The following is a 57,671-nucleotide window of genomic DNA, read 5'->3' as shown; positions in this document are numbered from 1 at the left end:
ACTCACCGAAGCGCTGGAGATCCTGGCCCGCGACGGAGCGCCCGCCCCCCGATCCTCGGCCGAACACCTCAATGTCGGGCCGAATTTCGATGTCCTGTTGGCCGAGCTGTCCACGCTGCTGGCCGGGGAACCGCTGCTGCTCGATATCCCGGATGTCTTGCAAGGCAACTGCGCCCCGCCGGTGGTCGACTTCATCCGGGAATTCATCGCCGAGGTGACCGGACGTCCGCCGACCGCACCGCCGTTGGTGGACAAAGGCTCGGCGTGGATCCAGGGCCGCACCGAGGGCGAGATCGCCCGCGCGGTCGGCGGTGACTGGCATCCCGGCGGATTCGATTCGCTGTGGGACGTGATCCGGCATGTGCACGACAACGGTGGGGCCGTGGCGGGCGTGATGAGCTTCGGTGGCGTCGGCGGACATGCCTTCGGGGTTCGCCGAAATGCCAAGGGTGAGGTGGTAGTCCGGGAAGTCGACGAGCACGGGGTGCCCCGCACCTACACCGGTGACATCGAGGTGCGCGAATGGGTGCGCAGGCGGGCGAACCAGGGTGTACTGGATGTCTTCGGCATCGTCTTCGACGACCGCGGCCGCCCGGAAATCCCGTTCAAGGAGTCCCGCGACCCCGCCGCGATCATCGGTCGCGGTGACGGCCCGGAAGGCTTCATTCGCGGGTTCCCCGGCCGCGGCCCGCCGGGCGCGGTGTTGGACCCGAATGCCTTCTCGGCCAGAGGCTATTCCACTCTGATCGTCGAACGTGACTCCGCCGCAGCGGATGTCGAGGTGCTGGCGCGGCGGCTGCCGGTGCATGAGGCCGACCTGTGGTCGCCGGAGCGGTACGAGGCCGCGCTACAGCGGTTCGAGCAGGGGCCGTGGGGGGGAGCCGGATCGCGGTCTGCGGTGTTGTTGCGCGAGGCGGTACAGCGATACCACGCGATCGAATTGCTGATCGGCCGAGTCTCCGAACTGGTCTTCACCGTGGATCCGGGAAGTACATCGGAGCGGCACCGGTTGCTGCTGAAGTTTGCCGAAGCCGCCCGGACATCGGCGGCCGGCGCGGCGAAGATCCGTGCGGTGGCAGCCGCGCGTGGAGCCGATCCGGCGGAGCTGTTGTCCAATCGGTTTGCTGCCGAGTTGGATCGCGTCGACCTGTACCGGCATGACCGCGGGCTGCGCGACCTGGTGTGGAGCTATCAGCGGTCGCGCGCGGCTCTCCGCCATCTGGACCAGCTGCTTGTCGCGAACCATATTGGCCCGGGAGCGTGGCAAGGCGGCATCGCCGATCAGCCGAGTGCCGTGAATATGGTCACCGGAATTCACGGCCTCACCGCGCAGCCCAGACTGATCGCGCCGGATCTGGTCTTGGAGTTCCGGCCGGGGCAAACCGGGCATGTGGCGGCGGCCGCCCGGGCGCTCGGCGACCAGTTGCGGACCTTGGGCTGGCGGGATCCGGCGCAGATCGACGCGGCAACCGGATTGGTGCAGCAGGCGGCAACCAGAGCGCTGCGATATCTGGAAGGCGACGACCGGCCGATTTCCGCCGAAGAGCAGATGACGGTGCGCGTCACTTTACGGGTGTCGACGGATGACGCCGGATTCCGCTCACTGCATGTTTCCGTCGAAGGCCATGATCGGCTCGACCTGCGAAGATTTACCTCGAAAACGTTTAAGAGCCAGTATCTTGCGGTGAACAGCACCGTCGTGGTGGGACCTGAGGTGGAAGAGATACTTCACACCACCACCACACGATTCGGTGTACGGGCGTGGGGCGAGGTGTACGCGGATTTCGTAGAGCCGCAACCCGCCAAGTGGCAGAAGCGGAGCGACGTCGCCGATACGGCATTGCCGCAAGAATATGCGGCTAAAGCCAGGATCGTTCAAAAGGTGTACGACGATCATCATATTCGGGTCACCGGCTGGCAGGATGTGGAGCTGGAGTCTCTAGAGATACTGGCTCGCACCGTAGATCTCTGGGTCATGGAAGAGGGTGGGCCGTTCGATTTGCGGCAGATAGACATCATGACGAAGCAGGAGTTGCCGAGTCTGGGTCAGGGTATGGCAAACCGGGACCATTTCTCGACGGTCGTGCTCAGCAAGCGGCTTCTCAACGACCCGGCGTGGGCCCTCGAGGCGCAGAATTGGGCTCGGGACACCGAATTCGGTGTCGAAACTTCGGAAGATTTTGTCGCTCATGTCCTCCGGCACGAGCTGAACCACATCAAGGATTACGCCAGTGGTCCGCGCGGCGCCAGGATCCAGGATGGCTTTTCGGCTGCGCTACAAGAATCCTACGCGTATTACGACGCGCAGAGCTCGCTCCCTCTTGGTATGGAGTTCACGGACTGGCAGGCACAGCTTCCGCGGTACGCATTCCAAAATGCGGATCGGTCTCTCGAACTGAATCCGAACGAAGCTACCGCCGAAGGCGGAATGTACCGGTTCGACCCGAACTCGTCTTTGCTGGGTCCGGGGCGAATCGCGGCATGGCAATTGGCGACCGGGAGGGGGGCGGAGGCAGCACAGATCTACGCCTCCTGGATACGCCAACGTGCCGCATTGGATGTTGTCGCCGACACGGCGGAATCGACCAGCGGGGGCTTCGCGCGCCGCTGGCTGCGGCGGATGAAAGTTTTGTTGGGCCAGCCTGTTCCGGTCGCCGGTCCGGTGCCGATCACCGAGGACGGCCTGGCCCGGTATGCCATGCCCGATTGGTCGCATCTGGGCAACCAGTGCGGCCCGATGGTGCTCGGTGATATCCGGGAAGTGTTCGGCCGCACCGATATTCGGGTGCGCCGGGCGGCTCCGCTGGCGGGGATGCCGGTCTCCGAGATCGAGGCGCAGATCGGCGGGCAGGCGGACTGGCTGGGTGGCATCGGTGAGACGGTCACTCGGCTGAAGCAGTGGGGCGCGGAGCTGGACGGGATTTCCCCTCCGAACCCGGACCGAGGCATTCCAGGCGGCAGGGGCGACGGTGTCGCGGTCATGGTGTTCGAGCCGGGTCCGAACGGCGATATGGGGCACGTGCGCTGGCTGGTGCGGCGGGTGAACCCGGACGGCACCGTGCGCATCGAGCTGCGCGATCCCGGGAAGGGCGAGCTGCGCGCCAATTTCGCGCCGGGACCGGACACTCCGGGCGGTCCGGGTGTGAAGGCGCTGTTCCTGGACAACACCGGGCATGCCGCGCCGCTGCCGGGCTGGGAAGGGGCCGATACCCGGCCGCGGGCCAACGACGACTTCGCGGTCGGGCGTTCCGAGTCGCGGCGTCGGCATCTGCTCAGCCTCGGCCGGCTGCGAGACCAGTACGCGCAGGAGCGTCGACGCCTGTACCCGGACCTCGAACAAGCCGGTGCGCTGAGACATGGCGAGGTCGTCCGGCTGCGTGGTCTGCGCAGCAGCTTGGTCGGGGAGTTCACCCGCCAACAGGTGCTGTACTGGGACGGGGTGCGGGACCAGTTGGCGCGGGTGTTCCTGCAGCAGGATTTCGTTCGAGACCTGGGCATCCGGTACCCGAGCGAGCTGCGCCCGACCGTGGTCGCGCGATTGGTTCGGGCCAGGTCGGCGCAGCGCGGTCTGGACACGGAGCTCGGACAGCGGTTGATGGATGTCGACGATCTGCTGGGACGTATCGGGAACCCGGAACCGCTGACCCCAGACGCGGTTGTCGAGCTGGTCGAGGTCTATGCGGCGCAACCCGACGCGGACCCGGAGCTCGGCCGACAGTTGGTGGATATCGACGCGCGGCTGAAGAACGAGCGCCGGCTCACCGACTACGACCGCCGCATCACCGGTATCGACACCCTGAATCGCAGGCTGGGCGAGGAATCGGCCCGACGCGACGCGGTGTGGAGCCGATTCACCCGGTTGAGCCGAGTCCATGCGGCTCGGTTCGATGGTGATGCGGCCCTGATGGATCCGGGCAGGTTCACGCTGGATGAGCTGCGGGCCCGGCGCACCGAACTGTTCCGGCAGGGGGCCGGTGACACCGAGCGGTACCGCGGACTGCACGCGCTGGTCGAGGCGGCTCAGGAATTCGGCAATGCCGATGCGGAATTCACCCGGCTGGACCGGCTGGCGCACGGGATGGAAGATCTGTCGCCCGGGCTGGAGGGTTTGGCCACCGAGCAACTCGCGGCTTGGGACAAGTTGGAGCCGCTCGAGGCGCAGTTGTATGCCATGGCCGCAAGCACGGTGGACCTCGAGACGCTGGGGCCGCGCGCGGAGTGGCGGACGGAACTGCGTGAGCAACGCAGGCAGCAGTGGCTGCGGGTGCGTGACCGGTTCGGGCGGATCCGCCCGGCGGAGCTGCACGACGTCACGCTGCCTGCTGATCTGACCATCGCAAACGATGTGACCAGCGCGGATGTTCGGCAGCTGGCCGAACTGCTCGGGTCGGGAGAAACTGTCGCGCACCGAGAATTCGAGCAACTGCGGCGCCTCGATACCATGTTCCAGCTCGTCGAGGAGATCTCCGCAGTTCAGAAGCAGATCGATGTGGTGGCCCGCGATATCGCCCAGGCCCTGGCCGCGGTGTCGCAGCGCCCGGTGTTGCCGGATCCACCGCCGCCTGGGGCACCCGCACGCGCACAACGGATCTGGCAGCGGGTGCGCCGGGCCGACAGTATCGCAGCAGGTTGGGCTGAGTTGAGCGCCGAGGAACGCTGGGCCGCAGTCCAGGGCGGAATCCCCGCTGGGATAGTCGATCTGGCGGGTATCCCGGCCCGCTGGCGTAACCGGATGTTCCGCTATGACCTTGCCATCCAGCAGGCCGAGATCACCGCCGTGCCGTTTGCGCAGCGCACACAGGCGCAGCATGCGGAGCTGTCCCGGGTGCGGCGGGCGGTGGCGGTATTGACCGCGGCCGAGGAGATGGCGGCGCGACTGCCCGGCCATCCGCCGGTGCATCTGCTGTCGGCGGATGCGTCGGTGGTCGCCTTCGGCGATATCGACACCGCCGATGCCATCTCGGTGCACGCCACCACCAGCTCACAGGCGGCGACCGCCGACTTGGGTCCGGCTGCGGATCAATTCAGGACCGAGTCGGTCGCGGCATACGGTTGGCACGCCGCGACCGTGATGTGGTCGGCGCCGCTGGCTACCGGGGCTGGACAGGCCGGCAGGCAGCTGGTCGATGATGTCACCGGATGGCTGTCGACCCAGCAGCATTACCACGATCAGGTGCGAGGTGCGGGCGAGCCGCTCACGGTTGCGGTCTTCCACAGCGGCGGCGGTCAAACCGTTGCCATTGCTGCGCTGGCGGATCCGCGGGCCGAGAGGATCCTCCACGACGTCGGTGCGATCCGGCCGCCGAACGCCGAGGCGGTGGCCGACTATCGGAGGCCGAGCTACAAGCGGCTGCGGCCGCTGCTGGAGCAGGCGCTGGAGGGGCTGCCCGCGGACTGCACCGACTACATCATCGCCGGCTGGACCGGCCGGGACGTGGCCGAGGTGGCCGCTGCACGACTGGCCCGTGGCAGACTGGCCGGCCGCACCGCCGACGAACTCAGCGGCGAGGTCCAGATCGGGTGGGAAAAATACGGCTTTCCGCCGGAGAGTCCATTCGAGCCGGGGGACGACACGGCCACTGACAAGATCGCCAAGAAGCTGATCGCAGGCAAGTTCCCCGGCGCGAAGGCCGCGGTGATCGAGCAGTATCGGCACCGCGACGACGTTGGCGTCGGCATCGAGGTCGATCCGAACGTGGTGGGCGCGCACGTCTACGAACTGGAATATATCGGCCGCGACGAGCTCGGTAGGGATATCGTCATCGAGCGCCGCTGGGTCCCGGACACTGCCACCTCCGATGCGTTGCAGCGTCCGACCACCGTCATGGTGGAGTCCGAATACGTCTGGGGCCAACCGCGACCCGCCGTCACCCACACCTCCGCCCTGATCCGCAAGGCCAACGGCGAACCGGGCACCACGTACACCGAGAACAACGGCGTGATCGGTAGGGACAAGTCGAGCACCCGCATCGGCCGGGAACAAGCCCCGCAGCCCGAAGACCCCGGCCCGCCGGTCCCGCCGCCGGACAGCCCGCCGCAACTGGGCGAGACGTTGGCGCAGATACGTGCCGACGCCGCAGACCGGGCCCCACGGTTACGCGCCGAACTCGAGCAGAAGTTGCGCGAACTCGAGCAGGAGCTCGGGTCGCGTGTGAACGTGGACGAGCTGCTGGATGAGCGTACGGGGACACTCCGAGACTGGCGCGAGCGTTATCGCGTCGCCCAGCGGGAACTGGCCGCCCACTTCCCCGAGGTGAGGTCGTACGACCTCGCTGACGAGCCCGTGGTGAAGCAAGTGCTCGAGATGCTGGCCGAGCAGACCGACAAGGACCCGCTGCCGGCTGCGGCCGAGCAGATATTCCGTGCTCTCTATGACCTGTTGACGCTGGTCTCGCGATTGGACGTGTCGCTGACACGGATTCGCCAGATCGACGGGTTGGTGGCGGCCCTCGCCTATGCCGATGAGCGCTACCGGCAAGGAAGGCTCATCGAGGCGTACTACCGCGATCTGCTGACCGAAGCCGTGCGCCTGGAGGACCTGGCCCGGCAGATCCGGCACGCCGAAACAACATTCACCCTCGCCTCCGACGACCTGGCGGGACTGAACTTCACGTTGAAGATCGGTTTGCAGGCTGCGGGGAATCATTTGGACGGTTCCGGGAGCCCACTGCCCGACGCGCTGGTACTGGTCCGCCACGAAGCAGCCGAGCAGCGGGATATGGCAGACGCTGCTCTGGCGCGGATAGGCGTCACGCATTTCCGCCACGGCGACCTGGAAATTACCTTCGATCCGTACGGTATGTCTGCCGCCGAGGTGGCGCGGCTGCGCACCTTCCGGGAAAAGCTGGCTGAGGCACTCGCCACGCAACTGGGGGATGTCACGGCGTCCGACTTGACTCCGGCCGAGGTCGAGCAGCGCTGGCTGAGATTGTCGCCCCGCAGCGACAATCTTCCTACTGTCGACAATCTCGAAGCGACCCGCATTGCCAGGACGTTGCGATCCTTCGACGCCGTATTCACCCCGGCGCAGAGGTACGTCGACACTGAAGCCCGGGTGCGGCTCCTCAATGCGCTGGAAACCGCGCTGCGCGAGGCCTACTGGCACCGTCAGGTGGTCACGCTGCGGGGCGGCGCCCCGCAGCGTGACCAGTCCGGTCCCGAGACGCATGCGGCCCAGGTCGCCTATCGACACTGGGACGAGCGCTACCACCGATTGCGGTCGGCGGCAGACACCCTCGGCGCCAAGGTCGCGGAACGCGATTCGCTCTGGCAGAAGTTCGACGCCCCGCTGCGCCGCCTTGGCGGCCTGGCCGTCCAACTCGACGACGTGGATATGGGGGCGTGGGATTCCTACCGCGAACGTTCGGCCGGCCTGCGCGAGCTGCGCGACCAGGCGTCCGGCGAACGGCGACGGATCCTCGGCGACATGGTCGCGGCCAATGTCGAGATCGAGGAACTCGAGGCACGCAAAGACCTCCTCAATAGCGAAATAGACGACGGCATAGGGGAATTGCCCGAGCTGATGGCGGCGCAGCCGACGGAGCAGGTCGCCGCCGACACCGGATACCAGCGCCCGGACACCGGGGCGGGTACGCGTCTGAAGCTGCGCGCCGAACTGGCCAGGGTGCGCGCCGAAGCGGCCGCTACCGGCAATGCGGCCCAGGTGGCCCGAATCGACGCGCTGCTGGTGGCAGCCCGGACCGCCTATGCCGAGAACATCACAGCGCAGCGCCGGTTCGACGACTGGTACCGCGAGCACCTGCAGCGCTTCCCAGCTGACACCGACGGGCTGCCGAACCTGCTGCAGGCCATGGACGCCGACCAGTACCGGGTAGTGGCTGCCGCGCTCGACGCGAACAGCACAGAGGCGCAACGCTTGCGGAGCCTGGCCGAGCTGAGCGAGGCCGCCGCCGAACACCAGCGCAGGCAGGCGCGACTAGGGGATTTCGACAGCCATGCCGCTCGGCTGGAAACTCTCGCCGAAGCGCGCCGCCGCGCCAGGGAAACTCCGTCATTCGCCCACCACGACACGGTGCTGGACACCGCTCTGGCACAAGAGCTCCCGTCGGTCCGTCCGGAACCGGGCACGATTCCGCCACAGCTGCGGCGGGTGCTGAATTGCACGGTCGCGGTGGCACGGGACGGCCAGGCATATATCGAACGGGTATCCGAGCGGAAGCTGAATCTCCCGGTATTGGAGGAGACGGGACGTATCCGGACGCACGGTGTCGCGGAAGTCGAACTGGTGCGCGCCCTGAACGCGGAGTGGGAGGAAGGCGGCCTCGGCTACGGTGTCGCCGGTCTGCGCGAAGCGCTCGCGCTGGTCACCGACCCCAACAACGAGGCCGGATTCGTCGCCGGGGCAATGGTATTCGGTGACAAGGGTGCGCACGCCTTCTCGATCGAGCGCACCGCCTCCGGTGACATCGTGGTCCGGGAAACCATCGACGATGAGGAATACACCTGGACCGGGGCGCAGCAGATCGGACAGTGGCTGGCCGAACGCGCCGAATGGGGCATAGACGAGGTGTACGGCATCGTCATCGGCGACGACGGCCAGGCCTGGACGCGGTACGACCCGGAGCGCAACCGCGCCGAAGTCATCGGTCATGCCGCCCCGGCGGTGCCGATCGGCGGCCTGCCCGCCGATAACGCCGCCCCCCGTGCCGGGCCGCCGTCGGCGAATCCGGACACTCCCGGCGAGCGCGCGGCCCAGTTTCGCGAGAGGACGTTGGCGGCGTTCGACGGCATATCGGGACGGGCAGGGAGCCTGGAAGCAGCGGAGTTGGCGGCGGCCGGTACGGACGAACTGAACGAGGCGTTCCAGCGACTGGAACCACATCAGCAGCAACTGCTGTTGCGCCGTTTCCGGGATGGGGAATCACCCGCGACGGTCGCCGAGGCCATGGGCCGGTCGGACGATGTCTTCCCTGTCATGGAGAAGCGCGCGCTGACTGCCTTGGTCGAAATAATCACCGCGCGAAAGTATCCCGCCCTGGCAGTGGTGTGGGCGAACCGGAGAATGGACCCGGATCTGTTCAGCGCGGCCGCGGCGGTTGTTGCGGCACATGGGGACAACTCTGACCGGTTCTGGAGTTCACTGCGGTCGTTGACGACCGAGGAGCGGGTGGCTCTGAAGTCGTTCCTGAGGGCGCGGCTTCCGGGTAGCGATGCCGGCCGAACACAGCGGGCCGCGGCCATCCGTCGGGCCGTCGAGCTGCTCGAGGTGGATGGCGTCGGCGATCGTGGTGCGGCCGAGCTCATTGCGGCGGCACAGGCTGCCGATCCGGCCGCCTTCGCGGCCGATCCGGCCGCCGCGGTGATTGGCACCCTGCGAGACCGTGCTGTCCGACAGTCCGCCGCATTGCTCGGTGCTGAGCCGGATGCCATCTGGGTCACTCCCGACCAAGCCCGAAGCCTGATCAGGGCATTGGACCAGGTCGACCGGCCAAGGCTGGGACGTGCCATGAACGAGCCGCTTGATGGCAGAACGCGCAAAATCGCCCGGCTGAGGATTCAGTCAGGCCGCTCGGTCGCTGAGACCGCCACCGAGCTGGGCATCACGCGACAGCGGGTCGAAGACCGGGAAATCCGAGCGCTGGCGAGGCTGGCCGCCGAAATCGGCGGATTCTGCATGCCTATCAGTGCTGACGATGCGCGCTTGGTGGCGGCGGTGCGTCGCGACCCCGACGCCGTCCGAGATGCGCTCGAGCGGCTCACCCCGACCAAGCGAACCGTGATCGAGATGTACTTGCGGGACAGGCCGATCCTCGAGGTGGCGGCCGAACTGCAGTACGACCAGACCAATATCTCGACGTCACGACACCGCGCAATCCGGGACCTGCTGCCAGCGGAAACATTGCAAGACAAGGCTGTACGTCGATCGGTCGAACTATTCGGTGAGGAGCCCAAAGCCGCTTGGGTCAGCGCCGCGGAAGCTTGGAAACTGCTCGATTCGCTGCACGGGTTGAGCGCGGAGCGCTTGCGGCGCGCGCGGACTGGTCTGCAGTCCGATATTCGCGAGCAGATTCTGCGGCGGCGACTGGATCGGCAGCGGCCGGGGCGGCGGCATTCGGTTGGGGCGACGGCTGCCGAGCTGGGTATCTCCGAAGCGCAGGTACGTGACTATGAGGCCCGAGTAGCAGCGAAGTTTGCTGAGGATCTTGCGAGCGTGCGGGTCTGGCGGCCGGGCAGTGACAAGGCTGCTGTCGTCGTCGAGGCGTTGACCGACCATCCGGATGATCTGCTGGACTGCCTTGCCCGGCTCGCGCCCGACCAGGCTCACGTGGTCAAACGATACATACAAGGATGGTCGGACAGGGAGGTCGCGGCAGAAACAGGAGACAATGACCCCCGGAATATCGCCAGGCTGCGGCAGCGCGCGGTCGGCAAACTGGCAGACCTGCTGAAGACCGATCCCGCCGACCGGGAACTGCAGCGGGCCATTCGACGCCGGGCCGGTGCCGCCCCCGTGGCACAGGACACGGTCGCGTATCAGCGTGCGACGACCGGGGTGATTCCCGAGCAGCTGCGTGGTGCGATGAACTGCGCTCCGATGGTGACCGATGCGGGAATGGACTACATCGAGCGGCAGACCGGGAGTAGGCCGGATACTCCTGCGCTGGAGGACACCCGTGAGGTGGAACTCCACGGTGTCCTGGAAATCGACATGGTTCGGGCCCTGAACGCGGACTGGCACAAGGGTGGGTTCGGGGCCGGCATTACCGGTCTGCGTTCGGCGTTGAAGATGGTGAAGGATGGTGAGGCCGGATTCATCGCCGGGGCAATGTCATTCGGCAAGGTCGGCGCGCATGCGTTCTCGATCGAACGCGACAAGAAGGGCCAGACCGTAATCCGGGAAAAGATCCGGGGCGTGGACCGGGTCTGGGACACCCCGGAGGCCATCGAGCGCTGGTTGCAGGAGCGTAAGAACTGGGGCATCACCCAGGTGCACGGCATCGTCATCAAGACCGACGGCACCGCCGAGGTGCCGTTCAACGGAAAGCGCGACCGCGCCGAAGTTATCGCCCGCGGCGACGCCCCGGCAGCGGCGATCGGCGGCGTAGCGGACGGCACGGCCGACTATCAGCCACCGTCGCAGGACCGGGATCCCGGCAATGGCGACGTTGTCACTCCCTCCGAACCGGCCGGCGATCCGCGGCTGGTGGAGCTGACCCGGGCCCTCCACGCCGCGGATCTGGCATTTGAGCGGTTGCGTCAGCGGCGGCACGACGTGGTGCTCGGGCTCGACTGGGATCCGACCACACCGACCGCCGAGCTGGTGGAACGCGGGCACGACAACATCACGCTGCTGGGCGAGCTGAGGAGTATCGAGGCACCCGAGCTGCTGTTCGAGCAGCTGCGGAAGCTGGGGCGGGAGCATCTGGACGCGGTGCTGGACCAGGCGCAGCAGCCGCCGGGGTGGCTCCGGGACGCGGCCGCGGAGCAGGTGGCCTCCATCGATCGCCGGATCGATGCGACCTTGCTGCTGTTGGGGATTCGGTCCGGCACCAGCGCCCCGGTAGAGAATGGTGATGCCATCGCGGCCGTGCAGACCATGGCCGATCTGTACGGGGATGAGAAGGTCTCCCGCCTGGACGGCGATGTCGACCTGCCCTCGACCTTCGCCGCCGCCGCGAGCCTGCGCGGGGAGTTGCTGCAGTACCCGAACCACGACTTCCTGGCCCGGGAGCTCCGTGCCAAGGGGCCTGGCGCGTCGGCGTTCGTATCGGATTCGTCCGGATGGAGCCGTCGCCGGTATGTGCTGACCAATCGGGATGGTGTGATCATCAAGATCGACCGGGACCGAGGTGTGGTCGAGGAGTTCACGCCGGACGAGACAGTCGAGACCGTCGACGCAGTGGTGTTCGACGCCGATGGCCCGGTCTATCAGATCGGCGGGTCGCGGTTCGTCCCGGAGTACTTCGCCACGCAGGGGGGTGCGCCGGCCAATCATCGGCGGGGCGATGAAGTCGAACAGTTCTACACTGCCGCCGCGCAGCAGGTGCGGCGCACCGGCGAGCTCGACCCGTGGCTCAGTGAACTGCAGGCGGATCTCACGCAGCGGACCCGGCTGCTGGTGAACTCCTGCGCGGTCACCCTGGCCTATCGGGAATTGACCGGCGAGCTCGGGTTGAACCCGAGAAGGCTGACCCTGCAACAGCTTTCGCAGCTGCGCACCCTGACGGAAGGCACTCCCCAGGCGGACGGGCTGGCGCGAGTGGCCGAGCAGGTGGAGGAGCTGGTCCGCCTCGACGCCGAGATCCGGGAACTCGATGCCGACATCGCCAATACCATCGCGACGCTGCCCGCGGCCGCGCCAGACTATTCGCCGCGCGCCATTGTCGGCCACTCGGCGGCGGTAATAGCGGCCGCGGCGTTGACCGGCAACCCCGAAATTCGCTACTACCGTGAGTCGGAGCAGGGGGACAACGCGGGTCATGCCATGGCCGCCGCACTCGGGGCGCGGCCGCGGAACATCTCGGACGCCCACGACCGGATCCCGGCGCTGCTGCCGGACGGCGCCACCATGGTGGTGACCGACCGTCACAATCGCGGCAGCGCCAGTTATACGCTGACCAACCGCCGGGGCCGGATCATGGTCGTCGACCTGCGCACTGGCGAGATCTATGGTGCCCCGCACCGTGACGCTCATCTGGCCATCGCGACTGAAGCCTTCCTGTTCGATCCGGGCGGCACGGCGCACCATCCGCTGTCGGTGACCGCGCGGGCGGAACTGGATGCCGCGCTATTCCGGCCCGAGCCGGACCTGCAGTCCGTCCGCGACCTGGTGTACGGCCCAGGACGGATCGAGCCGTTGCGGTACTCCGATGCCGACACCACCGCGGTGGAACTGCCTACCGAGGTAGCCGCACAGTTCGCGGAGCTGGAGAACCAACGCGACGACCTGCTGCGCATACTGGCGATGGATGGCAACAGCTCGGCGGCGGCCGACGTGCCACGGATGCCGGTGCGTGCGGCGATCGCCTTGCTGCTCGACCGGCAGGCCGCCCGCCGCAGCGCGATGGCGATCGAACTCGGAATCCCGCTCGAGCAGTTGGACACCGCACTCGTGTCGGGGCGGTCGGGGCTAAGCGGCCGCGATGATCGGGCTGACATCGCCGCCACCATTGCGGTGGCAACGGACCTGACTCAGGTGCTCGACCAGCATCAGGCATTAACGGCGCAGCACGGCGTGCCTGCCTCGGAGCCGGCAGTGCCGGTGCGCTGGTTCCGGATGTGGGACGGGGTGGAAAACACCCACCTGAAGCTCGGCTTCGTGGATGCGCGGATCGCCATACTCGGCTATGAAATCCGTGTTCTGGCTGGGCGACTCGAGATTCCGGGCGATCCAGCACAGCTCCACTCGAATACCCCAGAGCTGGTCGCGCTACGGGAGCAAGCGGAAGCGGAGCGGGCGGCAATGGCCACCGAACTGGGGGTGACCGAGTCGGAGGTCCTCGGGCTCACCTTCGACGCCGCCCTCGGTTTCTTCAGCCCACCGGAGGCCCTGGGGGAGGCGCAGCGGCAATGGAAGTTGGCGCAGCGGCAGGACCGCATCCGGTCGCAGCTGCGGCTGGCCGAGTTGGTCGCCGACCGGCACCGGGCCCAGGAGCTGGTGGATGCCGAAATGTCCCGGCGCACCATGGCGGATGCCGCATTGGTGGCGGATGCCTGCAGGCGGGCGGGACTGGATCCGGCGCGGGCTCGACAGGTCGACGACCATGCTCTGGTCGCGGAAACCGGGGCTGGACAGCCGGACGTGCTGCTGGTCTTCAGTACCGAGCCGCGTCTGAATGCGGTGCGCGACGCTGTGGTCACCGCCCATCCGGAGTTTGCGGGCCACCAGATTCGACATGTCGTACTCACCGTCGACCGGGCCGGTCTGTCGCTGACCGCCGGTGAGGTCGAAATCCGGATCGACCGGGTCCAGGAGGCGCCGGCACCGGCGAGTGCCGAACGCGGTGATGTTGCTGTCGCGGACCGGCCGTCTGCGACTTTCGAAATGTGGATGCAACGGGGTCTGCCTGGGGGCGAAAGGTTGGATCGGTCGCAGGTAGTTCGGAAGCTGGGTGGTTCCGCGCGGTTGGACGGCGCGACTTTCGGGGATGTTGCGGAGTTGTTCGGGACGGTATGGCGGAGTGGTTCGGTCGATCAGGTTATAGGTGCGGTGGCGCCATTCGATGCGGAGCTCGGTCGCAGTGGTGCGGTATTCGGCGCCGTGGAGCGGGATGGTCGTCCGTTTGCGGATGCGTTCGCATTGTTCTTCGGCAGCGACAACGAACTCCGGTTGGGGGAGAAGGTCGATGGTCACTCGCGGGAGTTTGTCGGTGAAGGTGCTGTGGCGCGGTTGCGGGATATGGCCGCGGGAGAGGATCGGGTGCTCTTCTTCGGTTTCGATGCCGGCAGCGCGGAGGTCGGGCTCGACTGTGAAGTCGTGCCGGTGCGGGAGCTTTCGGACAAGCTGATCGGAGCCGTGTCGGACGACCCTCCTGCGCCGGATGCCGCGGATGGTCGCGACTCCCGCCGGTCGAACGTGGACGGCGCGGCCGTCCCGGCGGGCTCCGGTGCCCGGCGCGGAGGTAACGGGCGACTCAAAGCGGACGGCACACCACACGGTCCGCGCAAGGAAGGGCCGTCCGCGATGGGCACACCGGTCAACGGTGTCGATGGCCACCCGACTGCGGTCGGTACCGGGGACAGAACGTTGTCGTTTGCGAGACGGCTGGATGCGGCGATCAGGTCCGGTGAGCCGGTAGTCACTGTGCTCGGCGAGTCGGGTGCCGTCAGGGTGGAGTTGGCCGAGTTCCCGGACGGCAGCAAGTTCATTCGCGACGCCACCGACAGCGAGGACTTGACCGGCGCGCACATCGCGAACCGCATCGAGCAAATGGCGGCAGGCGCGCTTACGCGCATGCTGGGGACCGGCGAGCAAGACCCGGACCTCGCGCCGTGGGCTGAGGGGGCGCGCGCCATGGCTCAGGCCGCCGTCGACACCGTGCGATGGGGTTTTGCCCCTTGGCGATTCCGGGATCTGAGCTTTTACAAGGGCATGGAGCTGTACCGGGATATGGACGAGGCGGAATACCGTCGTCGTCTGGCCGCGGATCCGCCCGATCCCGATTCGCCGGCCGGATTGCTTCGCGGCCTGGTGGACGTTGTGACCGGGGCCGCGGACAGCCGCTACACCGCGCGGTTCCGGGCCGACACCCCGAACGGCGAACAATGGTTGGACCATGGTGTCCCGCGTCGGCTCGTCGCCGAGATGTGGCGGTGTGCGGCGACGCTGCGGATAGAGTTCGTGGAAAATGGTCGGCCGGGTTCCGAATACCAGAAGGCCATGGCCGCTTCGTACCAGCGGGTCATGACCGCTTTCCGGCAGCTGGAGCTGCATGGTTCGCAGACACCCGAGGAAGCGCTGGCCTCCGCGCATTTCCTAGTCGACCCCCAGACGCGCGAGCGCCGCATCGCGGAGCTGGTAGGAAGGCACCCCGAGCTCGCTCCGCTGGCCGACGAACGGCTCGACCGCGAGGTCAGCGCTGCGCTCGGCCGGGAGTTCGACGGTGTGCACGCGGCCGTAGAACGGCTCGAGCGAGGGGAAGGTCGGACTTACCCGCCGCCGGACTTGGCCGAACGGGACCGATTCATCGCCGATCTCCGCGAGCGCGAGCGCATGATTGTGGATCTGGCTCGCCAGCACCCTCATTTGGCCGCCGAGGCGAAGGCAACCCTGGTCCGGGAGTTTCTCGACAAACTCCCGCGACGGTGCCCGGAACTGACGGTCACTGGCCACGAGCACGCCGATGTCGATGTCGGCGCGGTCCGTGACGCCTTGCGCGGCTTGGCGACCATGCTCACGCGGCTCCCCGATCTCACAGGCCATCCCCTCGAGATGTGCTTCGAGTACACGTGGAAGTCGGATCGGTGGGGTGAGGCCGAACCCCTCGAGGACGGGCCATACGTCATCAGGCTCGACCGGTGGCAGGCGGCCCACCCGGACGAGGTTGCCCGGGTTATGAGTAACAGTGCTGAGACCGGCTTTCACGGCTACGGCACCGGCCGAGGTTTTTACAACGTCGTCCTGCACGAGGCCACGCACGTGCTCGACTTTATCTGGGGCAAGGCGTTGGGCCGGGATTTGGGTCTGAGCCACGATCTGGAGGATGTGCTGATCGCCGTGCACTCGATCGTGGAGAAGCGCACGGGAATATCGCGTCTGGACTGGTTCTCGCTGCTGTCCGGATATTCCTTCACCATCGCTTGGGATCCGGATTCGAAAACCCCGGCGTTCATCACTATCCTCAATCCGCCCGAGGCGCTGGCCGAGGGCATGGAACAGGGGGAGACGTTCGGCGGGATGGTGGGTTCCCCGCAGTGGGCGATTCGCGAATACGCCGCCACCGGGCGTGTTCCCCACATTCCCGACGATGTGCCGATTCATTTGCCGCCGCATCCGCTGGATTCGTCGCTCGTTGGCTCGCCCGTTCGAGTCGCCGAGATCCTGCGCGACCGATACCGCCGCGATGTTCTGGAGCCGCTGTCGGCCGGCGGTGCCAGGACCCTGCGTGACATCATTTCTGCGGCCTCCGCCGCCGATGACACCAAGTTGGGTCACCGGCAATCAGTGGCCCAAAAACTTCGCGATCTGGGGCCCGGCGCGTCCGCACTGGTCGCGGACGTGAGCTTTACCGATGGACGCGTCGGCTTCCAGGCCGCGATCTATGTAATGAGGAACATCGACAACAAGATCTACCGAGTCTTGGAATCCGGTGAGCTGCAAGAGCTTTCCAAAGCAGAATCCTCCGTGGTCTGGGACGAGGAAGTACAGCGGCGGCCGGGCGTCTATCAGACGCGGTCGATCGTCTACGACCCCCACGGCGAGATTGCCCCGGCACGCCGGGTGGTGGTGCCCAGCCCCATCCCGCCGGAGGACATTCAGACCTTCGCCATGGATTCCGATCCGGACCATTCGGACCCGACTGCCGAGGTCGGGCGGGAGTTATCGGAGCTTCCAGCCAAACAATTGGGTGCCGATGACGAATCGAGGGGTGGCAGTTCGCCGTCCGACGAGCCGGTAGCGGTGCCCGACGTAGATCCTGGCGTGGCGGCCTACGACTACTTCGATAACCCTCCGGTGGAGAACAACTGCGCTGCCCTGGTGCAGGGGGTGGCGGAGATCTGGGTGGCGCCGGAGCAGGCGGCGCTGATGCACCCGATGTCGCCGCAGGATCCGGATGTGGTGCAGGCCGGGATGTCCGGCACCCGGTTCGCGCAGGGGTTGGCTGCGGACTGGTTGCCGCAGGCGCTGCGGCCGGGACGGTTGGGGCTGGCCGAGGTGATTGCCCGGGTCCGGGACCGCAGCGGTGGTGTGGGCATGATGGCGTTGGCGTTGGAAGGCGACCACGCCCTGGGGCATGCGGTCTTGGTGGTCGAGGTGAACCAGAAGCTGATCGACCGTTACTCACATCTGAAGAAGTACCGCGGTCAGGTGGTGGTGTACGACAATGCCTACTCCGGTGCCGACGAACACGGCTTTGTCGTCGGGCGCACAGCGGTGGATCAGTGGGGCCACGATGTCGGCGCCGTGGTGGAACACCTGCATGCGGCCGGGTTCGGTAAAGACGGTGTAGCGCTTCAGCAATTGGCGAAGGGACAGATTCCAGCACAGCGTGGCCCGGACAAGGACCTCGGGGCCTTGCTGCCGCGGATACGCTGGTGGCTGGACATCCAATTGTCACAGTTGCCGGGCCGCGGTGATCACTATGAACGGAAGCTCGCGGCACCTTTTGCCCGTGGTTGGCCGTCGGATGAAGACGGTCAGTACGGAATCGGGTACTACCGAAGATGGACCCTCCGCCGGTTGGCGGATCTGCAGCGGGGCGCGGACAAGTGGCGGCTCGATGCGGCCGAGAAATTCCGGGATGCGGTGGCGAAGCTGCGCTTGGACGCGACCCGTCCTGTCGCCGAACATGTTGCCGCGCTGGGTGATCCGGCCGAGGCCCGAAGCAAGCAGCGCCGCGCTCACATCGAGGCCGTGCATCGCTACCACTACCTGCAACAGGCACACGCCTGGTTGGACGCGGTGAGTGCCGAGCTGCACGATGCGGTGCTGGCGCGTACCTACTGGGCAAGCACCCTCGCACACAGAATCCGAGCACTGGGCATCGATGTCCACACCAAATCCGAAACCGCGAGCCGGAATGTCACACTGGTGCAGCAGCTTGCGGACGGAATCCGGGATTGGGATGCCGTGCAGCGGCAGGATAAATCCGGCGAGCTGGCCGAACTGGATCTGTTCGTCGAAAACTTGCGGGAGGCCGACGCCGAGGTGAATCGGGTCGCGACGGCGTTGGATGAAGGTCTGGTCGACCTGGCCGAACCGGAACTGTTCGATCGCGAAGCAGCCGACGAGCTGAACACCTACACGGTGGTGCGCACATTCAAGAATATGTACGGACCCGCCGCGGTGGAATCAGCCGAGAACAGTCTCCCGGATAGCGACAGGTCCGGGCTCGATCAGGATTATCACCTGCAGGATATTATCCAGGATGAGCGCTTGCAGGCTCGGCTGCGTGGTCGCATGGAGTACTTGCCGGGCTACGGTGAAATGGACGCATTACTGAAGGCGCTGCCCGCGGGTTCTTCGATCGCCGTTGTGGACAAGAGTTACCAGTTTCCGCAGCGTTACACGCTCATCAATTACAAGGGCATCATTATCAAGAGTGATCCCTCGGACGGGGTCTATGAGGAATTCGACCCGAATTTCCCGCATCGCCCGCAGGCCGTGCAGTTGTACGGGATCGTTGCGCGCGACGGCGGGGCCATGCTGCACCCGGCCGAACTGGTCGGAAACCTCCCGTTCCCGTTGGAACCGGTCGTATCTCCGGAGCGCGCATCCCAGGCGCTACGGATATATGCCCTCGATGTCGAACGCGGTAATGAATGGCAGCGGGCTCGGCAACGTGCCGACAAACTCGGGTGGCGACAGCAGCTGCTGCGCCCGGAGGACAGTGAAGGGGTTCTGGCCGCGCTTGCGACGCTGTCCGGTGGGGATGAGCCGCGGGCCGGGTGGATGCGGGAACTGCGCGATGCGCTGGTTCGGCATCAGCAGATCACGGCGGACCTTGCCGAGCTGGCCGAGCTCGACCGAGCCAGATTGCGGGCGGTGTTGGTGCACTACATCGTGTCTGCCCGAGTGGAGGCGGCAACCGCGGTGCCGACGCCACCGTCGCTTGCCGAGCCGGAAAAGCTGCAGAATGCGCTTATCCGAGCCAGCCGGGATGTGGAAAGCGCCGACCAGGCGTTGGAAGAGCGGTTGGACCAACTCGAGCCGGAGCCCGGAGCAGTCGATTCGGTAGAACTGTTCAAAAATTACTGTGGTCCCATGACGATCAGGGCAGCGTTGGCGCTGACCGGCAATTCCAAGATCGTACCGATGGAACGTGATACCTCACTGTCGGGTACTTACACTTTCGAGTTGATGGCAGCGCTGGGCGCCTTCCCGCAAGAGTTCGACAATTACGAAGAACTCCAGAAATCCCTGCCGGACATGGGAATTACCTGTGTAGCCGAAGGCTACGGCAACAATGACGGTCACGGTTATCTGATCGTTTCGCTGGGCGGATATCGCATTGTGCTCGACAACAACGGTATCCTCGTGCGCGACTTCCCGCCGATCCCGTATGGACCGTTGCACGGGAAAATATTTGCCTTCGTACTCAGCCCGGAGGGCATATCCCGGTTGCAGCTGCCCGACGATAGCCGTAGCAGCTTGCATGGGCTGAGCCGGCAGCTGAGCGAGCCGGTGAGTGCGGCCACCCGGGCTGGGATGGACCGGCAAAACTTCCGGGAAACGGTCGTCACGGGGCAGCAGTTCACTCGAATCCTCGCCGAAGCTCGCCAGGTGACAGACGCAGTACAGGAGTCCGGATTCCCCGCGGTACCGCAACAGTCGATTGCCTCGGATCCGGTGCTTCCGAAGGTACTGGAACGGGTAAATCAATTGCTGGCCGGCATACCCGCGGTGCAGCTCGGTCCTGTTGCGGTACCGAAAGACCGGCAGTCCGACCCGGTCGAGGCGAGCGCGCTCGTCGACCCGATGGCCACGACTGACCGTGGACAGCAGCCTGAGCCGCCCGAGGGAGTCGGGGATGGTACGGCCGATATCGTCGCTGTCCAGCCGCAGTCGGATTCTGCTGAGGTTGGCCAACCGCAACTGCCCGTGTGGGTCGCGGTGGCCGAGGAAGCGCAGGTGTCGGTGCGGTCGGTGCGGGCCGCCACCGTCGGGCTGCTGGCCGATGGTGATGCGCTGCAACGGATCCGGGCAGCTTCTCGCAGACGCGACCTGGAGTTGCAGGACCCGACGCGACAAGCGGTACCGGAAGATGCCTTGCTGCACCCCGGCATCGAGGTGGTGGCCACGGCCGCTGGCGTGTCGGAAACAGAGGTGGCCGAGGTCCTGGCCCGTAAGGATCCCGATCATGAGCAGCTGGCGCAGATCCTGACCGCGGCGGTGCTGCTGCGTTGGAAAGATTTGCCGACCGCGGTGCACGCCATCGGCATGCGGTCCCGGGTGGCGCCGGATGTCATCACCGCGGTACTCGACGGCCTGCACCGGACTGCCACCGGCGACGGGGCGAGGGTGGTGCATGAGATCCGAAAGTTGGTTTTCCCGGAATGGCTATTCGGATATTCAACCCGGTTCGACAGCTGGGCGAACCTGCCACTGATGCTGGTGGAGAAGCAGTTCCCGGGTGGCCGGGGTGGCAACAACGCCAACCAAGAGCCGGTTCCAGACGGTGTCGGGGACGGGGCCGATTCGGATAGCCGCTCCGAGGCGGTGAAATCCGACGAAGAACGCTACCGACCGCTGTCGGCCCATCTGGTGTCCGGGCCCGCCAACTGTGGTCCGCTGGTGCAGGAGTTCATCCAGCATGTACTGGGGCCGTTCGCGCCGATCCAGGTGGATCCGGCCGATCCGCACGATGTCGGCATCGGTCTGGTCGGGATGGACAAGGTCGATTTCGCGCGCCGGTTGAAAGCCGGCTGGCTCGAGGAACCGGTCGGCCAGGGCGGTGCGGGGCTGCGGACCGTGGTGGAGATGGTGCGCGCATCGAACGGACCTGCGGTGGTCGCGGGCGGCATGGAGTTCCCCGGGATGATCGCCGATGACGAGGCGACCGTCGGGGCGCACGCCTTCGCGGTGGTCCGGGTGACCGAGCGGATCCGGGACCTCTTCCCGGAAAACAACCTTCGACTCGGCGATGTGGCGGTGTTCGACAATGCCGCGGGCGGGCTGATCAGCGGTCTGGAGGTGAACACCTGGATCGAGAAGGCCGGCGAGGGTGCGGGCGATGTGCACATCGTTATCGTCGACGACCATCCCGCGAAGGTCCCGTTCCGCGCCGAGGAACAGGCGACTCGTGGCCCGCGCAAGAACCTCGGTGCACGGCCGGTCACGGTCACCGAGGCCGGCCAAGCAGAACACACCCGTCCCTCGAATCGACCGAACCAGGCCGCGGTCCCCGAGGGGGTTGCGGCGGGTATCTCCGCCGATCTCGATGCGATCGGGCGGTGGCGGCTGCGGCAGGGGATCGTCGCGGCGAACAGATTGGCGCAGGCTGGTTTCCGGGTGGAACACCACGACGCCGGCCTCCGGATCGAAGGAGAGACTTTCGCTCATCTTGCGCCGATGACCGCGGATGTCGAGGCGCTCCACAGCCGGGTGGCGCGGCGCGGCGCGGACCGGGTGGTGCTCACCCTGGCCGACAGTGCCGTCGGGCCGCGCGAATTGGCTGCGGCCTTGCGCCGGCATCCGATTGTGGGGCTGTGTGAGGTCCTGGTGATCGACCGGCACGGCAATGTCGTTCACCTCGACGGTGCGGGGCGGGTGGTGGCGTCGGTCTCCGGCGACGGTCCGGGGGCGCACACCCCGGCGGGAACATCCGACGGCTCGGCCGGGGACGGCGACGGGCCGCCACCGGATTCCGGCGGTCGCGGTAGGGGCGACGGTGCCGGGGACGGTCCGCCGTCCCCGCCGCCGGAGGATTCACCGGAGTTCGCCGAGGGTCGACTGCACTCGACGCTGATCGGCATGCGGCGCACCGCCGAGCGGCAGGCGGAGGAAATGCAGGCGAACCTGTTGCAGGCGTTCGATATCGAGGATTTCGGTAACCCGAGTTCCTCGGCGCGACTGGAACTGGACTTTGCGTACCAGCAGGCGCATGAGCGGCTGGAGCGGATACTGGGCCGGCGCTTCCCCGACCCGCATCTGCTCATCGCGGAACTGGCGACAATGCAAACGCAGGGATCTCTTTCAGACGAAGTGGACTCGGCCGCGGCGCGGTTTGTGGACCTGCACGGCGATGTGGCCATGTTCGCCGTGGCCGACCGATACACCGAGCGAGTGCGGCAGATCGACGCGCTGGAAGCAGCGCTGTTCGAGGCGTATTCGGAGTCTTGGCGGGGCGGCGAGCATGCCGACACCTTCCGGTCGGTGGCCACGGAGGCGGCTCGGCTCGGCCGGGCGGCGCACGAGCTGCGCGAGATACAGGATCGACTGTCGCAGTCCGGTCAGGTGCCGGATGTCGAGAGCGAAGCAGCCCTGCGGGAACGGTTCGCGTTGGCCGGAGTGATGATGGTCACAGACCTGCCGCCGGGAGTCGACCTGAAGACGGTGACCCGCGAGCAGTTGGTCGAGCTCCTGCCCGACGAACCGATTCTCCAGGTGCAGGCAGTGCAATTCGTGGAGATGCGTGAGCAGGTCGCCGTCCTCGACCTGCGGTCCGCCCTGGATGACGGCCTGGCCGGCGCGGCGCAGCGTTGGCCCACCGCCGAGCGGTCCGTCACCGTCTTCACCGGTCTGGGCCCCGAGCTGGTCGCATTCCGGAAAATGCAGGCTGCCTGGCTGGCCGTCTGCAGCGTCCAGATGCAGGCCCGCGGAGCCAACCCCCACAATTCCGGTGAGTTGGAGCGGCTGGACGGCGATCGGGTTCAGTTGGTCGAGCTCTTCGTTCAGCTGGACCATACCGGCCTCGGCGTGGGGGAGCTCACCCCGCGTCGAGTCCGGGAACTGCTGGCACAGGGCGGGCGCAGCCAGGAAGAGATGAACGTCCTCCGAGCGGTGCAACGTCTGGACGAGGCGTACCAGTTCACCGCTGAGTTCTTCGCGGCAACGGACCGGATCATGGTGCTCGACCGGTTGGAACAGACCTTGCGCAGCGCGCATGAGTCGCGGTGGGACGCCGCCCGGCAGGCCGCCACCCTCGGCCTCGCTCCGCACGACCCGGTGGTGCAGGCGCAGTTGGTGGCCGCGCGCGAGGTGTCCGAACAGTGGCGAGAACGACTAGTCCTGCTACGTGCGGCGCGCAGCGGGCTCGATGAGGTGCGCGCCCGGTGGCGCACAACGCGCCGACACCTCGTCGAGGTGGAGGACCGACTCGACGAGCTGGCCCTGTCGCAGGCCGATGATCCCGAGTTCGGATTGCTCAGCGTGACATTGAACGACCTCGAGCAGCAGATGGATGACCTGTTGCTGCGTACCCAACAGATCCTGGAGATGCGCGAGCCGGAGGTTCCTCCCTGGGTGGATGTGGCGGCCGACGCGGATGGCATAGGCAGGATCGACGGCATCGTCTTCGACGAGGATGGCAACCGCAAACGACCCTTGCGCGGGGGCAGACCCAGCCCCGGTCGTGGCCCGGACGGGCAGATCGGAGCCATGCCGGAGCCGGGGGATGGAAACCACCGTGACGATGGCGGACCGCCCGAGGAGATCGGTGCCGCAGGCCCCGCCGCGGATGTCGGGGCGTTCACGTTGCCGGAGCCGACGGCAGGGTTGCGGCGGGATGCACAGCAGCGGGCGCAACAATTGATCGGCGAGCTCGAAGACTGGTTCCGCCCGTTGCTGGTCGATCTGGACGTGAACGAGACCAGTTACGTGGCTCAGTTGTTGTCGCTGGGATCGTCGGGCTGGAATTTCTGGTTCGGCAGGCTCTCCGAAGCACGGGCCAAGGTGGCCGGATTGTTCGACATTTCCGCGGAAGCGCTGATGGACGACCGGAACGCTCGCGCTTTCCTCGAAGGTCAGGCGCGGATCGATGACGCCACCAAGTCACCGGAATCCCTTGACGCCGAAGAGGATTTCCGGATGTATTACCACCTGATGGCCAAGGTCACCGAAGCCGGTCGGCTGCGGACGTTGGACGAACAACTCGGCGCGTTTGCCGATGCGGGGTACGGGACGCAGGCCCGATTTGAACAGGGTGTGGGGTCGGTCGACGAGATCCGTCGGCAGGCCGCCCAGGCTGCTCGAATCGATGAGCTCGCCGAAGAGATCCGCCGGTTGTCGAACGACCCCGCCAAGGGGGTCGACCACACCGAGCGGTTGGTGCAGCGGTACGACGCACTGCATGCTGTGCTGGTCGATGTGCCGGTCGAACCCACCGCATACCGGGGGCGCGATGGGGCGGACGTCCTGTCCGGTGCTACCGCCGAATTCCGTGCCGAGGCCATGGCTGCCCGGACGCGGGCCCGAGCGGAACTGGCCCAGCGAAGCGCTGAATTCTTGGTCCCAATCGATCCGGTGGAACCGGGAGCTGCCGACCGGTCCCGGCTGGACGTCGAGCGAGCCGAGCTGGCCGCGTTGCTGGCCATGGACCCGATCCAGCACCCCCCAGGACTGCCCGCCGATCCGGACAGCCCGGAGTGGGCGGTGGCGAACGAACGGGTGCGACAATTCGGCGTGGTGATCGCCGCGCTCGACGAATTCGTCGCGGCCGACACCTGGATTCGTCGCCTCGACGACGCGGAGGCCACCCTGCGCCGCACCCACGCCCACTACCAGGTGGCCGACCGCCGTTACCGGGACGCGAGCAACAGCTACCGGGAGCGGTTCGGATATCCGCGGCCGATCACCTCGCAATCCGGTTTCGAGCTGGACACGCTGCGTGAGCATCGCACACACCTGACCGCACAGGTGCAACGGCTGCCGGGATGGACGGCGGCAACGGTGACCCCGGATACCGTGCGCGCCTGGCAGATCGGGCCACACGCGCCGGGCGCCTCGCAGCAGCAGCTCGACACCGCCGAGCGGTACCTGCTCATGCACGACTTCGCCGATGCCGCCGAAAACCATGACGAGTGGCGGCTGCGGTGGTACGCGCAGACCGGCTACGCGAACCGGCTGCACGACCTCGTCGTGCGCCGGAAACAGTTCGCCGGCAGGCGCGACGCCTGTTTCGGCGAACTCATGCAGCTGGCGGTGGGGCTCGACGAGGACCCCGCACTGCCCCCGCCGCAGCTGCGGCGGATGCGGGAGCGGTCTCGCGCCGAGCTGGAACGGATGCTGCGGAATGCCCAGGGCGCCGAGCTGGCGTTCACTGCCGGCGAACTGCCCCACCACCGGGTCGCCGACCTGTTGGCCGGACCGTTGCTGCAGGGTGAGCAGCGGCAGGTGGCCGAGCGGGTCCGTGATCTCGGTGCCATGGCCGAAGCGGCGACTCGGGTCGCCGAATTGGACGCAATGCTGACGCATCTGGACCGTGGCCTGGGCGCCGGCCTGGTGGACCTGGCCGGTGCGACGGCCGAGACCGTGCTCGCCGAGGGGACGATGGACGGTGCGACCGGTTATCTCCCGGTGGATGTCCAGCGCCGACCGCAGCCGCTGGCCACCTGCTTCGACGATGCCGCCCGCGCCGCGTTTTCCGCGGTGGGTGCCGAAATTCCTTCGGAACTGGCACAGTTCCGCTCCGGCTCCGCGGGAACCCCGATGCGCATCGCGCCGACATTGGTCCGCGCCGACCTGCACAAGGGCGGCTTCGCATCCATGGACGACGTCCGTGCCCATGTTGCCGCCCACGGCGGTGCGGTGATCGCGATGATGGTCTTCGATGGTTTCGCCGACCGTACCATCGGCGGTCACGCGGTGTGTGTGCGCCTGGACGGCGACCGGGTCGTGGTGGAAGAAGACGGCCGCGTCGTCGACTTCGAGAAGTGGGTACATCCACCCGACGTGGTCGGCGTTTTCGGCATCGTCCTCAATGCCGACGGCACCGCCGAGCACCCGCTGGGCCCCGGCGAGGAATCCTCCGCCGGAATTGGCGTCGATTTCGAAGACACCGATATCGGTGCCCGTCCATTGGCAAGGTCGGCGCCCATGACCGAGGAGCAGTTGGCGCGCGCGATCGGTGTGGATCAGTCGACTGTGAGTCGGGTGTTCACGCGCAGTACGGGGCAGGTGAGCAAACGTAACGCATTGCGAGTGTTGGCGGAGGCCGAGCGGGCAGGGTGGGGGAGCACACCGGAGGACCGTGAGTTCTGGGAGGCTCAGCCCGAACGGGTGTTCGCGGAGGACGTGGCTTACGCGGCCGGGGTGACCAGGTCCACCGTGGTACGGGTACGGGCATGCAGTCCGTTGGTGAGTAAAGCGACAGCACGGCGGGTGTTGGCTGCGGCGGACGAGCTCGGCTACCCGATGCCGGCGAAAGTGCGCCGTTTCTACGAGCTTCTTCCGGACCGGGACGAAGTGGTTGCACACCTGCGGAGGGAGGGGCCGAAGGATTGCGGCAACTGGGTGCAGAAGATCGTCAAAACAGCCTTGGGGCCGGTGACAGGCCGGGGGGTGCGTCCGATAACGGTGGACGAGGACATCGCCGCGAATGGTATGACCGGGGCGGATTTTGCGCGAGGCCTGGATGCCGATTGGCGGGTGGAGCCGATCGGCACGGGAGCGAAGGGGCTGCGGGCGGCGATCGTCCACGTGCGTGAGAACGGCGGGCTGATAGCCGGGGCCATGGATGTGGTCCATCGGGGGAAAGTGGTGGGCGCGCACGCATTCGCCGTGGTCGAGGTGACCGAGGAGCTGCAGCAGCAGTTCCCGAAGCAGGGGTTGCGGCTCGGCGAGACAGTGGTGTTCGACAACACCGTCGACGGCGGTGTAGTGCGTGAGCAGGATCTGGATGCCTGGGCGGTGCGCGCCGGGCACGTGGTGGCAGACGTGAATGCGATCGTGTTCAAGCGCGGTGGCGACGCGGAACACCCGCTGGGCGGGGGGCCGCCGAAGCGACACGGTCCGAATGTGCGGATCGGTGCCCGCGACGGCTGGGGTTCGGACGACGATGGCGACGGCGGAGCCGGTGGGACTCGACCGAAATCCCCACCGCCGCCACCGGGCCCGTCCGATGGCCGGGGCCGTATCGGCGGTCCGGGGGTTGTCGACGGCGCGGTGCCGCATCCCGGCGGACCGAACATGGTGGCCTTTACCGAGGTGCGTGCGGAGTTCCAACGGACGGTGCGGACCGCCGTGGCGCAGCTGGAGCTGACCGAACCCGACGCCACCGAGATCGTCGACCGCGTGATGGCAACGACGGAGAAACGTCTGGAAGCCGGAATCAGCACAGACGACGTGGGTTTCGAGATGTTTCGGGTCCGCGTGCTTGTCTCGGCGCAGATCGCGTTGGAAGGGACGACGCGGAATGTCCTGGCGACCGCGGATCGGGGGGTCATCCAGAGATGTGTGCGCGAGATGCCCCAGAGGCGGCGGATATGGCTGGTGGAGCGGTTCCTGCGCGGCCGAGCACGGGCCGAGGCGGTCGAGGCGCTGTCGCAGTTGGACATCGCGCACGTCTCTCGTTTCGGCTACACCGAGGACATCCAGGCCGAGTTGGATGCCAATGCCGTGGAAGCATTAGCCTTGCGAGTGCAGGAGGCGCTCGTATCGCCGACCCCGACCCCGACCCAGACCCAGACCTCGAGCTCGATCCAGGCACCGACCCATGCCCCGATCCCGACCCCGGTCGCGCCGTGGCCGCGGGGGAAGAAGGCTGAGCTGGAGCGTAGGGCTGGGGTCAGCGGCGCGACGGTATCGCGGGTGCTCAGCTGCACACCGATGAGTCGAGAGACCGCCTTGCGGGTGCTGGAGTGGGCCAGAACCCTAGGTCTGACCGTGGATCCGGTGGTTCAGCAGTTTTGGCGGACGTATCCAGGTCCGCAGCCGCGGGTGACGTATCGACAGGTGGCGGATGCGCTGGGGGTGGGCACGGCGACGGTGTCGCGGGCGCTGGCGTGCGCGAGTCCGTATATCACCAAGGCGACCGCGTTGCGGGTGTTGGCGATGGCAGACGAGAAGGGGCTCGCGGTGGATCCGGGGGTTCGGGAGTTTTGGGAGGGCCAGCCCGATCCGCAGCCGCAGGCGACGTATCGCCAGATGGCGGCTGCGGTGGGGGTGGCTGAGTCAACGTTCCGGAATGTGCTGGGTGGGATACCGGAGGTGAGCAAGGCGACCGCATTGCGCGTGTTGGCGATGGCAGACGAGAAGGGGCTCGCGGTGGATCCGGGGGTTCGGGAGTTTTGGGAGGCGCAGCCCGATCCGCAGCCGCGGGTGACGTATCGCCAGGTTGCGGATGCGCTGGGGGTGGGCAGGACGACGGTGTGGAATGTGCTGGGTCGGAAACCGGAGGTGGTGAGCAAGGCGACGGCGCTGCGGGTGTTGTCGGTAGCCGAGGGGATGGGTTTGGTGGTGGATCCGGGGGTTCGGGAGTTTTGGGAGGCGCAGCCCGGTCCGCAGCCGCCGGTGACGAAGCGCGCCGTAGCGGATGCACTGGGAGTGAGTAATTTAACAGTTAGGTGGGTGTTTCAACGCAATCGGACGGTGAGCAAGGCGACGGCGTTGCGGGTGTTGGCGATGGCAGACGAGAAGGGGCTCGCGGTGGATCCGGGGGTTCGGGAGTTCTGGCAGGGGCTGCCCGATCCACCGCGGCGGGTGACACACCGTCAGGTGGCGGATGCGGTGGGGGCGTCCGAGGCGATGGTGACAGATGTGCTGAACGGGAAGCCGGTCGAGGAGACGACGGTGTTCCGGGTATTGGCGAAGGCCGAAGAGCTGGGGATACCGGTGGATCCAGCGGTGCGACAGTTCTGGGAAGACCGCCACTCCGCCGAGGCGATTCTGGCGGAGGTCGATCCGATCGAACAGCTGCGGATGATGATGGCGAACATCACGCAGCGTGCCCTTTTGCAGATGATGCTGCCGAAACTCACCGGACTGCAACGGAATGTCCTGCAATTCCTGTTCGACCATGACACACCTGCATCGCATACCCAGCTGGCGGGGCAGCTGGCGGTGGCCGCCGGCGAGGTACGCGCCGCGGCGCAGGAAGTGCTGGGACAGTTCGCTGCCGAATGGAAGGGAGCGCGCTACACCCAGCTGCGGCTCGCGCTGATCCCGGCTCAGGTCGAACGCCCGTGGGAGCTGGCGGTCGCACTCCGGAAATTGCGGCGCAACAGCGAGATCCAATGGAAATGTGTCGAGTCGATGGTGCTGACCGACACCCGGCTGTCCGCCGAGACAGTGGCCGCCCAGCTGGGCCTGCCGGTAGCCCAGGTGATCGAGCACGCCGACAACGGTGCGGCCTGGCTGACCAGGTTCCTGTCGGTGCAGTCGCCGCTGCGCGGCAAGCGCATGCTGATGCTCGCCGATGCACACGAACACAACCTGACCGCACTGCAGGCCGCGATCGCCACGCTGGAGAACCATAACTCGGACCAGGCCCGCTGCGTCGCACTGTGGGTCCAGCAGGCCCCAGACCAGCCGGCGCAGCCCATCCTGGCCGCGGAATTGGGCATGGAGCCCGCTGTCTTCCGCCAACACCTGAGGACCGGTGCCCGCCGAGTGGTCGCAATCCTCACCCAGAGCCTGAACAGACTCCCCGAATCGTCGACCGACCCCGCGCCCCCGCAGGAAGCAGCCGACCGCTTGTCGGAGGCGATCGCGGAAATTGGGTATCGCCCGGAGGCCGTGGGGCCGGGTGGGTGTGTGCCGCCGGTGGTGGCGGGGATGGTGGAGTTTATTGCGCGGGCTCGCGGTGAGCAGGTGGATCCGGCGCAGTTGCGCCAGGTGCTGGATCTGGGTGCGGCGGTTGAGGAGGAGGTATTTGCTCGTGCGATCGGTGGTGATTGGCACGAGGATGGTTTCGCGTCCCTGATGGATGCCGTCCAGTGGGTGCGGGACCACGATGGTGCCTTGGGTGGGGTGATGCGGTTCGGGGTGCGTCGGGATGGCGGTCCGGTGATTCTCGGCGACCATGCGTTCGGAGTGTGGCACAACGCCGACGGCGTCCTGGAGGTTGTCGAGGTCGACAGTGCCGGTGAAGTGCGAAAAATCCAGGGCGACAGCGGTATCGAGGCGTGGGCGGCGGAGCGGGAGAATCGGGGTGGGAACGTGGGCGTGGTGGGGGTGTGTGGGATCGGGGTGTATTCCGATGGTGAGCCGGCGACAGCGTTCGAGGAGGGCAGGGACCGCGCCGCGATGATCGAGGCGGGCCAGGCCCCCGCCGGCCCGATCCGCGGCATCCCGGCCGAGGCCGCGGGGGCGCATATCGCACCGAATGATGTTGTGGCGGAGAGTAGTCCGGCGGCGCTGCGGCGGATGGCGCACGAGCCCGCCGTGGTCACTCCGGAGGTCACCGCTCGTGCCACGAGGCTGGTGGTCGAGACCCAGCGCAACGATCCGGCGCTGGTGAAGGTCGCGTTGTATTGGCAGCGTGCCTACCGGCTGATCTCCGCAGACGAGGCCGTGATTGCCGAGGCGCGCGTTGTCCACGGACGTCCTGTCGCCGTCATCGCGGCCGAGTTGGATTGTGACACAGCGACTGTCGAGTCGTTGGAGCGTTCGGCGGTCTTGCGGTTGGCGGAGTATGTGATCGGCGTGGACACCCGGACCGTCGCCGAAGCACTCGCGGTTGTCGCCGCTGCCTGCGCGGACGACCCTGCTGGACTCACCGCGATAGTGCGGCGTCATGGTGCGGGCCGGTTCCCTGCCGATGAACTGCAGAGGATGCGGCGGTGGCTCCTCGACGGCGGGGCCGCCGTCGACCTTCTCGGTGAGGTCGACGGACTGGATGCCGCGGCGTTGCGGGTCCGATGTACGACCCTTGGCACGGTGGCCGAGCTTGTGGTGGCCGGGCTGCTGGCCGACGGTGGCAGTCCATTGCACACGCCTGTGGGGACGGTGCGGCGGGCGACCGCGGCAGATGTGGCTCGCCTGGCCGGGGTGGATCGAGAGACGGTCTATCAGGTCGTCGACGGCATCCTCGGCGAGCCCGAGGTGGAACCGGAGGTACGACAACGGATCCTGAATGCCGCTCGCCGGGTGGGACTCCGGTTGCGTCGCAGCGAACTGAAGGTGCGGCTGATCGATGTGGCGGAGAAAGCCGCGTTGAAGAGAGACGTGGCGGCGCAGGTCTTCAACGGTGACGATAGGGGGACATCTGCCACGAATCGGCAGCAGGCGGTCGCGGGTGCCGAAAGCCTGGGTTGCCGGGTGCTTCGTGGTCTAGGCCCCGAGGGGGACGGCCTCGGTTTGGTCCTGCCCGCAGGGGCGACTGTCGTCTCCCGTGCGACCGGGGTGTCGAGACAACGGGTGAAGCATGTCTTCGACGGCCGGAAAGTGCATCGCGGGGTCTGGACAGCGGTGGCGGACGTTGCCGACCAACTCGGGATCAGGCTGCCGGTGCAGTCGGGCAACACCACGCTGGTCGCCTTGGCAGAGCGGGTCGGGGTGAGCCCGGGCGTTGTTTCTCGGGTGCTGCGGAACTACGGCTCGGTGCATTGGGAGAAGGCAGCGCTGGTGCTGGCGGAGGCGGACCGGATGGGGATCGACGTGCCAGCGGCGGTTCGCGCTCCCTATCAGGAGCTCCTGGAAACCCTCGCCGCGGAACGGGGTTACGGCACCGCGCCATACCGTCCCGCGGTCGCGGAGACGATGCCGTTCGCCGAGGTGCGCGAGCAGTTCCATCAGGCGGTTGCGTTCACGGTGGAAACGATGCAGCTGCCCGAAGCCAAGGCGACTGAGGTGATCCGTCGGGTGATGGCCATGCTGGAGGTGTATCTGGGCGACGGAATCTCCCGCAAGGATGTGAGTTTCGAACGATTCCGGGCGAGGTTGCTGGTCGCGGTCATGGCCGCCGCGAAACCCAGGACATCGCTTCTGCAGGCCGTGGCAGTGGCGAGCCGGAGCGTCGTCGAGGGGTGCCTGCGGGATCTGGAACCGGCACGGCAAAGATGGCTGCGGGCGCGGTTCGCGCGCGGCCTGCCACGGGCATCGGCCGCATCGGCGGTGACCCGGTCGGAAGCCGCCGAAGGGCGGCAGATCAGGTTCCGGCCGGAAATGATGACCTGGTGGGACGGCAGTACTGTCGAGGCGTTGGCCCAGGGGGTGCAGGAAGCGCTCGGGGACGCCCTGGCAAGCCTCACACAGAACGTCGTGGCGGATCTGCTCGGGATCAATCAGTCGACGTTGTCGCGGGTGCTCGCGAGGGATCCTCGAATCAGCGGAACCACTGCGCGGCGGGTGATAGCGGCAGCAGACGTGGTGGGCCTCGAAGTGGATCCGGTGGTTCGGGAATTCTGGATGTTGCGGCCCGGTCAGCGACGGTCGCGGGTAGCGCAGAACACCGTGACGCAGGACGATGTGGCGCGAACGGTCGGAGTGAACCGGCGCACGGTGGGGTGGGTGCTGCGTTACGGACCGACGCTCGAGGGGCCGCAGGTCGGCAAGGCGACTGCAGCGCGGGTGTGGGAAGCGATCGCGGAGTTGGGATATCGGCCGCCTCTGGTAGGAGCGGGTGAGTGCGCGCCGCCGGTGGTGGCCGGGATGGTGGAGTTCATCGCCCGCGCACGGGGGGAGGAAGTGGATCCGGCGCAGGTGCAGCAGGCGTTGGACAACCTCGGCAGCACGGTCGAGGAAGAGGCGTTTGCTCGTGAGATCGGTGGTGATTGGCACGAGGGTGGTTTCGCGTCCCTGATGGATGCCGTCCAGTGGGTGCGGGACCACGGTGGTGCGTTGGGTGGGGTGATGCGGTTCGGGGTGCGTCGGACCGACGGGCCGGTGGTGATGGGTGATCACGCGTTCGGGGTGTGGCACAGCGCGGACGGTGTGTTGGAGGTTGTGGAGGTCGATGCGGCGGGTGAGACGCGAAAGATTGTGGGGGAGGAGGCGATCGAGAGGTGGGCGGCGGAGCGGGAGAACCGGGATGGGGATGTGGGTGTGGTGGGGGTGTGTGGTGTCGGGGTGTATGGCAACGGCGAGCCGGAGGTGGCGTTCGGGGAAGGCCGCGACCGTGCGGCGATGGTGGCGGCGGGTCAGGCGCCGGCGGGCCTCATCCGCGGGATCCCGGCCGCGGGGGAACCTATCGCCCCGAATGACGTGGTTCCGGACAACAGCCATCTCGCGGTCGTGCTGGACGTCCCGCTGCTGTCCGGGCACCCCGGCAGCCCGGTGCGGGTCAGCGACCTGGACTTCGATGTGGCCATCGCCGACCGGGTCGGGCTGCCCGCCGGGGTTGCGGCGGTGGAGATCGTCGGCGACGACCCGACTGCGGAGCTGCTGCCCGCGGAGCAGGTGCTGCTGCAGGATGGCACGCCGCCGCATCGGGTGCGAGAGATCGTCAACGGCCGCACCTGCGCCCGCCGCGCCCTGGCGCGCCTCGGTCTCCCGGAGGTGCCGATCTTGCGGCCGGAGCCCACCCCGGGCATGAGCGCCCTGGCCATGAAGGCACCGGAATGGCAGACGGGGGTCATCGGCTCGATCACCCATACTCGCGGGTATTACCTTGCGGCGGCCGCGCTGTCGGCCGAATTGCGGGCCCTCGGTATCGACGCGGAACGCAGCATGCTCCTGATGAAAGAAGGTCCGGCCACTGGGCTGCGGCCGGAGGAACAGGAGCACCTGCGCGAGCTTGCCGCTCGGGGCGACCGCATCCGGTGGGGCTCGTTGTTGATGTCCGCCAAGGAGAGCGTCTTCAAAGCCTGGTTCCCGCTGACCGGACGTCGGCTGAACTCCGAGAACATCTTGGTCACTGTCGACCCAGTGGCCGGCACCTTCACCGCCCGGTTGTTGGTCGACGACCGCAGCGCCAACGACGGCGGCCCGCCACTGGAAACCTTCGATGGCTATTTCACCGCGACCCCCGACCTCGTGGTAACCGCGGCCGTCCTGCCCCACACCGCAACACCGCCCCGCGAGTCGTCACTTTTCGCCCGCGAGTCGTCGGTTTCGGACGGCGAGTCCGCCGACACCGACAACGCCACCGCACCCCAGCAGGCGGCACACCGCGCCGGGGCCGGACCGCGATTGTGTATGTCGGTGGCGTTCCGGTTCCTGGAGAAGCGTGGTATCCGGTTGCGGCACCCGCTGCCCGTGGCCGAGGGCGAGATCGCCGCAGCCGGGGTGGATATCAATGTCGCCGCCGAGGCAGTGGGCGCCGACGCGCGCGACTTCGACACGGTGGATGACCTTGCCGAGCAGGCGGCAGCGGGGAAGACAGTGTTGGGGGTACTGGATTTCGGTGCTGCCGGTGGGCATGCGGTGGTGATGTTCCGCGGCGACGACGGCCGGGTGTGGGTGCTCGAGTTCGACGGCCACGAGGCGGAGCTGACGCCGTTCGCGGATTGGCACAAGCCAGCCGGCGTCATGACAGTGGAAGCGTTCCTCTTCGCCGACGGCGAGCCGATGGACGAACTCCAGCCCGGCCAGCAGCCCCGGGAAGGCAAGCGGCGGTTCATGGTCGGGGCACGGGTGGATGTGGCCGCGCTGGCACATGCCGCGGGTGTGCCGGAAGCCGAGGTGGCGAGCATACTGCGCTGCAGTCCGGTGGTGGATGCGGCGACTGTGTCGCGGGTATTGGCGGTCGCCGCCTCGAAAGGGATTGGACTGCCCGGAGTGCGGGCGTTCTACCGCAGACTTACCGACCCCACCCCGTCTTCCGAACCGGATCATGTGACGGAATCCATTGAGCCGCAGGCGAGTCCGATATTCGACGCGACAGTGATCGCAAGCGATTCGGCGGTGCGCACGCGGATGCGGGACGTGATCGAGGTCGAGGCGCGCAACGTCGGGGTGCCTGGGCCGCTGCCGCGGGTTGTCGGCGAAGTGTTGAGCGCACTGGAATCGCGTCTGTCCGAGGACATGTCGCCGGAGCAGCTGAGATTCGAGGAATTCCGGGCGCGGCTTTCGACCGCGGTGGCGGCGGGCTGGACATCCGGGTCGCCGCGATTCCGGGCATTGCTCGATGCCGATCCGCAGGTGCTGGAGCGGTGCCTGGACCGGATGAAACCCTTGCAGCGGCGATGGCTGCGACAGCGATTCGCCGGTGGTCTGCCGCGGGCGGAATCCGGGCGTGCGATGGCTGAATGGGCGAAGCGGCAACAGCTGCGGTTCAGCTATGACCAGGACACGCTGCGGGAACTGGACGGTGATTTGCTCGATGAGCTGACCCGCAGACTGCAGATGGAGGTCGGACCCCAACCGATCGATATCGACGATGATCTTCCCGCGCTCTACGACGTCCAGCATGTGGACAGCCCCGTGCCTGGGTTTGCGGCCGTTCCGCCACGGTCGCGGTATGCCACACCGGCGTTTCCGCTGGACGGGATCGCGCACCAGCACGGGTTATCCGGGGTGCTGGACGAGATCGCACAGCAGGTCGGTATATCCAGGGTGACCGTTATCCGAGCCGTGAACGGTGATCTGGATGTGGCCAAGGGGACCGCATTGCGGGCGCTCGCGGCTGTCGAGCGCCGGGGGTTCGAAGTGGATCCGGCAGTGTGGGATTTTCATCGCGACCGACCGGACCCCACCGTGTCGATTTCCGCGTTGGCACGGGCCGCCGGCGCCAGCCGGACGACGATATGGCGGATGTCCGCCAAGGATCCCAATGTCAGCCTGGACACCGCGAAACGACTGCTTATGGTGGCTGATCAACTCGGCTTCGACCTCGACCCCGAGGTGCGCAGTTACTACCAGGCCCGGATCGATGGGCGCGATCCGGATGCCGAAACCCCCTTGGACGAAGTCGGTGACAGCGAGGACTCAGGTCAGCTGGATACGGCGACAGTTCCGGCGCTGGCCGAGCAGATCCTCCGTAATCGTGAAGACAATCGGAGCAGCCGAACTCGCGAAAAGGCGTGGGCCCTGCGAGCGATCGAGACAGCATCGGAAGCCCAGTTGCGGGCGGCTGTTCGACAGTTGCCTTCGACCGATCAGCAGGTTGCCACCTGGCTGTTCGTCGAGGGCAAAGACGTCGAGAAGGTGGTTCGACTACAGCCCGGTCGGTCGCCGAACGCGGTCTACATCCACCGGACACGGATCGCGAAAGCCCTGGCGCAGACCCTGTCTCAGGGTAAGCCGCGCAGCGACGAGGATGCGATGCTCCTGGCCAGAGTGGCCGTCGAACACGATCGGGCACTGCTGGTGGATTGTGTCGCATTGTTCTCGAAGAACGAACTTGCCTGTTACAGATGGGTTTTCGAAGAAGGAAAGACGGTGCCCGCGCTGGCGAAGGCGACCGAGGGCAATGAGCGCGCTCTGTATTCCCGTGCGCGTCGGGTAGCTCATCTGCTCTGCGATGCCGTCCCGATAGCGGTGCAGAAACGCTATCGTGAATTCGGCCTGCTGAATCCGGCGGTTGCGGTGACTCTGGCCGATGTCGCCCGCGAAGCCGGCGTGAGCCGCACCAGTGCGCACACCGTTGTCCATGGTGGTCGGTTGTCGAACAGCGAAGCCGACGGTCGGGTTCGTGCTGCCATTGCTCATCTCGGCTACCAGAGGAAACCCACGTCGACCGACGGTGCCACCGACCATGTCGAACCGGGTGCGGCTCTGGCGTCATTGCTGTTCGGGGCTCATCGAGCTGCCGCCGCGCGGCAGGAATTCGAGCGGGCGGTGTTCAACCGACTGCTGCGACTACTGCGGAATCCGGTTTATGCCGGCCAGGCGACCGACCGGGTCTTCGAGAAACTGGCCACCGTGCCGTTGCGTGATATCGGTGATGTCGGTGTGCACCTGGGGATACTGGTCGGTGACGTGGTGGCCGTCCTACGCACTGCCGCACTGATCAAACCTCATACCGGCCCACTGAATTGCGCAGTTTCGGTGGTGCGCCGGATTCGGCTGTTCCGGGCTCGGCACGGAAAGGCCGTGTCCGCTGCCGAGTTGATCGACACCGAGACGGTGCGGTTGGCGGGAGTGACCGAAGGGGCGGTAGCGGCGGCGCTGGATGCCGATTGGCGGCGGTTCGGGTCGCTGTCGGAGCTGGTCGATCATGCGCGCGACGGCCGCGGCGTGGTGGCTGGTGCGCTGATCTTCGAGCGCGCGCCCCGGATGGGGCACATGTTCGCCGTCGAGATCGATGAGCAAGGCCGGTTGGTGGTCCGCGAGAACGACGAACACGGGGTGGAGCGCACCTACGAGGATGTCGATGCGTGGGTGGCCAAGCGTGAGGCACAGGGCATTTCGCGGGTCTTCGGAATCGCCGTGGACAGCGAGGGCAATGCCGAGGTCGAGTTCCGGTCCGGAGATCGGCTGGCCCGGCCCGGTGCCGACGCCCCGGATGTGCGATTGGGCGCACTGCCGCCGGCCGCCGAACGTGGCCACTGGAGCAGTACTCCTCGTTCCGGTACAACCTGAACATGTGCCAGAAATTGCAGGGTCGACCGGATGTCGGTCACACCGGCACAGCCATCGCTCGGTGGCATCGCTGCTGCACGTCGTCTGCTTCGGCGTGCCGGCCGGTGCGACCGAGGTCGGCGATTCGGACCGAGGACTCGACTACCAGTCGGCATCGCTCCAGCCGCCGCCGTGTGAAAGCGACCAGTGCCTTCTCGACGTCGGCCGCCGCGGCCAATTCCTCGGCGAGCAGAACGCCGTCCTCGATGGCGAGAGCGGCGCCACTGACCAATTGCGGTGAGGGCGCATGCGCGGCATCACCGATGATCACGGTGCGGCCGTGGTGCCATGGGCCCTCGACCATGACCACCTGCACAGGCCGCCGCACGACGAACGCCGAATCGGTGATGAGGTCACGGACCTCGGCGACTCGCCCGCTGAATGGAGCCAGCAGCTCCCGCATGCTGTCGGCCAGGGTGTCCTCCGGTATCAGGGTAGGCTCCGCCTGGTTCTCGGTGAGGAAGACGTACGCTCGGTCGTCCGCGATCGGGACGAGCCCAGCGTTGTTTCCAGTGCCCGCGAAGGTGTGCAGTGATGTCGCCCAGCCCGGGCGAGGTACGAGAGCCCGCCAGACCATCTGCCCGATGTATCGCGAACTGCTGGGAATGCCGAGCAACGACCGCACCCGGGAATGGACCCCGTCGGCACCGACGACGATATCGGCGAAGCGCTCAGTGCCGTCGCTGACGGTGGCCCGGACAGTTTCTCCGTTGTCGTGCAGCCCGTCGATCGTGCGCCCGTAGCTGATCACGACTCCGGCTGCCAGCGCAGCCTCGCAGAGGATGTCGTACAGCGCCGGCCGGCCGAGCCCGATCTGGCTGGGACGCTGTGGACCGAGCAGCGGCGGCAAGGGGATGATGTTGCGCACTTCCCCGTTCGAGCCGCAGTTGCTGATTGCCGTGATTCCGTAACCGGCGGCGATGCACTCGTCGGCGAGACCGAGCGCATCGAGAGCTCGCAGACTCGGTCCAGTGAGGCTGAGCCCCCAGCCGGCGACGTTGCGGTCCGGATTGATATCTATGACTTCTACGGTGACGCCGCGTCGCGCGAGCGCGAGCGCGAGGGTAAGTCCGCCGATGCCGGCGCCGATCAGCAGGGCACTGCGAGGGGAAGACGACGAACTCACAGCTGCTCCAAACGCTGTTGATGGGGAAGGGGGTCGAGTTGACAGTTGGCTCGCCCGGTGTCACTGGGCCATCCACTGCCTTGAAAGCCACTCCTGGTGGGGCGACCAGTTGCGCCCGGAGCGCGACCACGGAGCGCCCCTCGCTCATACTGAAGAGGACACAGCATGCGTCCCGAGGACCTGGTCACTCCGCCTTGCGCGCTTCTAGGATGCTGTCGGGTGTGGCGGTGGGGGTGATGCGGACCAACTCGAATCCCGCGGCGGTGAGAAGCTCGCGGAATTCCCGTTCGGTGCGCTCGCGACCACCGGCGCTGACCATCATCTCCAGATCGAGGAAATTACCCCGGTGTGGCCGATTTCCTTCGGGGAGAACTACTTCCAGCAACAACAGTCGTGCCGACCCGGCCATGGCGCGGTGCACGGTGCGCAGGATCTTCTCGGCCTCACTGTCGGCCCAGTCGTGCACGATATGTTTGAGAACATAGGCGTCTCCGCCCTCGGGAACTGTATCGAAAAAGGAACCGGCAACGACGGTGCACCGGTCTGGTGCCTGCACGTCGGCGACGATTTCGGGCAGATCGAAGAGAACGCCGCGGGTTTCGGGTGCTCGGGCGAGAATTTCGGCGAGCAGCCTGCCCCGCCCACCGCCGACGTCGACGATCGTTCCGAATCGGTTGAAGTGACCGGCGGCCAGCATCGGTTCCAGCATCAGCTCCGAAATACTGGTCATGGCGCCGTCGAAGACGGCACCGAATTCGCGGTCTTTGCGGACGTAGTCGAAGAACGGAAGACCATCCATGCCCTCGGGAATCACCGCGGCCCCGGTCCGCACCGCATCGCTCAGGTATGACCAGTACTGGCGATGCTGGGGAGAGCCGATGAACAGCGCGAAATTGCGCATGGACACCGGCGCGTCCGCGCGTAGGGGTTCGGCGAGCGGTGTCAGACCGTAGGTTCCGTCCGGGTGCTGGGTGAAGATGTCCTGGCTGATCAGCCAGCGAAGCAGTCGCCGCAGGTAGTCGGGATCGGCGTCGATGTCGGCCGCCAGATCCGCGAGGTCGCGCGGGCCTGCGGCCAACGCGTCGGCGATGCCGAGCTGAGCAGCCGCACAGACGGCCTGTGCCGTCGAGGCGGCGGCAATCATCTCGAACAGGGCGAGAGGTGGGGGTGTGAGCTTCCGGTTCAGTACCGTCAATGCGGCGCGAATCCGCTCGACGACCCGGATCACGGGCAGCGGTGGAACCTTTTTCTTGCTTGCAGCCATCGGGGTATTGTGCGGTACTCAGCCGGTTTCGGCAGGTTGAAGGCGCATCATGCCCGCAATACCCCACCCGGCCGCCGTGCTCTGGTGTCTCGGGCGCGGTGCGGACCGAGCCGTCACCGAGCACGACCACGGCGCCGTCGCGTGGCCGGCCGCGGCGTTCACCTGTTGGTTGATGTCGGAGGTGAACAGCAGGAAAGATCCCTCTCAGGGTCGCTGACCAGGTCGTTTTTCGGGCGGCCGGGCGGGGGGCTCCACACCCCGCCCGGACCGCATAGCAGTTCTACCAGCTTCCGGTTGGCGAATCGGGGATATCCGCGTCGTCTCACTAGAATGAGACGACCGTGTTCGTCCGCTTCCGGGAGCCAGCCGTGACCATTCAGCCCGTTCGCCTGTTCGGCGATCCCATCCTGCGTGCCCGCGCCACGGAGGTCACCGCGTTCGACCGCGACCTGCGACAGCTGGTGACCGACCTGACCGAGACCATGCACGACGACGGCGGAGTCGGCATGGCGGCGCCGCAGATCGGGGTCGGGCTGCGTGTGTTCGTCTACGACACCGGCGATGCCGCAGGACACCTGGTGAACCCGCAGTGGGAGGTCATCGGTGACGAGGAGCAGGTCGGTCCGGAGGGCTGCCTGTCGATACCCGGAGTGCGTTACGACACGCGGCGCGCGCGGCGCGTGCGCGCGTCCGGTGTGGACCTGGACGGCGCGCCCGTCACGTGGCAGGCGGAGGGGCTCCTCGCGCGGTGCGTGCAGCACGAGACCGATCACCTCGACGGCGTGCTGTTCATCGATCGCCTCGACCCGGCCCAGCGCAAGGAGGCGATGCGGACCATCCGCGAATCCGATTGGTTCTCCGCAGGATCGACGGTACGGCCCGCGCGGTCGCTGAGTGGAACGGGCCAAGCCAACCCGTTCGGGCTGGGCCGTTGATGCGCATCGTCTTCGCGGGGACCCCCGAACCGGCGGTGCCGTCGCTGCGGCGCTTCCTGGAATCGGGGCGCCACGAGCTGGTCGCGGTGGTCACCCGGCCGGATGCGGTGGCAGGGCGGGGTCGCAAGGTCACCAGGTCCCCGGTCGGCAGGCTGGCCGACGAGCGCGGTATTCCGGTGCTCACGCCGCGGCGGCCGTCCGAGCCCGAATTCATTGCGCAACTCACCGAATTGGCGCCGGACTGCTGCCCTGTGGTGGCCTACGGCGCGCTGCTGCCACAGCAGGTGCTCGATATCCCCCGGTTCGGCTGGATCAACCTGCACTTCTCGCTACTGCCCGCCTGGCGCGGGGCCGCACCGGTGCAGGCAGCGATCGACGGCGGCGACGAGATCACCGGCGCGTCGACCTTCCAGATCGAGGCCGGACTGGACACCGGCCCGGTGTTCGGCATGGTGACCGAGAAGATCTCCGTTACCGACACCGCGGGTACGCTGCTGGAGCGACTCGCCGACAGTGGCGCCCGGCTGCTCGAGGCGACCCTGGATGGTGTGGAAGACGGTTCGCTGCAAGCGGTTCCGCAGTCCAACGACGGCGTCTCCTACGCGCCGAAGGTCGGCGTCGAGGCCGGGCACGTCCGGTGGGATCAGCCCGCGCTGGCCATCGGCAGACGTATCCGCGCGGTCACCCCTGCGCCGGGGGCGTGGACCGAGGTCGACGGCACCCGGCTCAAGCTCGGCCCGGTCGAGCTGGTGGAGGAGGTGTTGCCGGAGCGGGCGATCGAGGTCCGCAAGACCGGCGTCTTCATCGGCACCGCGACCACCGCCGTGCGGCTGGATCAGGTTCAGCCGCAGGGCAAGCGCATGATGGCCGCGCTCGACTGGGCGCGTGGTGCGCGCCTGCGGCCCGGCGCGGTGGTCGAGTGAACCCGCGCGAAAACCGTCGTGGCGACGACAATCGACGTGGTGGGCGGCGCGGCGGCGAACAGGATGCCGCGGCGGAGCGTACGAATCGGTCCGGCGGCACCGGTCGAGACCGTGCCCAGGGTGCACAGCCGAGCGGCGCACGGCAGCGGAACTCGGCCGACAGCGGCCAACATCCGAAGCGCGTGACGCAGAACCGGAACGGTACCGCGCAATCGCGCGCCGCCGAGCAGCCTTCTCGGGGTGGCGGCAAGGGCGAGGCGGGCGGGCGCAACCGTGACGAACGGCGTGCCTCGACGGGGCAGCGGGCGACGGGGGGGCGAACAGATCGTTCCACCGAGCAGCGCCCGGCGCGCGCCACCACGAAGCCGAAGACTGTTGCGCGTCAAGATGCGCGGGGCGCCGGTCGATCTGCCCGACACGAGAACGTCGATCCGCCGCGGTCGGTCGCCAGGGACGTGCTGCGCGCGGTGCGCGAACGCGACGCCTACGCCAATCTCGTCCTGCCCGCTCTGCTGCGGGACCGTGGGTTGTCCGGGCGGGACGCGGCCTTGGCGACCGAACTCGCCTATGGCGCGTGCCGGTCGCTCGGGCTGCTCGACGCGGTGATCGCCGAGGGAGCAGGCAGGCCGATCGAGGAGATCGACGGGCCGCTCCTGGACGTACTGCGGTTGGGTGCCTATCAGCTGCTGCGGACCAGGATCGGCGCGCACGCCGCGGTCGACACTTCGGTGGCCCTGACCCGCGCCGAATTCGGCACCGGCAAGGCCGGTTTCGTGAACGCAGTCCTGCGGCGGGCGGGGGAGCGGACCACCGAGCAATGGGTCGAAACGCTCGCGCCCGCCGACCCCGTCGGCAGGTTGGCCTTCGAGTATGCGCACCCGGTGTGGATCGCGCAGGCGTTCGCCGATGCGCTCGGCGCGCGGGCGGGGGAGCTGCGCGAGGTACTCGCCGCAGACGACGCCCGACCGCTCGTGCATCTGGTGGCCAGGCCCGGCGACATCACCGCGGAGGAACTCGCGCTGGTGACCGGTGGCGCGGAAGGCCGATGGTCGCCGTACGCGGTGTACCTGGAAGGCGGCGACCCAGGCAAGCTCGAGCCGGTGCGCGAGGGCATGGCAGCAGTACAGGACGAAGGAAGCCAGTTGGTCGCGCTCGCGCTGACGCGGGCCGGACTCGATGGCCGAGACAACGGCCGCTGGCTCGACCTGTGCGCGGGACCGGGCGGCAAGGCCGCACTGCTCGGGGCGATCGCCGCGATCGACGGCTTCCGGGTCGACGCGGTCGAGCCCGCCGAGCACCGCGCCGAACTGGTGCGCAAAACGGTGCGCGACCTTCCGGTCGACGTCCACGTCGCCGATGGCCGCGCGAGCGGACTGACTCGCGGCTACGACCGCATCCTGGTGGATGCCCCGTGCACCGGCTTGGGCGCCCTGCGCCGCAGGCCGGAGGCGCGTTGGCGGCGGACCCCTGGGGATGTCCGTGAACTGGTCGTGCTGCAGCGCGAATTACTCACCGCCGCATGGGATCTGCTGCGGCCGGGCGGGGTCGTCGTGTACTCGACCTGTTCCCCGCATCTGGCCGAGACAGTGTCTGTCGTCGCCGATGCCGTGCGTCGTCTGGGTGCCGAGCAGTTGGACGCCCGCGACCTGCTGCCCGGCGTCACCGACGTCGGCGACGGACCAGGGGCGCAACTGTGGCCGCACCGGCACGGCACCGACGCGATGTTCCTGGCCGCGCTCCGCAAGCCGCGCTGAGTTGCATTGGTCCAAGCGTGGACGCCCGGTCCTGCCGCACTCTTGGATCATGACGATGACCTGGCAGGACGTAGTGGCTTTGGCGACCGAGCTCCCGGGCGTGGAAGAGTCGATCTGGTGGCGCAGCCCGGCGTTGAAGGTCGACGACAAGGGGTTCGCCCGGTTGCGTCGCGAGGCCCGAGGGCGGGCTCGTGCCGGTCTACGAGATGGCGGAGAAAGAGGCGCTGCTGGTCTCCGGCGATCCCGGCTACTACACACGCCGCACTATGACGGCTGCGCCTACATCCTTGTCGACCTGGATCGCGTTGCCTCCGATCGGCTGCGTGAGATGTTGGACGCCGCCTGGTGGCTCACCGCCCCGGCGAAGGCGCGCACGCTGCGCGAACGCGGGCGGGGCTGAGCTTCATCACTCGCGGCTGGACTGATCGCGCAGGCGGGCAAGGGTTTTCGCCAGGATGCGCGACACGTGCATCTGCGAGATCCCCATCTGCTGTGCGATCTGGGTTTGTGTCATCGATTCGAAGAATCGCATGGTGAGGATCCGGCGTTCCCGCTCGGGCAGTCCGGCCAGCAGCGGCCGGATCGCGACGTATTCCTCGACACGGTCGAACTGGGACTCCTCCTCGCCGAGGGTGTCCAGCAGCGAGGCTTCGGTGTCGCGGCCCAGCGTGGCCGCGTCGATCGAGCTCGGCTGGTAGGCGTTGCCCGCGATGACGGCCTGCGTCACCTCGTCCGGATGGACGTCCAACTCCGCCGCGATCTCCTTTGCGGTCGGCGCGCGGCCGAGGCTTTGCGAGAGCGAGTCGATCGCCGCGCCGATGCGCAGGTGAGTTTCCTTGACCCGCCGCGGGACTCGCATCGCCCACGTATTGTCGCGGAAATAGCGGCGGACCTCCCCCATGATGGTCGGCACCGCGAAGGATAGGAAGTTCGATCCCCGCTCGATGTCGAAGCGGTCCACCGCGTGCACCAGACCGACCCTGGCCACCTGGGTGAGGTCGTCGAACGGTTCGCCGCGTCCGCTGAACTTGCGTGCGATGTGGTCGGCGAGCGGGATGCAGCGGCTGATCAGTTCCGCGCGTAGCGCGGTGTGCCGAGCGGTGCCCGGCTCACTGGCGGTGAGCTGCCCGAAGAGCAGTCCGACATCGTCGTAACCAGGGACCGCGCCCGCGGCCTCGAGGGTTTCGCTCTCCTCGACGGCGTCCTCCGTGGTCAGCGTGTCGGCGTCGTCGTTTTGTCGGGTTTCGGACACGGTCTCCTCGTCGGCCACTACGCCTTCCCCCGGAGCCGACGGAACTCGACCCTCGTCGGATACCCGGAAACCGTCGAATCGAACGAATCCTGTGTCGCGTTCACCGCGTCGGTGAGCGTGCGCAGCACATGCCAGCCGAAGCTGCGCTGGTCGGGCAGCCCCGGCTTCTCCGCGATCCCGTCGACCCGGACGAGCAGCTCGGTGTCACCGACGGTGAACCGGCAGTTCAGGCTGGTTTCCTGTGCCGCGACCGCGATCAGCGTCGAGCAGACCTCGTCGACGGCAAGCCGGATGTCGGCCACCTCGTCCAGCGTGAAATCGCTGAGTAGGACGAGTGTTTCGGCGAGCCCACGCACGATGGGCAGCTGTGTCACCGACGCAGCCACCCGAATCTCCACCGGGGTGCTGTAGAGCCCCTGTTCCGCCGAAATATTGATCATCCTATGCAGGCTACCCACTCCCGCGCCGGGCAACCCTACCGACCGTTAGACTGCCGCGTTGTGTCCAACCCGACTTTCACGCGTCCGGCCGTTCCGATGATCGCCCCGTCCATCCTGTCCGCCGACTTCGCACACCTCGCGGACGAGATGCGGGCCGTCGAGGGCGCCGACTGGCTGCATGTCGACGTGATGGACGCGCACTTCGTACCGAACCTCACGATCGGTCTTCCCGTGGTCGAAAGCCTGTTGAAGGCGACCGACATCCCACTGGACTGCCACCTCATGATCGATGACCCGGGTCGCTGGGCGCCGCCGTACGCCGAGGCAGGCGCCTACAACGTGACCTTTCACGCGGAGGCGACCGACGATCCGATCGCGGTCGCGCGCGACATCCGCGCGGCGGGCGCCAAGGCCGGGCTTTCCGTGAAGCCCAATACGCCGATCGAACCGTATCTGGAGATCCTGCGCGAGTTCGACACGCTGCTCGTGATGAGCGTGGAGCCAGGCTTCGGCGGGCAGTCGTTCATTTCGCACGTGCTGGAGAAGGCGCGCGTCGTGCGCAACCTCGTCGACTCCGGCGAGCTGCGGTTGGTGGTCGAGATCGACGGCGGCATCAACGCCGACACCATCGAGGCCGCCGCGGAGGCGGGCGTCGATTGCTTCGTCGCCGGGTCCGCGGTCTACAACACCGCGGATCCCGCGGCCACCGTGCAGGCGCTGCGCAGTACGGCGGCCTCGGCGCGGACGCGCTGAACTTCCTACTCGACGCGGACTTTCCGCGTGCCGACCTCCCGCGTCGCCTCGATCACGGCGCTGAGCGGCGGCCGGGGCGACGCGACCTCCGGTGGTCGGATCCAGGTGCGGTAGCCGGTGCGCTCGTCCTCCGGCGAGGGCAGCACGACCTGGCTGCCGGTACACGCGACCGTGGCATACAACCGGAACAACTGGGCCGAGACGCCGGTGCTGAGCGTGTCGCGCCGGGCGGGTCCGGTGAGGAACGTCCAGAGCCGGGCGCGCGGATGTTCGACGACCGGGCCTGCGATCCCGGCCTGGACGAGCCGTTGCTGTACTCGTTCGCCGAGCTCGGCGGGCATCGTGATGGCGCCGTAATCGGTGCCGATATGCAGCAGAATGCGGCGCGAGGTGGTATCGACCGCTGCGGGCAGATCGAATTCGCGGCGATACTGCGAGCAGCGGACTTCCAGCGCCGAATCGAGAATGGCGGTCACGCCGCGCCCTCAACTGTGTCGAGCTTGATTTGGCCCACTGTGGTTTTCGGCTTTCTCGAGTTGTGGACATCCTGGGTCGAACTTCCTGGGCGTGTACTGCGGCCCCACGTTCAACCGCTCCACATCGAACTGCTCTCGCGGGAAGTTGAACGGGAGACATCAGCCATATGACGATATCGCCTCTATTTCCGTCTGTGTGCTACTTCACGTTATAAGCGTGTTTCGGTGGGGTACCGCGCGGGAAACGAACATTGCGTACGCGAGAAGAAATTGATTCGGGCGGTAGCGAAAATAGGCTTGAACAGGAATCGCCTTCTGGTGATCGGCGCGATTTCGGCATGTGTGGGCAATTTTCGTTCCGCTTTCGATGGCGGGTGCTTGTTCGAGTGCGACTTGCTCGCCCTGCGGTCTGCTTCCGGCTCCCCGCGCCGGCCGGGCTTCGATCGGTCAGGCTGCTGTCCGCTACGACCTGGCGTCGTTAGGCTGAGGAGTCGGCGGGAATAGCAGTCGGGGCCCGCGCTGTTCCGCAACCGGAAGACAACGACGCGACAGGGAGTCAGGGCACATGTTCACAGGCATCGTCGAGGAACTCGGCGAGATCGTCGCCAGCGAGCAGCTGGCTGACGCCGCGCGGCTGACGATCAAGGGCAAGCTGGTGACCTCCGATGCCGGACATGGTGATTCGATCGCCGTGAACGGGGTGTGCCTGACTGTCGTCGAGGTGGTCGGCGGTGAGTCGTTCACTGTCGACGTGATGGCCGAGACGCTGAACCGCTCCAGCATCGGCAAGCTGGACGTCGGCTCGAAGGTGAATCTGGAGCGCGCCGCCGCGCTGAACAGCAGGCTCGGCGGCCACCTGGTGCAGGGCCACGTCGACGGCACCGGCACTGTGCTCTCGCGGACCCCGTCGGAGAACTGGGACGTGGTACGGATCTCCCTGCCCGAGAACGTCGCTCGCTACGTCGTGGAAAAGGGATCGATCACCGTCGACGGCATCTCGCTCACCGTCTCCGGTCTCGGCGTCGCCGACCAGCCCACCGAGGAGGGAAGCCGCGATTGGTTCGAGGTCTCCCTGATCCCGACCACTCTGTCGCTGACCAACCTCGGCTTCGCCACCGTCGGCACCACCGTGAACCTGGAGGTGGATGTAATCGCCAAGTACGTCGAACGCCTCCAGCAACGCGGCTAGGCGTGTCCGATCCGCTCGGTCCCGTCCGCTCGGCCGGAAGCCGCCCGCGACACAGTCGCGAATCTCGCCCGTCCGCTCCGAAACAATTCCGAACAGCTCAGTCACCGCACTCCCCGCCCCGCCGAGGTGCGAGTCTTACGAGCGCCGTTCGCGGCCCGGCTCGTGTCCGAGTGGGCGAAGCGCATGCGACGCAGTCGCGAGTCTCGCCCGCTCGGACACGAGCCAAGAGGGGGCCGCGAACACGCAGCGCCGCAGGCGCTGCAAATTGAACACAGTACTGTGGTGAGGCACCTATTTCGAGATGGAGCGCAGCAGACGTGACCAGGTTCGACAGCATCGAGCGCGCAGTCGCCGACATCGCCGCCGGTAAGGCGGTCGTCGTCGTTGATGACGAGGACCGCGAGAACGAGGGCGACCTCATCTTCGCGGCGGAGAAGGCCACCCCGGAGCTGGTCGCCTTCATGATCCGCTACACCTCTGGGTACATCTGCGTGCCGCTCACCGGGGATGACTGTGATCGCCTCGGCCTTCCGCCGATGTACGCGATGAACCAGGACAAGCACGGCACCGCTTACACCGTCTCGGTGGACGCGCGCGAGGGCGTCACCACCGGCATCTCGGGGGCTGACCGGGCCACCACCATGCGGCTGCTCGCCGACGCCGATGCGAAGGCCGACGACTTCACCAGGCCCGGCCACGTGGTGCCGTTGCGCGCCAAGGACGGTGGCGTGCTGCGCCGTCCCGGCCACACCGAGGCGGCCGTCGACCTCGCCAGGATGGCAGGACTGCGGCCCTCGGGTGTGATTTGCGAGATCGTCAGCCAGAAGGACGAGGGCCACATGGCCCGCACCGAGGAGTTACGCGTTTTCGCCGACGAGCACGAGCTCGCGCTGATCTCCATCGCCGACATGATCGCGTGGCGGCGCAAGCACGAGAAGCACGTGGTGCGGGTCGCGGAGGCGCGTATCCCCACGTCGCACGGCGAGTTCATGGCTGTCGGCTACCAGAGCATCTACGACGAGGTCGAGCACGTCGCGCTGGTGCGTGGCGATATCAGCGACGGTGAGGACGTGCTGGTGCGCGTGCACTCGGAGTGCCTCACCGGTGATGTGTTCGGGTCGCTGCGCTGTGACTGTGGCCCGCAACTGGACGCCGCGCTGGAGATGGTCGCTGCCGAGGGCCGCGGCGTTGTGCTGTACATGCGCGGTCACGAAGGGCGCGGTATCGGCCTGATGCACAAGCTGCAGGCCTACCAGCTGCAGGATTCCGGCCACGACACGGTCGACGCGAACCTGGAGCTCGGCCTGCCCGCCGATGCCCGCGACTACGGCACCGGTGCCCAGATTTTGGTGGATCTCGGTCTCCGCTCGATGCGTTTGCTCACCAACAACCCGGCCAAGCGTGTCGGTCTGGACGGCTATGGCCTGCGGATCACCGATCGGGTGCCGATGCCGTTGCGCGCCAACGCGGAGAACCTCCGTTACCTGCGAACAAAGCGTGACCGGATGGGCCACGACCTGATCGGGCTCGACGAGCTCGATCTCGGCGAGACGGCACACTGAACTCCGAGCAGACCCGGAAAGGCGGACATCGATGAGCGGTACCGGCGTACCGACTTTCGCGCTCGAGGATGCCAAGGACCTCACCTTGGGCATCGTCGCGTCGCGCTGGCACACCCAGATCTGCGACACGCTGCTCGCGAACGCGGAGCGGGTGGCCAAGGACGCCGGCGTGCTCCGGATCACGGTGGTGCGCTGCGCGGGCGCGATGGAGCTACCGGTGGTGGCTCAGGAGCTCGCCAAGGCGCACGACGCGGTAGTCGCGCTCGGTGTGGTGATCCGGGGTGATACACCGCATTTCGAGTACGTCTGCGATGCGGTGACCGCAGGGCTCACCCGGGTCTCGCTGGACGAGGGTACGCCCGTCGCGAACGGGGTGCTCACCACCAACAACGAGCGGCAGGCGCTGGATCGGGCCGGGCTGCCGGATTCGCACGAGAACAAGGGTGAGCAGGCGGCCGCCGCGGCGTTGGATGCCGCGCTGACGCTGCGGGCCCTGCGGCAGTCCGCGTAGCCGATGCCGGTCGTTCGTATTTTCCGGAGGAACGTCGGCTCGGCCGCGGCGGGGAGCGATTCGCCGGACTGGGATTTCGAGGTGCGTCCGCGGCGCGCGGTGCGGACGGCCTGGGTTGTGGCGGTCCTGGTCGCGGCAGGGTTCACCGCGGGTGGTATCTGGTTGCGCAGCGGGTCGACCGGCGTGAATTTCCGGGTCGCCGACCAGGTCGCGATGATCGGGATCGGCCTGCTCGGTGCGGCGGCGGTGCTGCTGCTGACCAGGCCGAGGGTGCGGGTGGGGGCGCGCGGCATGTCTGTACGGAATATTCTGGGCGACAACGATTTTGGGTGGGATCACATCCGTGGCGTGTCGTTCCCGGACCGGAAGTCCTGGGCGCGCCTGGAGTTGGTCGACGACGACTACGTCCCGATGCTGGCGATTCGCTCCAATGACAAGGAGCATGCCGCGCAGGCGATGGCCCGGCTGCGCGAACTCGGCGCGAAATACTCCGGGAACAACTGATCGGCCCGCGCCGGGCACAGATGTGCCGCCTCGCTGTTCTGGGATTCCCCCATGGCCTCCCCAAGGAAGAAAGAACGGCTGGTTGAGCTGGCAAGCCTATGGAGGGTTGACCATGGCCCGCAGGTTGGAAGTCACCGCGCGGGCCATGGGGCGATGAAAGCTGTTCAGCGGGTGTCGCCGAGGACCGCGCCCTCGCGACGGGGGTCGGCGCCGCCGATCCAGCTGTCGGCGCCGTCGCGTTCGAGAGCGCTGAGACCGCTGGTCTGTGGCGCGACCGAGACTTGATGGCCGAGTTCACGGAGCCGGAGTACGAGCGGGTCGCGTTCGCCGTTGTCGGTCGCGTTGACCGCGGGGTGCTCGCCGCCGACGCCGGTGGTCGGGCTGTTCGCCGCGCCGAAGGCGACCGCGGAGACCGCCTGCTGCGGGTCCAAGCCCCAATCGAACATATTGACCAGGGTTTTCACCACATATTGGATGATCACCGAGCCACCGGGGGAGCCTGCGACGTGGGTCAGCTCGCCGCGCGAGCCGTCGGCGGTTTTGTCGAACACCAGTGTCGGGCTCATCGAGCTGCGCGGACGTTTGCCCGGCTGGACGCGGTTGGCCACCGGCACGCCGTCGGTGCCCAGCGGGTCGGCGTTGAAGTCGGTGAGCTGATTGTTCAGCACGAAGCCGTCGACCAGGTGGAACGAACCGAACGCCGACTCTACCGTGGTGGTCATGGCCGCGGCATTGCCGTATTTGTCGACCACTGAAATGTGGCTGGTGCCGTGCTCGGGCGGCTGCGGGCTGATGCCGACCGGAACGGGGCCGAAGTCGCCGGGCTGCGCGGTGCCCATGCTACGGTTCGGGTTGATCAGCCCGGTGCGCTGCTTCAGGTAGTCCTTGTTCAGCAGGGTCTGAGCCGAATTACCGGGTAGTGGGATGAAGTCCGTGTCGGCCACGTACTTGTTACGGTCGGCGTATGCGAGTCGCTCGGCCTCCGAGATGAGGTGCACTGCCTGGGCGTTCGGCTTTCCGCCGTTGCGGTCGATGTCGTCCGGCCGCATGGCGGCCAGGTCGAAGTTCTCCAGAATGCCGAGCGTGGCAGCGACTGCGATCCCGCCGGAGGAGGGGCTCGGCATGCCACAGATCTCGTGCGTGCGGTAGCCGGTGCACAGCGCGGTGCGCTTCTTGGCCTGGTAACCGGCCAGGTCCCCGGTCGAGATCAGGCTCGGGGTGCGCCCGCCGGAGGACCGGCCCGCGGCGTCGACGATGTCACGGGCGATCGCGCCGGTGTAGAAGGCCTGCGCGCCGTCGGCGGCGATAGCGCCGAGCGTTTTCGCCATGGCCGGGTTGGTGAGCACGGTGTCGGCGGGCTTGGGGCTTCCGTCAGGGTTGAGGAAATATGCCCTGGCGTCCTCGTCGACGGCGAGGTCCTTCGCCGACTCCGCGATCTGCCCCGCAAGGCGGGGACTGATCGGGAATCCGCGATCGGCCAGCCCGATGGCCGGATCGAAGAGGTCGCGCCATCCGCTCTTGCCGTGGTCGTTGTGCACCATTTCCAGCATGCGCAGCACGCCGGGCACTCCGATGGACCGACCGCTGGCACGTGCGTTCGGCTTGGGCTCGGCCCGATCGGTGTCGCCGACCCAGCGCAGGTAGTTCTCGGTCGCTGCGGAGGGGGCGATCTCGCGGCCGTCGTAGGCGTCCACGGATTTCGTGTTCGCGTCGTAGTAGAGCAGGAACGCGCCGCCGCCGATGCCGGACGCCTGCGGTTCGACCAGTCCGAGCACCGTCTGCGCCGCGACCAGTGCGTCCGCCGCGGTGCCACCGTCGCGCAGCACCTCGCAGGCGGCCTTCGTCGACACCGGGTTCGCGGTCGACACCGCGAAGCTGTGCGTGCGCACCGGCGTCATGCCGGAGCGGTACCCGCTCGCGATCTCCGGATTCGTGCTCAGATCCTGGGTGCCGCGGCCCGCCGGACCCGCCGAGGCCGCCGCGACCGGCGTGCCGTTCGGGACCGTCGCGCACATGCCACCAGCGCTGTCCTCGTCGGACGAACAGGCCGTGGCCATTCCCACGGTGAGCGCCAACGCCGCCACAGCGCCGACCCACGTTCCTCGCTTGCGCCTCATGCCCGGACTCTATCGTCCGGCACCGACTCGCGCGACTTTCTCCGACCACCCACGAAATCGCGCTGGCCGCAGCAGGTATCGCCAGTCGGCGCCGTCGAATCGTCTGCTGCGGCGCTCGCGACCATGCGGGCTCGGCTGGTCCGTCGGTAGGCTGGCGCGGTGACGATCGACGCCGTGTTGTTCGACTTCTCCGGGACCCTGTTTCGTCTGGAGGAGGACGAAACCTGGTACGGAGATCTGACCTGGCCCGACGGCCGGGCGTTCGACGTGCACGAGAAGGCCGAGATCATGCGACGGATGACGGCGCCGGTCGGACAGATCGTCGGGTTCGACGCGGAGAAGCAGTACGCGTGGGACAACCGTGACCTCGACCCCGTGCTGCACCGCGTCGCCATGCTGGAGGTGTTGCGGAAATCGGGCGTGCCGACCGACGAGGACGCCGAGCGGCTCTACGCCCGGCTCGTCGACCCGATGCAGTGGACGCCTTACCCTGACACGGTCACCGTTTTGGAACTTCTTGCGGCACAAGGTGTCCCGGTCGCCGTCGTGAGCAATATCCCGTTCGACATCCGTCCCTCGTTCGCCGCGCGCGGCTGGGACCGGTCCATCCAGGCGTTCACACTGTCCTACGAGGTGGGCGCCATGAAGCCGGATCCGGCGATCTTCCGCTCCGCCCTCGACGAACTCGGCGTGCCCGCCGGCGCGACGCTGATGGTCGGCGACAGCGCCGAGGCCGATGGCGGCGCGACGGCGCTCGGCTGTCGATTCGCTCAGGTCGAACCCCTCCCCATCACCGAGCGCCCGGAGGCCTTGCTGGCGGCCCTCCGCGGGCACGGCCTCGCGGAGTAGACGACCGCTCGGCGGGCGGTCACCGTCCAGGCCTACCACGCGCGTTTGCCGAAGTCCGAGTTGTCCGGGTCGGTGTCGTGTTAGCGTGCGGCTCGGCGTGTTCTTCGGGTGTGTCAATTCGTTCAGTGGAACGGGGGTACGTCTGTGGATTCGGCGTATTCGGGTGAGGATCCGGTCGTTGCCGTGCAAACGGGTATGCCGGACGCGGTTCAGGATGTGCGGGAGGCCGTCTGGGGGATGGTGGGGTTCGCGATCGCCTATCCAGTCATCATGGGCGTGACGCGCGGTGCCGAAGCCGCCGCGGCGGCTTCGTCCCAGTTCTGCGTCGCCTGGGCGCTCGGCCTGCTCGTTTTCGGATTCGCCGAAGGCGCGCGCGCCGTGCGCACACTCGCGCTGATTCTGGCGATCGGGCAGGCCGTCCTCGGGTGTCGTGCGATCGGCGACCTCGCGATCGTCCCGCCCGCGGTCGGCGTTCTCGCCGCCTGCTACTCGCTCGGCACGACGGCGGCTGTGGTCCACCTGCTGCGGCGGCCGGACGCGAAGGCCTGGTTCGGCGTCCTGGCGTCCTGACCGCGGCCTCCGCGGAGCCGTGCCGGGCTGTCGGACCCGGTGGATAGGCTTGACACGTGGCAGATCCAGCGACGTACCGGCCCGCGCCGGGCACGATCCCCGTCGAACCCGGTGTCTACAAGTTCCGGGATGCCCATCGGCAGGTCATCTACGTAGGCAAGGCAAAGAGCCTGCGCAGCAGGCTGAACTCGTACTTCGCCGACGTCGCCGGTCTGCATCCGCGTACGCGGCAGATGGTCACCACGGCCGCGGGCGTCGAGTGGACGGTCGTCTCCACGGAGGTGGAGGCGCTGCAGCTGGAGTACAACTGGATCAAGGAGTTCGATCCGCGCTTCAACGTCCGCTACCGAGACGACAAGTCGTATCCGGTACTCGCGGTCACTCTCGATGAGGAGTACCCGCGGCTGTTCGTCTACCGCGGAGCGCGCCGCAAGGGCGTCCGGTACTTCGGCCCGTACGCGCACGCGTGGGCGATCCGTGAGACCCTCGATCTGCTTCTGCGGGTGTTCCCCGCGCGCACCTGTTCCAACGGAGTCTTCAAGCGGCACAGCCAGATCGGGCGTCCCTGCCTGCTCGGGTACATCGACAAGTGCTCGGCGCCGTGCGTCGGCCGGGTGAGCGCCGACGAGCACCGCGGGATCGTCGAGGATTTCTGCGACTTCCTCGCCGGCCGGACCGACCGTATGGTCCGGGAGCTCGAGCGCCGCATGCACGCCGCCGCCGAGGACCTGGACTTCGAGACCGCCGCCCGGCTGCGCGACGATATCCAGGCGCTGCGCCGTGCGTTGGAGAAGCAGGCCGTGGTGCTCGGCACCGGCACCGACGCCGACGTGATCGCCTTCGCTACCGACGAGCTGGAGGCGGCGGTGCAGATCTTCCACGTTCGCGACGGTCGCGTGCGCGGCCAGCGCGGCTGGGTGGTCGACAAGTCGGGCGATGCCGTCGACACTCCCGAAGCGGGCGGCGAACTGGCCGCCCTGGTCGAGCAGTTCCTCACCCAGTTCTACGGCGAGCAGGTCACCGTGGCCGAACAGGCGACCGACGAGCAGCCCGCCACCGTGGTGCCGCGCGAGGTGCTCGTCCCCGAGTTGCCCGCCGACGTAGAACAGGTCCAGCAGTGGCTGTCGGACCTGCGCGGTTCGGCGGTGCGACTGCGGGTACCGCAGCGCGGCGACAAGAAGGCCCTCGCCGAGACCGTACAGCGCAACGCGATGGAAGCGCTTGCCCAGCACAAGCTCAAGCGCGCGGGCGATCTGACCTCGAGATCGCAAGCTCTGCAGGACATCCAGGACGCGCTGGAGCTCGACAGCGCCCCGCTGCGCATCGAGTGCGTGGACATCAGCCACGTGCAGGGCACCGACGTGGTGGCCTCGCTGGTGGTGTTCGAGGACGGTCTGCCGCGCAAATCCGAGTACCGGCACTACGCGATCAAGGAGGCCGCGGGCGACGGCCGCTCCGACGACGTCGCCAGCATCGCCGAGGTGACCCGCCGCCGGTTTCTGAAGCTGCGCCGCGAACGCGACCTGATGGAACAGGAGGACTTGGCCGCCATCGGAAGCGACGACGACACATCGGAACTCGTCTCCCGCCCGGGCATAGACCCATACACCGGGCGTCCGCGCAAGTTCGCCTATCCGCCCAACCTGTATGTGGTCGACGGCGGCGCGCCTCAGGTCGCGGCCGCCGCCGAGGTGCTCGACGAACTCGGCATCACCGACGTCGCGGTGATCGGCCTGGCCAAACGCCTCGAAGAGGTGTGGGTGCCGGGGGAGAGCGAGCCGGTGATCATGCCGCGCAACAGCGAGGCACTGTACTTGCTGCAGCGGGTCCGAGACGAGGCACATCGCTTCGCGATCACTTTCCACCGCAGCAAACGCTCGCGTCGGATGACGGCGTCGGCGTTGGACTCGGTGCCCGGCCTCGGCACGGCACGCCGGACCGCACTGGTCACCCATTTCGGGTCGGTAGCCAAGCTGAAGCAGGCCACGGTCGAGCAGATCACCGAGGTGCCCGGCATCGGGCTGGCAACCGCGAAGGCGGTCCTCGCCGCACTAGAGGCGGAATAGTCGCTGACAGCGCACCGGAAGTTTTGGTTTCGCGTACGTTATGGGTCTGTGCCCGATACCGAAACCGGTGCGGGATGATCGGAAGGCACCCGAGAGACGGATCCGGTAGGACATGACACGCGTCGAATCGAACAGCAGTGGGGGCGGTCCGCCGACGAGCGGAGGGCGAGCGGGCTTGTCCGGCGCCCTCGCCGGAGCGCATCCACAGGTCGAGGTCGTGATCGTGACCGGGCTCTCCGGCGCGGGCCGTGGCACCGCCGCTCGCGTACTCGAGGACCTCGGCTGGTATGTCGCGGACAATCTGCCGCCTGAGCTGTTCGGCCGGATGGTCGAGTTGGGCGCCTCCGCGACGCCGCCGATCCGTCGCCTTGCCTTGGTCATGGATGTGCGCAGCCGGTTCTTCACCGGCGATCTCTCGGCGGTCACCGAACAGTTGCGGACGCTCGGTGTCGGCACCAGGGTCCTGTTCCTGGAGGCCTCCGACGACGTGCTCATCCGCCGCTTCGGATTCGCCCGCCGCCGTCATCCGCTGCAGAGCGAGAGCAAGGACGGCACGTTGTCGGCAGGTATCGCCGCCGAGCGGGTGCGCCTGTCGGCCGTGAAAACCGCCGCGGATCTGGTCATCGACACCACCGAGCTGTCGATCCATCAGCTGCACCGCAAGCTGGAGGAGGCGTACGGGGGTGGCGCGCCCAGCGCGCTGCAACTCACCGTGCAGTCCTTCGGCTTCAAGTATGGGGTTCCCCTCGACGCTGACATCGTGTTGGATGTGCGTTTTCTACCTAATCCACATTGGATACCGGAATTGCGGGAACATACCGGTCAGGAGGCGGTGGTCAGCGAGTACGTATTGTCGCGCTCCGGCGCGGATGATTACCTGCGTACCTGTCACCACCTGGTCGATCTGACCACGAACGGTTACCGCCAAGAGGGGAAGCGATATATGACCGTGGCAGTGGGCTGTACCGGAGGCAAACACCGAAGCGTCGCGATAGCCGAGGCACTGGGCGAGCTGATCAGCGAGGTCCCCGGCGGGTCGGAGGGATCCGCCGACGTGGTGCGCGTCGTGCACCGGGATCTGGGGCGCGAATGACCGGTTGGGAATCCAATCCCAGCATCGTCGCGCTGGGTGGCGGACACGGCCTGTACGCGACACTGACCGCGGTGCGACGGCTGACCAGGAAGATCTGCGCGGTGGTGACCGTCGCGGACGACGGCGGCTCGTCCGGGCGGCTACGCGCCGAATTGGGGGTGCTGCCGCCGGGGGATCTTCGCATGGCGTTGGCCGCTCTCGCCGCGGACGCCGACGGGGTGTGGACGCAGACCGTTCAGCACCGTTTCGGCGGCACAGGCGCGTTGGCCGGGCACTCTGTCGGCAATCTCATCGTGGCCGGGCTGACCGAGGTGCTCGGCGATCCGGTAGCCGCGCTCGACGAGGTCGCCAAAATGTTGCGTGTCACCGGGAGGGTGCTTCCGATGTCGCCGATCGCGCTCGACATCGAGGCGGATGTGTCTGGGCTGGAAGCTGATCCGCGGGTGAGCCGCTGCATTCGCGGCCAGGTTGCCATCGCCACCACGCCGGGTAAGGTGCGGCGGGTGCGGTTGATTCCGTCCGATCCGCCGGCCAGTCCCGAGGCGACATCGGCGATCGAACACGCCGATGTCGTCGTGCTCGGTCCCGGTTCGTGGTTCACCAGCGTCATTCCGCACGTCCTCGTGCCTGAGCTGCGGGAAGCCCTGGTGTACACCAGGGCGCGGAAGGTCTTGGTGCTCAATCTCGCTGCCGAGCCGGGGGAGACTGCGGGCTTCTCCGCCGAGCGGCATCTGCACGTATTGTCTCAGCACGCCCCGGAATTCGTGGTCGACGATGTACTGGTCG

The 57,671-nt window shown here is 67.3% G+C and carries 21 protein-coding genes (2 of these 21 cut by a window edge); 15 read left to right on the top strand and 6 right to left on the bottom strand.

All coding sequences use genetic code 11. The annotated features are described in order from the left end of the window. Window positions 1–37,462: the 3' portion of a LacI family DNA-binding transcriptional regulator gene (locus tag OHB12_RS11255; protein ID WP_327118739.1), read on the top strand. Its footprint begins 14,459 nt before the window's first position; 37,462 of the gene's 51,921 nt are visible here — the last part of the coding sequence; its start codon lies beyond the left edge, outside the window; its stop codon occupies window positions 37,460–37,462. 37 nt (window positions 37,463–37,499) lie between these two features. On the opposite strand, the gene OHB12_RS11250 is transcribed toward OHB12_RS11255, so the two are convergent. Both OHB12_RS11250 and OHB12_RS11245 read right to left on the bottom strand, forming a co-directional pair. After that, on the bottom strand, window positions 37,500–38,627 hold the full coding sequence (locus OHB12_RS11250) for an FAD-dependent monooxygenase (protein WP_327118737.1): 1,128 nt from the start codon (window positions 38,625–38,627) through the stop codon (window positions 37,500–37,502). A gap of 184 nt (window positions 38,628–38,811) precedes the next feature. Then, entirely contained in the window at window positions 38,812–39,891 is a 1,080-nt protein-coding gene (locus OHB12_RS11245) for a methyltransferase (protein WP_327118735.1), read from the bottom strand. Between the two features lie 368 nt (window positions 39,892–40,259). Here OHB12_RS11245 and def point away from each other — a divergent pair, with 368 nt between their 5' ends. The 4 genes from def (at window position 40,260) to OHB12_RS11225 (ending at window position 43,903) form a co-directional block, all read left to right on the top strand. After that, window positions 40,260–40,826, top strand: coding sequence for a peptide deformylase (gene def / locus OHB12_RS11240; RefSeq protein WP_327118733.1), 567 nt, complete (start codon window positions 40,260–40,262; stop codon window positions 40,824–40,826). Continuing rightward, on the top strand, window positions 40,826–41,749 hold the full coding sequence (gene fmt, locus OHB12_RS11235) for a methionyl-tRNA formyltransferase (protein ID WP_327118731.1): 924 nt from the start codon (window positions 40,826–40,828) through the stop codon (window positions 41,747–41,749). Before def ends, fmt begins: the two co-directional genes overlap by 1 nt. Window positions 41,750–41,931: 182 nt before the next feature. Continuing rightward, window positions 41,932–43,503: an RsmB/NOP family class I SAM-dependent RNA methyltransferase gene (locus OHB12_RS11230; protein ID WP_327118728.1), complete on the top strand. Its 1,572-nt coding sequence runs from the start codon at window positions 41,932–41,934 to the stop codon at window positions 43,501–43,503. Window positions 43,504–43,558: 55 nt separating this feature from the next. Continuing rightward, window positions 43,559–43,903 (top strand): MmcQ/YjbR family DNA-binding protein, encoded by a 345-nt coding sequence (locus OHB12_RS11225; protein WP_327118726.1) that lies wholly within the window; start codon window positions 43,559–43,561, stop codon window positions 43,901–43,903. A 6-nt stretch (window positions 43,904–43,909) separates the two neighbouring features. Here the strand turns inward: OHB12_RS11225 and OHB12_RS11220 are convergent, their stop codons facing one another. Further along, on the bottom strand, window positions 43,910–44,755 hold the full coding sequence (locus tag OHB12_RS11220) for a SigB/SigF/SigG family RNA polymerase sigma factor (RefSeq protein WP_327118724.1): 846 nt from the start codon (window positions 44,753–44,755) through the stop codon (window positions 43,910–43,912). A 17-nt stretch (window positions 44,756–44,772) separates the two neighbouring features. Continuing rightward, window positions 44,773–45,195: an ATP-binding protein gene (locus tag OHB12_RS11215; protein WP_327118722.1), complete on the bottom strand. Its 423-nt coding sequence runs from the start codon at window positions 45,193–45,195 to the stop codon at window positions 44,773–44,775. A gap of 96 nt (window positions 45,196–45,291) precedes the next feature. Here OHB12_RS11215 and rpe point away from each other — a divergent pair, with 96 nt between their 5' ends. Continuing rightward, window positions 45,292–45,948: a ribulose-phosphate 3-epimerase gene (gene rpe / locus OHB12_RS11210; protein WP_327121020.1), complete on the top strand. Its 657-nt coding sequence runs from the start codon at window positions 45,292–45,294 to the stop codon at window positions 45,946–45,948. A gap of 5 nt (window positions 45,949–45,953) precedes the next feature. On the opposite strand, the gene OHB12_RS11205 is transcribed toward rpe, so the two are convergent. Then, complete coding sequence (locus OHB12_RS11205) at window positions 45,954–46,424, bottom strand: hypothetical protein (protein WP_327118720.1); 471 nt, start codon at window positions 46,422–46,424, stop codon at window positions 45,954–45,956. Between the two features lie 565 nt (window positions 46,425–46,989). On the opposite strand from OHB12_RS11205, the gene OHB12_RS11200 reads away from it, so the two are divergent. The 4 genes from OHB12_RS11200 (at window position 46,990) to OHB12_RS11185 (ending at window position 50,190) form a co-directional block, all read left to right on the top strand. Beyond that, the gene (locus tag OHB12_RS11200; protein WP_327118718.1) at window positions 46,990–47,613 is read left to right on the top strand and encodes a riboflavin synthase; all 624 of its coding nucleotides are present in this window, start codon (window positions 46,990–46,992) and stop codon (window positions 47,611–47,613) included. Window positions 47,614–47,930: 317 nt separating this feature from the next. Continuing rightward, window positions 47,931–49,175, top strand: coding sequence for a bifunctional 3,4-dihydroxy-2-butanone-4-phosphate synthase/GTP cyclohydrolase II (locus OHB12_RS11195; protein ID WP_327118716.1), 1,245 nt, complete (start codon window positions 47,931–47,933; stop codon window positions 49,173–49,175). 31 nt (window positions 49,176–49,206) lie between these two features. Beyond that, on the top strand, window positions 49,207–49,686 hold the full coding sequence (gene ribH / locus OHB12_RS11190) for a 6,7-dimethyl-8-ribityllumazine synthase (protein WP_327118714.1): 480 nt from the start codon (window positions 49,207–49,209) through the stop codon (window positions 49,684–49,686). Window positions 49,687–49,767: 81 nt separating this feature from the next. After that, a complete protein-coding gene (locus OHB12_RS11185) occupies window positions 49,768–50,190 on the top strand; it encodes a PH domain-containing protein (RefSeq protein WP_442800012.1) in 423 nt (140 codons plus the stop codon). A gap of 164 nt (window positions 50,191–50,354) precedes the next feature. Here OHB12_RS11185 and OHB12_RS11180 read toward each other — a convergent pair whose 3' ends face one another. Next, window positions 50,355–52,307 carry a gamma-glutamyltransferase family protein gene (locus OHB12_RS11180; RefSeq protein WP_442800011.1) on the bottom strand — a complete coding sequence of 651 codons (1,953 nt, stop codon included), beginning with the start codon at window positions 52,305–52,307 and terminating at the stop codon, window positions 50,355–50,357. A 159-nt stretch (window positions 52,308–52,466) separates the two neighbouring features. On the opposite strand from OHB12_RS11180, the gene OHB12_RS11175 reads away from it, so the two are divergent. The 5 genes from OHB12_RS11175 to OHB12_RS11155 form a co-directional block, all read left to right on the top strand. Further along, window positions 52,467–53,156 (top strand): HAD family hydrolase, encoded by a 690-nt coding sequence (locus OHB12_RS11175; protein ID WP_327118710.1) that lies wholly within the window; start codon window positions 52,467–52,469, stop codon window positions 53,154–53,156. A 195-nt stretch (window positions 53,157–53,351) separates the two neighbouring features. Continuing rightward, entirely contained in the window at window positions 53,352–53,726 is a 375-nt protein-coding gene (locus tag OHB12_RS11170) for a hypothetical protein (protein WP_327118708.1), read from the top strand. A 56-nt stretch (window positions 53,727–53,782) separates the two neighbouring features. Continuing rightward, window positions 53,783–55,792: an excinuclease ABC subunit UvrC gene (gene uvrC, locus OHB12_RS11165; RefSeq protein WP_327118706.1), complete on the top strand. Its 2,010-nt coding sequence runs from the start codon at window positions 53,783–53,785 to the stop codon at window positions 55,790–55,792. Window positions 55,793–55,904: 112 nt separating this feature from the next. Further along, window positions 55,905–56,885, top strand: coding sequence for an RNase adapter RapZ (gene rapZ, locus OHB12_RS11160; protein ID WP_327118704.1), 981 nt, complete (start codon window positions 55,905–55,907; stop codon window positions 56,883–56,885). Further along, window positions 56,882–57,671, top strand: the 5' portion of a protein-coding gene (locus tag OHB12_RS11155) for a gluconeogenesis factor YvcK family protein (RefSeq protein WP_327118702.1). The gene runs 257 nt beyond the window's last position; the window shows 790 of its 1,047 coding nt (coding positions 1–790); it begins with the start codon at window positions 56,882–56,884; its stop codon lies off the right edge, out of view. The genes rapZ and OHB12_RS11155 overlap by 4 nt, the downstream gene beginning before the upstream one ends.

Source organism: Nocardia sp. NBC_01730 (genome assembly GCF_035920445.1).
Lineage (GTDB): Bacteria > Actinomycetota > Actinomycetes > Mycobacteriales > Mycobacteriaceae > Nocardia.
The sequence above is the reverse complement of the archived record's forward strand: the minus strand, read 5'-3'. Positions and strand labels throughout refer to the sequence as shown.

Excerpts from the sequence above, each read along its gene's own strand:
- OHB12_RS11245 (WP_327118735.1), bottom strand. The coding sequence starts at position 39,891 with ATGGCTGCAAGCAAGAAAAAGGTTCCACCGCTGCCCGTGATCCGGGTC.
- fmt (WP_327118731.1), top strand. The coding sequence starts at position 40,826 with ATGCGCATCGTCTTCGCGGGGACCCCCGAACCGGCGGTGCCGTCGCTG.
- OHB12_RS11225 (WP_327118726.1), top strand. The coding sequence starts at position 43,559 with ATGACCTGGCAGGACGTAGTGGCTTTGGCGACCGAGCTCCCGGGCGTG.
- OHB12_RS11215 (WP_327118722.1), bottom strand. The coding sequence starts at position 45,195 with ATGATCAATATTTCGGCGGAACAGGGGCTCTACAGCACCCCGGTGGAG.
- rpe (WP_327121020.1), top strand. The coding sequence starts at position 45,292 with ATGATCGCCCCGTCCATCCTGTCCGCCGACTTCGCACACCTCGCGGAC.
- OHB12_RS11200 (WP_327118718.1), top strand. The coding sequence starts at position 46,990 with ATGTTCACAGGCATCGTCGAGGAACTCGGCGAGATCGTCGCCAGCGAG.
- ribH (WP_327118714.1), top strand. The coding sequence starts at position 49,207 with ATGAGCGGTACCGGCGTACCGACTTTCGCGCTCGAGGATGCCAAGGAC.
- OHB12_RS11180 (WP_442800011.1), bottom strand. The coding sequence starts at position 52,307 with ATGAGGCGCAAGCGAGGAACGTGGGTCGGCGCTGTGGCGGCGTTGGCG.
- OHB12_RS11170 (WP_327118708.1), top strand. The coding sequence starts at position 53,352 with ATGCCGGACGCGGTTCAGGATGTGCGGGAGGCCGTCTGGGGGATGGTG.
- rapZ (WP_327118704.1), top strand. The coding sequence starts at position 55,905 with ATGACACGCGTCGAATCGAACAGCAGTGGGGGCGGTCCGCCGACGAGC.